Here is a 57,236-nt window from a genome sequence, read left to right on the forward strand (position 1 = left end):
ACGGAATTTACCCTGACGATACAGCGCAACTTCACGGGCTTTCTTCTCGTCACGAACCACGGTCACTTCATCACCGGCAGCCGGAACACCGGACAGACCCAGGATCTCAACCGGAATGGACGGACCCGCTTCCAGTACTTCCTGACCCAGTTCGTTACGCATTGCACGAACGCGGCCATATTCGAAGCCGCACAGGACGATGTCGCCTTTGTTCAGCGTACCTTCACGAACCAGGACGGTTGCAACCGGACCACGACCTTTATCCAGGAAGGATTCGATTACCGCGCCGCTCGCCATGCCTTTACGAACTGCTTTCAATTCGAGGACTTCAGCCTGCAACAGGATTGCATCCAGCAGTTCGTCGATGCCGGTACCCGCTTTTGCAGATACGTGGACGAACTGGCTTTCGCCGCCCCACTCTTCCGGCAGGATGCCGTACTGGGACAGTTCGTTTTTAACACGATCCGGATCGGCTTCTGGCTTATCGATCTTGTTCACCGCAACCACAACCGGCACACCCGCCGCTTTCGCGTGCTGGATAGCTTCGATGGTCTGCGGCATCACGCCGTCGTCTGCCGCCACAACCAGAACAACGATATCCGTTGCCTGCGCACCACGAGCACGCATAGAGGTAAACGCGGCGTGACCCGGGGTATCCAGGAAGGTGATCATACCGTTGTCGGTTTCAACGTGGTAAGCACCGATGTGCTGGGTAATGCCGCCCGCTTCGCCAGAGGCAACTTTCGTTGAACGAATGTAGTCCAGCAGAGAGGTTTTACCGTGGTCAACGTGGCCCATGATGGTCACAACCGGAGCACGCGGTTCTGCCGCCGCACCTGTATCACGGTCGCTCATTACCGCTTCTTCCAGCTCGTTTTCACGACGCAGGATAACTTTGTGGCCCATCTCTTCAGCAACCAGCTGTGCGGTTTCCTGGTCGATGACCTGGTTGATGGTTGCCATCGCGCCCAGCTTCATCATCGCTTTGATGACCTGAGAGCCTTTTACCGCCATCTTGTTCGCCAGCTCGCCAACTGTGATGGTTTCACCAATCACAACGTCACGGTTAACAGCCTGAACCGGTTTCTGGAAGCTCTGTTGCAGAGCAGAACCTTTACGGTTTTTACCGCCTTTACCGCCGCGAACGGCCGCACGGGCTTCTTCACGATCGGCTTTCGATTCAGAGTGTTTGTTGCCTTTTTTCGCCGGACGCGCTGCTTTCGCATTGCGACTACGACCACGGCCGCCTTCAACTTCACGGTCGTTTTCGTCTTCGGCCTGGCGGGCGTGTTGAGACGTGGTAACGTGATAATCGCTGGTGTCTTCAGTCGGCTCCGCGTTATCAGTCCATTTGTTCTCTTCCGCCATGCGGCGAGCTTCTTCTGCTACGCGACGCGCTTCTTCTTCAAGTTTGCGACGCGCTTCTTCTTCCGCTTTACGCTTCAGCTCTGCTGCTTCATTTTCACGGCGGGCTTTTTCGGCCTGGGCGGTTTTGGTCATATCGTCAGTCTGTTGATTGCTCACTTTGTCTTTTTCCGCAGCTTCACGTTTCGCTTTTTCAGCGGCGTCACGTTTAGCTTGTTCTGCGGCCTCACGGTCAGCTTTTTGTTGCGCCTCGCGTTTGGCTGTTTCTTCTGCCTCACGACGGGCTTGCTCTTCCGCTTCACGCTGCGCCTGCTCTTCCGCAGCGAGACGTTCTGTCTCTTGCGGATCGCGTTTCACAAAGGTGCGTTTCTTGCGGACTTCGATTTGTACCGATTTACTTTTTCCACCGGTACCTGGAATATTCAACGTGCTGCGCGTTTTACGTTGCAGCGTCAACTTATCCGGCCCTGAACCATTTTCACGATTCAGGTGAGCCAGTAAAGTCTGTTTTTCTTGTGCGGACACAGAGTCATCAGCAGACTTCGGGATACCGGCATCAGCGAATTGCTGTACCAGGCGATCCACGGAGGTCTGTATCTCTGCGGCCAGCGCTTTTACGGTTACATCTGTCATGCTGTTCCTTCCTGCTACAGTTTATTACGCTTCGTCGCCGAACCAGCAAATATTACGGGCAGCCATAATCAGCTCACCGGCTTTTTCGTCGGTCAACCCTTCGATATCAGCCAGATCATCAATGCCCTGCTCAGCGAGATCTTCCAGCGTACAAACACCACGGGCAGCCAGTTTGAATGCCAGGTCGCGACCCAATCCTTCCAGATTCAGCAGATCGTCAGACGGTTTGTTATCACCAAGGCTTTCTTCCTGGGCCAGTGCCAGAGTGGTCAGTGCGTTTTTGGCACGCTCGCGCAGCGCTTCAACGGTCGGTTCATCCAGCCCGTCGATTTCCAGCAGTTCTTTCATTGGCACGTAGGCCAGTTCTTCCAGCGTCGCGAAGCCTTCTTCAACCAGTACGGTTGCGAACTCTTCATCAATATCGAGATATTTGGTGAAGGTATCGATAGCTGCATGTGCTTCAGCCTGATGCTTAGCCTGCAAGTCATCAACCGTCATCACGTTAAGTTCCCAGCCGCTCAGTTGCGCAGCCAGACGGACGTTCTGACCATTACGTCCGATCGCCTGAGCCAGGTTACCGGCTTCAACAGCGATATCCATGGTGTGTTTATCTTCATCCACCACGATAGAAGCGACGTCTGCTGGCGCCATCGCGTTAATCACGAACTGCGCCGGGTTATCATCCCACAGGACGATATCGATACGCTCGCCGCCCAGTTCAGTAGAAACGGCCTGAACGCGCGCACCACGCATACCCACACAGGCGCCGACCGGATCGATACGCTTGTCGTTGGTTTTCACCGCGATTTTCGCACGGGAACCCGGATCGCGGGCCGCCGCTTTAATCTCAATGACTTCTTCGCCGATTTCCGGTACTTCAATACGGAACAGCTCGATCAGCATTTCCGGTTTGGAACGCGTCACAAACAGTTGCGCACCGCGCGCTTCCGGGCGAACGGAGTACAGAACGCCACGAATACGGTCGCCAGGACGGAAGTTTTCGCGCGGCAGCATATCTTCACGCAGGATCACGGCTTCAGCATTGCTGCCCAGATCCAAAGAGATGTTGTCGCGGTTTACTTTCTTCACCACGCCGGTGATGATTTCGCCTTCGTGCTCGCGGAACTGATCGACCACCATCGCACGCTCGGCTTCACGTACTTTCTGTACGATAACCTGTTTTGCCGTCTGGGTGGTGATACGGTCAAAGGTGACAGATTCAATCTGATCTTCAACGTAGTCGCCCAGGTTCAGGCTTTCGTCTTCAAAACGCGCAGCTTCCAGCGTAATTTCTTTTGTCGGCAGCGTGACTTCTTCTACGATTAACCAACGACGGAAGGTATCGAAATCACCGCTTTTACGATCGATTTGTACGCGAACATCGATCTCTTGTTCGTATTTTTTCTTCGTTGCTGTAGCCAGCGCACTTTCCAGCGCTTCAAAAATCTTCTCGCGTGGCAGCGCTTTCTCATTGGAAACGGCTTCAACAACGGCCAAAATTTCTTTGTTCATCGCGGGCTTTTCACCTCAATCCAGACTATTAAAAGTGGGGAACCAGGTTCGCCTTCTGGATATTACTCAGCGCGAACACTTCATCTTTACCTTCGACTGTGACAGTGATCATTTCACCGTCAACCGCTTTGATAACGCCCTGCCATTTACGACGGTTTTGTACCGCCATACGAAGTACCAGCGTCACTTCTTCACCCAGGAAACGCGCGTAGTGCTCAGCCGTGAACATAGGACGGTCGAGACCTGGCGAGGAGACTTCCAGGTTGTATGCCACAGTGATGGGATCTTCGACATCCAGCACCGCGCTCACCTGGTGACTCACATCAGCACAATCATCAACATTGATGCCATCTTCACTATCAATATAGATGCGCAGTGTGGATGTGCGACCGCGAATAAATTCGATGCCGACCAGTTCGTAACCTAAGGCTTCAACTGGCGCTGTAATCATCTCTGTTAATTTTTGCTCTAATGTGGACAAGCCCACCCCCAAGACATAAAAAAAGGGCCTAAAGCCCAGTTATTCTGTAGTCAGATAACAAAAAACCCCGATAAATCGGGGCTTTAGATAACTGAACCCTATAACCGCAACTGCGGTCTGGAGAACCTTCCGAAAGAATTTTTTTCAAATCCAGCTACGAAGGCCTAAGTCTTCACAGTATATTTGAAAAAGAACTCTAAGGGAAAGTGGTTGCGGGGGCCGGATTTGAACCGACGACCTTCGGGTTATGAGCCCGACGAGCTACCAGGCTGCTCCACCCCGCGCCTGAAACGTGGCAAATTTTACTCGCTTTGGGTAAAAGATGCAAATACTGCTGGGATTTGGTACCGAGGACGGGACGTAAAATCTGCGCGTATTATATTGATTCAATATGCGATATGTCAACCGCGTTAATAATATGCACATGAATGAATACTAACCCGGCCTCCGTTAAGAAACCGTACCAGTCAGGAAAGAAGCCACCCCATACCGTTTTTTAACGAAATTATCACTAAACTCTTCCTGTCATCCGTAAAAGATGATTAAATGAAAACTCACTTATTTTGCATAAAAATGCACTGAGAGCAGAAAGCCGATCTCTTCATCAGTCTATCAAGCAGGGTTTTATTTATGACGACGATTCTCAAGCATCTTCCGGTAGGTCAACGTATTGGTATCGCTTTTTCCGGCGGCCTGGACACCAGTGCTGCGCTGCTGTGGATGCGACAAAAAGGCGCTGTCCCTTATGCATATACTGCGAATCTGGGTCAGCCGGATGAGGATGACTATGACGCCATTCCTCGTCGCGCAATGGAATACGGCGCAGAGAACGCTCGCCTGATTGATTGCCGTAAACAGCTGGTTGCCGAAGGGATCGCCGCGATCCAGTGCGGCGCTTTCCATAACACCACCGGCGGACTGACCTATTTCAACACCACGCCGCTGGGCCGCGCCGTTACCGGCACGATGCTGGTCGCCGCGATGAAGGAAGATGGTGTTAACATCTGGGGCGACGGCAGTACCTATAAAGGAAACGACATCGAGCGTTTCTACCGTTACGGCCTGTTGACCAACGCGGAGCTACAGATTTACAAACCGTGGCTGGATACCGACTTTATTGATGAGCTGGGCGGTCGTCATGAGATGTCCGAGTTTATGATTGCCTGCGGTTTCGACTACAAGATGTCCGTCGAAAAGGCCTATTCCACTGACTCCAACATGCTCGGCGCGACCCATGAAGCCAAAGATCTGGAATTCCTGAACTCCAGCGTCAAGATCGTCAATCCAATCATGGGCGTCAAGTTCTGGGATGAAAACGTGAAAATCCCGGCGGAAGAAGTTACCGTGCGCTTTGAACAGGGGCATCCTGTCGCGTTGAACGGTAAGACCTTCAGCGATGATGTTGAACTGATGCTGGAAGCCAACCGTATCGGCGGCCGTCACGGTCTGGGTATGAGCGATCAGATTGAGAACCGTATCATCGAAGCGAAGAGCCGGGGTATCTATGAAGCGCCGGGGATGGCGCTGCTGCATATTGCCTACGAGCGTCTGCTGACCGGCATCCACAACGAAGACACGATCGAGCAGTATCATGCGCATGGCCGTCAGTTAGGCCGACTGCTGTATCAGGGCCGCTGGTTTGACTCCCAGGCGCTGATGCTGCGTGACGGTCTGCAACGTTGGGTGGCCAGCCAGATTACCGGTGAAGTCACGCTGGAGCTGCGTCGTGGTAACGACTATTCGATCCTGAATACCGTCTCTGACAATCTGACCTACAAACCAGAGCGTCTGACGATGGAAAAAGGAGACTCCGTGTTCTCGCCGGATGACCGTATCGGTCAGTTGACGATGCGCAACCTGGATATCACCGATACGCGTGAAAAACTGTTTGGTTATGCGCAGTCAGGCCTGCTTTCCGCCTCTTCCGCTACGGGTTTGCCGCAGGTTGAGAATCTGGAAAACAAAGGCAAGTAAGTTAACGGACAACGATTAAAGGCCGCGTAAGCGGCCTTTTTTGGGCGGTGTAGGCCTGATAAACAAAGTGCCATCAGGCACATTACGTAACATGTCGGATGGCGGCGTAAACGCCTTATCCAACCGACAAAAACAAAGTCTATAACCCCCGCGAGATACAGACGAAAAAAAAGACGCTTTTCAGCGTCTTTCTTTCGGAATATTGGTACCGAGGACGGGACTTGAACCCGTAAGCCCTATTGGGCACTACCACCTCAAGGTAGCGTGTCTACCAATTCCACCACCTCGGCACGGAAATCTTAGTGTGGGATATCGCTGCTCGGCTGTGCCGGTGCAACTGGCTGAGTCTGCTCGGTTTTTGCCGGAGCGCTCAGATTTTCCCACTCACTTCCTTTATTGGTCTTGTTGCTGTTGATATTGCCCAGCGCCAGACTGATGATGAAGAACAGCGTTGCCAGCACAGCCGTCATACGGGTCATGAAGTTACCAGAACCACTTGAACCAAACAGCGTAGCGGAAGCGCCTGCTCCAAAGGAGGCTCCCATATCAGCGCCTTTACCTTGCTGTAGCATGATCAAGCCTACCAGGCCAATTGCCACAATAAGGAAAACTACCAAAAGAGCTTCGTACATAATCAACCTGTTCCTTGCGGAGTTGCCGCATACCAATGCTTCAACCAATAAAGCGGGATAATTTACTGTTTCCCACTGAAGCGGGTGTGAATACTAACCAAAGCGAATGACCTTCGCAAGGGCAATTTTAGTGCATTGTATCAACTGCGGAAAAAAACAGCAAAAAGGTCTTTTTCCTGCAACAAAAAGGCAGCAAACGCCGCCTTTTTAGTCACTTATCACCAGGATTAAACCGCTTTTACGGCATCCGCAATACGATGAGCAAACTCAGTAACCTGTGCTTCATCCTCGCCTTCTACCATTACGCGAATTAACGGTTCAGTACCGGACTTACGCAGCAGCACGCGACCACGATTTCCCAGCGCCGCTTCGACTTCCGCCGTCACCGCCTTAACGTTGTCATTCTCCAGCGGATCGCCGCTACCGGCTGCATAACGTACGTTAACCAGAATCTGCGGGAACATTTTCATGCCGCTGCACAAATCGTGCAGACTCATGTGGTTACGCACCATCGCCGCCAGAACCTGTAGCCCCGCGACAATACCGTCACCGGTGGTGGTTTTATCCAGCAGAATAACGTGGCCGGAGTTTTCCGCCCCAATACGCCAGCCTTTTTCTTGCAGTTTTTCCAGCACGTAGCGGTCGCCAACTTTAGCACGCGCAAACGGAATGCCCAGCTGTTTCAACGCCAGCTCCAGGCCCATGTTGCTCATCAGCGTACCGACTGCGCCACCGCGCAGTTGACCCTGACGCAAACCTTCGCGGGCGATGATATACATGATCTGATCGCCATCGACTTTATTCCCTTCATGGTCAACCATGATCACGCGATCGCCGTCGCCGTCCAGCGCGATCCCTAAATCGGCTTTCTCCGCGATCACGCGCGCCTGTAGCGCACGCACGTCCGTAGCGCCGACTTCTTCATTAATATTGACGCCGTTCGGCTCACAGCCAATCGCAATGACATTCGCACCCAATTCACGCAGGACGTTCGGTGCAATGTGATAGGTCGCGCCGTTGGCGCAATCCACAACAATCTTCAGCTCATTCAGGCTCAGTTCGTTCGGGAACGTACCTTTGCAGAACTCAATGTAGCGCCCCGCAGCATCCACAATACGGCTGGCTTTACCCAGCTCTGAGGAATCCACGCAGGTGATCTCTTTTTCCATCTCTGCTTCAATAGCCTCTTCAACTTCATCAGGCAGTTTGGTGCCGTCAATGGAGAAGAATTTAATCCCGTTGTCATAAAACGGGTTATGCGAAGCGGAGATAACGATCCCGGCCTCTGCACGGAAGGTTCGGGTCAGGTAAGCCACCGCAGGCGTCGGCATCGGGCCGGTAAAAGAGGCAGACAATCCCGCCGCCGCCAGACCGGCTTCCAGCGCAGACTCCAGCATATAGCCAGAAATACGCGTGTCTTTACCGATAATGATTTTACGTGAACCATGACGCGCCAGCACTTTCCCTGCGGCCCAGCCCAGCTTAAGCACAAAGTCAGGAGTAATGGGCGCATCGCCTACACGACCACGGATCCCATCGGTGCCAAAATATTTACGATTACTCATAGCGTTTATTTTCCTTTGCAGACAGAGTGGCTTCTACCACACGCATCGCTTCTACGGTTTCTTTAACGTCATGGACACGAATGATATGCGCCCCCTGCATTGCGGCGATAACCGCACACGCCAGGCTCCCACTCAAACGATCGGAGGGCCCGACGTTGAGCAACTGACCAATCATCGATTTACGTGACATTCCCACCAGCAGCGGCAGGTTAAAATGATGGAACTCCGCCAGACGTGCCAGTAACGTATAGTTATGGGAGAGATTTTTACCGAAACCGAATCCCGGGTCGAGCAACAATTTCTCTTTTGCGATGCCAGCCCTTTCACAGCGTGCTATTTGGTCAATAAAGTAGCGATTGACCTCCGCAAAAACGTCTTCGTACTTTGGCGCTTCCTGCATTGTTTTAGGCTGCCCTTGCATATGCATCAGGCAGACCGGTAAACCAGTCTCAGCCGCCGCCTCAAGCGCGCCCGGTTCAGAGAGAGAGCGAATGTCGTTGATGATGTGAGCGCCCACTCTTGCCGATTCCCGAATTACCTCCGGTTTTGAGGTATCCACTGAAATCCATACCTCAAAACGCTGGGCGATGGACTCAACTACCGGGATCACGCGTTCCAGTTCTTCTTCAACGCTGACATCCGCCGCACCCGGTCGCGTTGATTCGCCGCCGACATCAATAATCGTCGCTCCGGCGTTAATCATCAGATTAGCGTGCTTCACCGCCTCCACCAGCGTATTGTGCGTCCCGCCATCGGAGAAAGAATCCGGCGTGACGTTCAGGATGCCCATTACGTGTGGGTGAGAGAGATCCAGCGTGGAGCCCTGGGCGAAGAGTTTCATAGCTAATCCTTCTGATATTATTTCAAATATAAAAAACCCCGGAGCAAGCCCCAGGGTTTCGGTGAAGCAGAGTCATCAATAACAGATAACTTATTTGTCGCCTAACTGCTCTGACATGGTGTTGCCTGGGTTCGGCGTACGCGGTTCATCAACCGGGCGCGGCGCACGAGGCGTGCCATTGTTGTCAGAGTTGTTGGTGCCGTTCGGATCTTCCCAGCCAGCCGGCGGGCGAACTTCGCGGCGCGCCATCAGGTCATCAATCTGCGGCGCATCGATGGTCTCATACTTCATGAGCGCATCTTTCATTGCATGCAGGATGTCCATATTGTCATTCAGGATCTGACGAGCACGATTGTAGTTACGTTCAATCAGCGCTTTCACTTCCTGGTCGATGATACGCGCGGTTTCATCAGACATGTGTTTGGCTTTCGCGACGCTACGTCCCAGGAACACTTCACCCTCTTCCTCTGCATACAGCAGCGGACCGAGCTTATCGGAGAAGCCCCACTGGGTGACCATGTTACGCGCCAGGTTAGTCGCGACTTTAATGTCGTTCGACGCACCAGTAGAAACATGCTCTACGCCATAGATGATCTCTTCCGCCAGACGACCGCCGTACAGCGTGGAGATCTGGCTTTCCAGTTTCTGACGGCTGGCGCTAATCGCGTCGCCTTCAGGCAGGAAGAAGGTCACACCCAGCGCACGACCGCGCGGAATAATCGTCACTTTATGCACCGGATCGTGCTCAGGAACAAGGCGACCAATAATCGCATGGCCTGCTTCGTGGTAAGCGGTAGATTCTTTCTGCGCTTCCGTCATCACCATGGAGCGGCGTTCCGCACCCATCATGATTTTGTCTTTCGCTTTCTCGAACTCAACCATGGATACCACACGCTTGTTGCCACGGGCAGCAAACAGCGCCGCTTCGTTCACAAGGTTCGCCAGATCGGCGCCAGAGAAGCCCGGCGTGCCGCGTGCGATGATTGCCGCATCGATATCCGGCGCCAGCGGTACGCGACGCATATGCACTTTCAGGATCTGCTCACGACCACGCACGTCTGGCAGACCTACCACGACCTGACGGTCGAAACGGCCAGGACGCAGCAGCGCAGGGTCAAGTACGTCTGGACGGTTAGTCGCCGCGATAACGATGATACCTTCGTTACCTTCGAAGCCGTCCATTTCAACCAGCATCTGGTTCAATGTCTGTTCACGTTCATCATGACCGCCGCCCAGACCCGCGCCACGCTGGCGGCCTACGGCGTCGATTTCATCGATGAAGATAATGCACGGCGCCGCTTTCTTAGCCTGCTCGAACATGTCACGCACACGAGATGCGCCAACACCGACGAACATTTCGACAAAGTCAGAACCGGAAATCGTAAAGAACGGGACTTTCGCTTCGCCTGCGATAGCTTTCGCCAGCAGGGTTTTACCCGTACCCGGAGGGCCGACCATCAGGACGCCTTTCGGGATTTTACCGCCCAGTTTCTGGAAGCGGCTTGGTTCACGCAGATACTCGACCAGCTCAGCCACTTCTTCTTTCGCTTCGTCACAACCTGCGACATCGGCAAAAGTGGTTTTGATCTGATCTTCCGTCAGCATGCGCGCTTTACTCTTACCGAACGACATGGCGCCTTTGCCACCGCCGCCCTGCATCTGACGCATGAAGAAGATCCAGACGCCGATCAGCAACAGCATCGGGAACCAGGAAATAAAGATTGAAGCCAGCAGGCTCGGCTCTTCAGGTGGTTCGCCAACAACCTTGACGTTTTTGGTCAGCAGGTTATCAAGCAGCTTCGGATCGTTAACCGGAATGTAGGTCGTGTAACGGTTACTATCTTTCTTGGTAACGTTGATCTCACGTCCGTTGATACGCGCTTCACGAACCTGGTCCTGGTTGACCTCTTGCAGGAAGGTAGAGTAATCCACCTTACGGCCATTAGACTCGCTGGGCCCAAAGCTCTGGAATACTGACATCAGCACAACGGCAATGACCAGCCAGAGTATTAGGTTTTTCGCCATGTCACTCAAGGGATTAACCTCTTATTACAACTGTGTTAAAAACAGCGTCAGGATACTCTATATCCAGCTTCTTTCAAACTTTCGTCTGAAATCCCCCGGTTATGGTTTTCGCCCGGTCGCTACAATATACACTTCGCGTGAACGCGCACGCGAAGAGTCCGGCTTACGAACTTTAACCTTCGTAAACAGGGAGCGAATTTCCCTTAGGTACTCATCGAAACCTTCGCCCTGGAACACCTTCACTACAAAACTTCCACCTGGCGCCAGCACATCACGACACATTTCTAACGCCAGTTCCACCAGATACATGGCGCGGGGGATATCCACCGCCGGTGTTCCGCTCATGTTTGGTGCCATATCTGACATGACAACTTGTACTTTACTGTCACCCACGCGTTCCAGCAGCGCTTTCATAACAAGTTCATCACGAAAATCGCCCTGAAGAAAGTCCACACCAACGATAGGATCCATAGGTAAAAGATCGCAAGCGATGATACGGCCTTTGCCGCCAATCTGCGTGACCACATACTGTGACCAGCCTCCTGGCGCAGCACCGAGGTCGACAACTGTCATCCCCGGCTTAAAAAGTTTGTCACTTTGCTGTATTTCATCAAGTTTAAACCAGGCACGGGAACGTAACCCCTTTTTCTGCGCCTGTTGAACATATTTATCGCTAAAGTGTTCCTGAAGCCAGCGACTCGAGCTGGCAGAACGCTTTTTACCTGTCATTTAACTTTCCCATCGGGGCAATTCATCGTTACCCGTAGCGTAAATTTTTACGCGCTCATTTGGTGATATATGGGAGATGGCGGTAGAATGACCCGTTTTCAATCCCAACGTAAGCAAAAATATACGATGAATCTGAGTACTAAACAAAAACAGCACCTGAAAGGTCTGGCACATCCGCTCAAGCCGGTAGTTATGCTTGGCAACAATGGTTTGACCGAAGGGGTACTGGCCGAGATTGAACAAGCGTTAGAGCACCATGAACTTATCAAGGTGAAGATCGCCTCGGAAGATCGCGAAACCAAAACCTTGATCGTGGAAGCTATCGTACGCGAAACCGGCGCCTGTAACGTACAGGTCATCGGTAAAACGCTGGTACTTTATCGCCCAACTAAAGAACGTAAAATCTCGCTGCCACGCTAAGAATATCCTAAAGTCGAACACAAAATCTGTGTAAAACGAGGGGTTTTCCGCAAGCAGGAGAGCAAAATGCCACGCTCTCTTCGTTGATAAAAGGCCGCATAGCGGCCTTTTTCCTTTCTTTACAATACATCAACATCTTGAGTATTGGGTAATTCTTACAGGTATTCCACCTTAATCACTTCGTATTCCACTTCGCCGCCAGGCGTTTTGATGGTCACGACGTCATCCTGCTCTTTGCCAACCAGGCCGCGCGCGATAGGTGAATTCACGGAAATCAGGTTCTGTTTAAAATCCGCTTCGTCATCGCCGACAATACGCCAGGTCTGCTCTTCATCGTTATCGAGATTCAGAACAGTTACCGTTGCGCCGAAAACAACACGTCCGTTGTTCGGCATCTTCGTCACATCGATCACCTGCGCATTCGACAGCTTCGCCTCGATATCCTTGATACGTCCTTCGCAGAAACCCTGCTGTTCACGCGCAGCGTGATACTCGGCATTCTCTTTCAGGTCGCCATGCTCACGCGCTTCCGCGATAGCGGCGATGATTTCAGGACGGCGCACAGATTTCAGAAAATCCAGCTCTTCGCGCAGTTTTTCGGCACCACGTAAAGTCATCGGAATAGCTTGCATTTGTTATACCTCTTGAACATTCCTGTAGGGGGTGATTGACCCCGCCTCGGCTGCTAAGCCTGCTCCGGTATGCGTTCTACCAAAGCCAGAAGCAAAAAAATACCGACCCGGGTACAAAGCCCCAGGTCAGCTACAATTCTCAATTTGATACGTATTTTACCCTGGAGTTCCCTATGGGTCATCGTTTACTTTCCAGGGCATTGCGCCGTAGTATGACGGCTTGTTTCCAGGTTGTTAGCGCGAGATTATGCGATTTTCCAGATTTATCATCGGATTGACCACCAGTATAGCGTTCAGCGTCCAGGCCGCGAATGTTGATGAATACATCAATCAGCTCCCTGATGGGGCCAACCTTGCTTTCATGGCTCAGAAGGTCGGCGCGTCCACGCCCGCGATTGATTACCATAGCCAGCAGATGGCGCTGCCCGCCAGTACGCAAAAAGTGATCACGGCCCTCGCGGCATTGATTCAGCTCGGCCCCGATTTTCGTTTTACCACCACGCTGGAGACAAAAGGCAACGTGGACAATGGCGTCTTAAAAGGGGACTTAGTGGCGCGATTTGGTGCCGATCCGACGCTAAAACGCCAGGATATTCGCAATATGGTCGCAACGCTGAAAAAATCTGGCGTGACGCAAATTGCGGGAAATGTGCTCATCGACACCTCCATTTTCGCCAGCCATGATAAAGCGCCAGGCTGGCCCTGGAATGACATGACGCAATGTTTTAGCGCACCACCCGCAGCCGCCATTGTCGATCGCAACTGCTTTTCCATCTCCCTCTACAGCGCGCAAAAACCGAATGACTTAGCGTATATTCGCGTGGCGTCCTATTACCCGGTGACCATGTTCAGTCAGGTTCGCACCCTCCCACGCGGCTCTGCGGAAGCGCAATACTGTGAGCTGGATGTCGTTCCGGGGGATTTAAACCGCTTCACGCTGACAGGTTGCCTGCCGCAGCGCGCCGAACCGTTACCGTTGGCCTTCGCCATTCAGGACGGCGCCAGCTATGCCGGAGCAATCCTGAAAGACGAGTTAAAACAGGCAGGTATCACCTACAGCGGTACGCTGTTACGCCAGACGCAGGTCAACGAACCCGGAACGGTAGTTGCCAGCAAGCAGTCTGCGCCGCTGCATGATTTGCTTAAGATTATGCTGAAAAAATCGGACAACATGATTGCCGATACCGTCTTTCGCATGATCGGCCACGCACGCTTCAACGTTCCCGGCACATGGCGGGCGGGATCTGATGCCGTACGCCAGATCCTGCGTCAACAGGCTGGCGTTGATATTGGCAATACCATCATCGCTGACGGTTCGGGCCTTTCTCGCCACAACCTGATTGCCCCGGCCACCATGATGCAGGTGCTGCAATACATCGCCCAACACGACAACGAGCTGAACTTTATCTCCATGCTGCCGCTGGCGGGATATGACGGCTCTCTGCAATACCGTGCGGGTCTGCATCAGGCTGGGGTCGATGGTAAAGTTTCGGCGAAAACAGGCTCGCTGCAAGGGGTCTATAATCTGGCGGGATTTATTACAACGGCAAGTGGGCAACGGATGGCGTTTGTTCAGTATCTTTCCGGGTATGCCGTTACGCCAGCTGACCAGCGCAATCGTCGAATTCCGTTAGTACGTTTTGAAAGCCGGTTGTACAAAGATCTTTATCAGAACAACTAGGTGAGGATAGTGCCGGATGGCGCTGACGCTTATCCGGCCTACACACTAGATGGGTCATTTAATTGCCGGATGGCGGCGCTTTGCGCCTTATCCGGCCTACTATCCGTAGGCCCGGTAAGCGTAAGCGCCACCGGGCATTTGAACCAGATTAACGTTTGTAGATGAACTCGACGCCTTCTTCGTCGTCTTCGTCCCAGTCGTCATCCCAGTCATCTTCTGCTTCATCTTCGACTTCAGCGAGCTGCTGACGGTGATAATCGTCCCACATGAACTCCACTTTCTCCGGCTGCTTCGCTTCATCAGCCTGAACGATGGGGTTCTCGATGATAAAGGTCATCACATCCCAGCAGAGATCTTTCACGCCAGTCTGGCTGGCAGCGGAAATCATGTAGTACTTATCTTCCCAGCCCAGCGCCTGCGCGATAGCTCTCGCTTTTTCTTCCGCTTCGGCCTGGTCCAGCAAATCAATTTTGTTGAACACTAACCAGCGCGGCTTAGCAGCCAGATCCTGACTGTATTTTTCCAGTTCGCCGATAATGATACGGGCGTTTTCCACCGGATCGGAACCGTCGATAGGATCGATATCAATAAGGTGCAGCAGTACGCGGCAACGTTCCAGGTGCTTCAGGAAGCGAATCCCCAGACCCGCGCCTTCCGCCGCGCCTTCAATCAGCCCCGGAATATCGGCAACCACAAAGCTCTTTTCGTTGTCCATACGCACAACGCCAAGGCTCGGCACCAGAGTGGTAAACGGATAGTCCGCCACTTTCGGTTTTGCCGCAGATACCGCGCGGATAAAGGTTGATTTACCGGCGTTTGGCATACCCAGCATACCCACATCCGCCAGCAGCATCAGCTCCAGCATCAAATCGCGCTTATCGCCCGGCGTGCCCATCGTTTTCTGACGCGGAGTGCGGTTAACAGAGGACTTAAAGCGGGTATTGCCCAGGCCGTGCCAGCCGCCTTTGGCAACCATCAGACGCTGACCGTGTTTGGTCATATCGCCCATGGTTTCGCCGGTGCCCTGATCGATAACACGCGTACCGACAGGCACTTTGATCGTGACATCTTTCCCACGTTTACCGGTGCAGTCACGGCTTGCGCCATTCTGACCACGTTCAGCACGGAACGATTTTTCAAAGCGATAATCGATCAGCGTGTTCAGGTTTTCGTCGGCTTCCAGCCAGACGTCGCCACCATCGCCGCCATCACCGCCATCCGGGCCGCCTTTCGGGATGTATTTTTCGCGGCGGAAGCTCACGCAACCATTGCCGCCATCGCCAGCAACGACCAGAATCGATGCTTCATCAACAAACTTCATTTTACTCTCCGTAAATCATTCGCCTGAGCGGGGTTGCGAAACCACCGTTTCATGCTTGCGTAAACCGCCCCAAATACGATGACCAATGGCGGAATACATCGCGCCCGCAACCACGACAAACGCACCGAGATAACCTAAAAGGTTTAACATCGGTCTGGCGAAGAAATCGGGCCAGGCCATAGATAATAGATCTGAAAATAACAGCGTAAACAGCGGAGTGAGTGTGATTAACGCACTTACCTGCGCTGCCTGCCAACGCGCCATCGCTTCCGCCAGGGCGCCATATCCTACCAGCGTATTCAGCCCACAGAAAATCAAACACGCGAGCTGCCAGTCGCTTAACTGCGAGATAACCCCCGGCTTCGCCAGCGGCAATAACGCAATCGTACATAAAGTGTACAGTAAAAACAGGATCTGCTGTGAGGCCAGACGACGCAATAACACCTTTTGCGCGACGCCATAACTCACCCAGACCGTCGCCGCACCGACCCCAAAGATCACACCCCAGGTGTAATCGGTCAGTTTGGTAAAAATCTCGACCAGACTGGTATTAAAGAACATCACCAGCCCACAAAGCAGCATGAGCGCGCCAATCACCTGCGTGCCGCGCATCTTTTCTTTCAAAATAAAGACGCTGGCGACCATCATGCCAACCGGTGACAGCTGACCGATAACCTGCGATGCCGTCGGACTCAAATATTGCAGGGAAGAGCTGAACAGGATGAAATTCCCGAAAAGTCCACCTGTTGCAATCGCCAGCAACACCAGCCAGCGCGGTTTGCGAAAAATACGCAATGGCGGGAGCTTTCTTTTAACTGCCAGGATCGCGCCGAGGCCGATACTCGCCATTAAAAAGCGATAGAAGACAATGGTTGGAGGTTCCATCACCTCCAGCACCTGCTTCATTGCAATTGGCAAAGCGCCCCAACACATTGCAGTGGTGAGTGCTAAAAGGATGCCAATGCCAGCCTGCTGCTTCATGCCCGTTTTCCCTACAAGAAAATTTTCCGGGTTTTCAATGTAAAAAGCCCCGCAACACGTTGCGGGGCTTTAATCCGTTACCGGACCACGAAGAACTTACTCAGCAACGATGCTGATGTATTTACGGTTGTTCGGGCCTTTAACTTCGAATTTCACTTTACCGTCTGCTTTAGCAAACAGAGTGTGGTCACGACCGCAACCTACGTTAGTGCCAGCGTGGAATTTGGTGCCACGTTGACGAACGATGATGCTACCCGCCAGAACGGTTTCGCCACCGAAACGCTTAACGCCCAGGCGTTTAGCTTCTGAATCGCGACCGTTACGAGTTGAGCCGCCAGCCTTTTTATGTGCCATTTAAATCTCTCCTCAGGTCTTAGGCGCTGATGCCAGTAATTTTCACATCAGTGAACCACTGACGGTGGCCTTGCTGCTTACGATAGTGTTTACGACGACGAAACTTAACGATTTTAACTTTCTCGCCACGACCGTGAGCAACAACTTCAGCTTTGATTACGCCGCCATCAACGAAAGGAACGCCGATTTTGACTTCTTCACCGTTTGCGATCATCAGAACTTCAGCGAACTCAATAGTTTCGCCAGTTGCGATGTCCAGCTTTTCCAGGCGAACGGTCTGACCTTCGCTTACTCGGTGTTGTTTACCACCACTTTGGAAAACCGCGTACATAAAAAACTCCGCTTCCGCGCACGCCTTTTCAATGATTCAGAGTGCGCTATAAATATTCACAATAGGGCGCGAATATTACGCAAAACGCGAGCCTTTGACAAGTGCTACCGTCAATACATGAAGAAAAAAAACACAACGTGTACGGTAACGTTTATCTGCGCCGTTTTTTCAGTACAATCAGCATATATTCCTAACCCTAAACCCTTAGTTATCTCATCCCATGATGAGTTAATCGGGGCGATAAGCCCGGCTTTTGCGATGAATTTAGAAAAAATCAATGAGTTAACCGCGCAAGATATGGCGGGTGTCAATGCGACAATCCTTGAACAGCTCAATTCCGACGTCCAACTGATCAATCAGTTAGGGTATTACATCGTTAGCGGCGGCGGAAAACGTATCCGCCCGATGATTGCCGTACTCGCTGCGCGCGCCGTTGGTTATCAGGAAAATGCGCACGTCACGATCGCTGCCTTAATCGAGTTTATCCACACCGCCACCCTGCTACACGACGATGTTGTGGATGAATCCGATATGCGTCGTGGGAAGGCAACGGCGAATGCGGCATTTGGCAACGCCGCCAGCGTCCTGGTCGGTGATTTTATCTACACCCGCGCGTTCCAGATGATGACCAGCCTTGGCTCGCTGAAAGTGCTGGAGGTAATGTCAGAAGCGGTGAACGTCATCGCCGAAGGCGAAGTGCTGCAACTGATGAACGTCAACGACCCGGACATCACCGAAGAAAATTACATGCGCGTGATTTACAGCAAAACGGCGCGCCTGTTTGAAGCTGCGGCGCAGTGTTCCGGTCTTCTTGCTGGCTGTACTCCTGAGCAAGAAAAAGGGTTGCAGGATTATGGTCGTTATCTCGGTACGGCCTTTCAGCTGATTGACGATTTACTCGATTACAGCGCTGATGGCGAGCAGTTAGGTAAAAATGTCGGCGATGACCTCAACGAAGGAAAACCAACGCTGCCGCTGCTGCACGCTATGCGTAACGGTACGCCAGAACAGGCGCAAATGATCCGTACCGCCATTGAACAAGGCAATGGTCGCCACCTTCTGGAACCCGTTCTGGAAGCCATGACCGCCTGCGGTTCACTGGAATGGACGCGTCAGCGTGCAGAAGACGAGGCCGATAAAGCCATCGCCGCCCTACAGATTCTGCCTGATACGCCGTGGCGCGAAGCCCTGATCGGTCTGGCGCACATCGCCGTACAACGCGATCGTTAACCCTCCCTTCTCATCCCGTGCTCTGCGCGGGATGAATCTTTAAGTTCCAGTAAATTCCAGTTACTCATTTCTTTCCCAGCCCTTTTCCCATCGCACGTATGCTGTCACATTTTATGAATATGCATACTCTTTACAGGAACATATTAGAGCAATACTATCACCTGGCGTATAGTATTTCTCACAGGCTGATTATCCAGGCCGCAAGCGACTGACTGACCGAAGGAGTGAGGGAATAATGGAAAATAAACTCATTGACTGGCATCCCGCAGACATCATTGCCGGATTACGTAAAAAAGGGACATCTATGGCGGCGGAATCACGCAAGAATGGATTAAGTTCCTCGACGCTGGCAAACGCCCTGACCCGACCGTGGCCGAAAGGAGAGCTCATCATTGCGAAGGCGCTGGGTACAGAACCTTGGGTGATCTGGCCATCGCGCTATCATGACCCAGAAACCCATGAGTTCATTGACAGAACGCGTCTGATGCGGGCTCGAAAAGGGAAATAGAGAAGTAAGGAACGGATAACGCTCTGAACGGTAGCCCCCGAACAGGGGCTACCAGTGCATGTAGAAAAGATTACTCGCCTTTCACACGCTCAATATTCGCGCCCAGCGCGCGCAGTTTGTCTTCAATGCGCTCATAGCCACGATCGATGTGATAAATACGATCAACCAGCGTCGTGCCTTCTGCAATGCATCCCGCCAGCACCAGGCTCGCAGACGCACGCAAGTCGGTCGCCATCACCTGCGCCCCGGAGAGTTTTTCAACGCCGTGGCAAATCACGGTGTTGCTCTCGATTTCCGCGTGCGCGCCCATACGGATCAGTTCAGGCACATGCATAAAGCGGTTTTCGAAAATGGTTTCCGTGATGAAACCCGTCCCTTCCGCGACAAGGTTCAGCAGCGTGAACTGCGCCTGCATATCGGTCGGGAAAGCCGGGTGCGGCGCGGTGCGCACATTCACAGCTTTCGGACGCTGGCCATGCATGTCCAGGCTGATCCAGTCTTCACCGGTTTCAATATCCGCTCCGGCGTCACGCAGTTTAGCCAGTACGGCATCCAGCGTATCCGGCTGCGCGTTACGGCAGACGATTTTACCGCCGGAAATCGCCGCCGCGACCAGGAAGGTGCCGGTTTCAATGCGATCGGGCAGAACACGGTATACGCCGCCGCCCAGACGCTCAACGCCCTCAATGGTAATACGATCGGTGCCCTGACCGCTTATCTTCGCTCCCAACGTCACCAGGAAGTTCGCGGTATCGACGATCTCCGGCTCACGCGCGGCGTTTTCAATCACGGTGGTCCCTTCGGCCAGCGTTGCCGCAGACATAATGGTCACCGTCGCACCGACGCTGACTTTGTCCATCACGATATGCGCGCCTTTCAGGCGACCATTAACAGACGCCTTCACATAGCCTTCTTCCAGCTTGATCTCAGCGCCCAGTTGTTCCAGGCCGGTGATGTGCAGATCGACCGGACGCGCGCCGATGGCGCAACCGCCTGGCAGAGAAACCTGCCCCTGACCAAAACGCGCAACCAGCGGCCCCAGCGCCCAAATCGACGCGCGCATGGTTTTTACCAGTTCATAAGGCGCGCAGAAGATGTTGACCTGGCTGGCGTCAATCCAGACAGAACCGTTACGTTCCACTTTCGTTCCAAGCTGGCTGAGCAGTTTCATCGTCGTATCGATGTCTTTCAGCTTTGGAACGTTCTGGATCTCTACCGGCTCTTCTGCCAGCAGCGCCGCGAAAAGGATCGGCAATGCGGCATTTTTAGCGCCTGAAATTGTGACTTCGCCCTGGAGCGTTGTCGGCCCCTGTACACGAAATTTATCCATTATTCTGTTCTCTGTTAAGAATTCATATCTGCTACCGGCGTGTCGCCCGTCGCTCAAAAACCGTTAAGTTTGCGATCGCGTTCCCATTCCGCTGGGGTATACGCTTTGATCGATACGGCATGGATACGGTTATCCGCAATAAACTCCATCAACGGGCCGTAAACAGACTGCTGCTTCTTGACCCGGCTCATGCCGTCAAACATCTCACCCACGGCGATAACCTGAAAGTGACTGCCATCGCCAGAGACGTGGACTTCCTGGAGGGAGAGTGCGCTCATCAGCACGCTCTGAATTTCATGATTTTCCATGGGCTCTTCATTCGTCAAATAGGGAAAACAGCCCAACATCTTAGAGCAAAGTGGCGCTGTCATAAATAAGCAAAAAGCCCAGCTGATAAATCAGGCAAGGCTTTGGTGGCAAATCCCACTTAGGGGTTTTGCCGGATGGCGGCACAAGGCCTTATCCGGCCTACAAAAATTAACGTGGAAGCACGTCAGCAGGCAAATTATAGAGCTTCGCCAGCGTGTAAACCTTCTCGTTTACCCCTTGCAGCGAAACGCTGTTGCCCTGTCGCTTCGCCTGATCGACAAGATGCACCAGTAACGCCAGACCACCGGTATCCACCCGGGAGACCTGGCTCAGATCGATGCAGGTTACGCCTTTCATCGCATCAACGCGCGCATCCCACAGAGGGTTCAGCACGTCCTGGTCCAGCTCTCCCGCTAATGCCAGCGTGTCACCTTCGCGCGTCCAGCTAAGTGACTGCGTCATTATTTTTTCTCTTCCAGCGAAATTTTCTGACGAGAAATTGACTGCAACTGCGCGGTCAGGCCGTCGATGCCTTTGGTACGCAGCAGATCGCTCCACTCATTCTGTTTTGTGGTGATCATACTGACGCCTTCCGCGATCATGTCATAAGCCTGCCAGTTACCGGTCTGGGTGTTTTTGCGCCACTGGAAATCCAGTCGAACCGGAGGACGGCCATTCGGATCGATGATCGTCACGCGGATCGGCACGATGGTCGCATTGCCCAGCGGTTGTTCCGGCGCAATCTGGTAAGTCTGGCCGTGGTACATTGCCAGCGCCTGACCATAAGCCTGTTTCAGGTATTCACGGAACGCCGCGAAATAGGCATCACGCTGCGCCGGCGTCGCCTCCCGGTAGTAACGACCCAGTACCAGCGCGCCCGCGTATTTCACCTGCACATACGGCAGCAGTTCCTGGTCAACGACGTCGCGCAGGTAATCCGGGTTGGCACGGATTTTCGGCTGTTCGTTTTTCAGACGATCGAAGGTTTTCTGCGCCGCCTCATTCATCAATTTATACGGGTTAGTCTGGTCCGCCGCGGTTGCCGCGCTCAACGGTGCAATGACCAGCAGCGCTACCATCATTAATCGCTTAAACATACATCGATTCTCCTGTGATTAATTTGTTGCGCCCGCAGGCGGTGTCGCTTCATTATTGCCTTCAGTTGGCGCTGGCGCATCGCCAGAATTCTTATTGTCGTCCCCTTTACTGTTGTAAAGGAACTGACCAATCATGTCTTCAAGCACCATCGCGGACTTGGTGTCCTGAATAGTGTCGCCATCTTTGAGGATAGACGTTCCCAGTTCAGGATCTTCAAACCCGACGTTTAACGCCAGATATTGCTCCCCCAGCAGGCCAGAGGTGCGGATACTCAGCGAACTGGTATCAGGAATGTGGTTATAGCGCTCTTCAATATCCAGCGTGACGCGCGGCAGGTAGGTTTTCGGATCCAGCGAGATATCCGCAACCCGGCCGACAACCACCCCGCCGATGCGCACCGGAGAGCGCGCTTTCAGGCCGCCAATATTGTCGAAGGTCGCATAAATCGTGTAGGTCGGCTCCGTGCGCATTGAGGTGACATTGGCCGCTTTCAGGCAAACAAACAGCGCCGCCAGCAACGCAACCAGCAAGAAGATCCCTACCCAAATTTCACTTTTTTTCGTTTGCATGAACTCAATTCCCAAACATCAGTGCGGTCAACACAAAATCCAGACCCAGAACGGCCAAAGACGAGTGCACAACGGTGCGCGTGGTTGCGCGGCTAATCCCGGCAGAGGTCGGAATCGCGTCATACCCATTGAACAGCGCAATCCACGTTACCGTGATGGCGAACACCACGCTCTTAATCAAACAGTTCACGAGATCCAGACGCCAGTCGACGGCATCCTGCATCGCCGACCAGAAGAAACCGGCATCGATCCCCTTCCAGCTAACGCCAACCAGCGATCCTCCCCAGATGCCAACAGCCACGAAGATAATCGTCAGCAGCGGCAGCGAAATCACCCCCGCCCACAGGCGCGGAGAGATCACCCGGCGCAGCGGATCGACGGCCATCATTTCCATACTGGAGAGCTGCTCAGTCGCTCGCATAAGACCAATTTCTGCGGTCAGCGCAGACCCAGCGCGCCCGGCAAACAGCAACGCCGCGACAACCGGCCCCAGTTCACGCAACAATGAAAGCGCCACCAGCATACCCAGGCTGGTTTCCGCGCTGTAAGTCGTCAGAACCAGATAGCCCTGCAACCCGAGCACCATGCCGATAAAAACGCCAGAGACGATAATAATGAGCATCGACAGGACGCCCACATTATAGAGCTGACGCACCAGCAACGGCGCATGCTTGCGAAATTCCGGCTTACCAATCACCGCATTGAATAACATTAACCCGGCACGCCCGAACGTTCTGAGGGTTTTGATCCCCCGGTGTCCAAGCGATGCCAGCGCATTTAACAGCATGAGTGGCTTAACTCCCTGTTTCGAGTAAATCGGAGTGATAATCGCCCGCCGGATAGCGGAACGGAACCGGCCCGTCGGCAATACCGTCCAGGAACTGGCGGACGCGCGGGTCGGCATTTTCTTGCAGTTCCTTCGCGCTACCGTGCGCCACGATTTTTTTGTCCGCCATAATCCAGGCGTGATCGGCGATGCTCAGCACCTCCGGCACATCGTGGGACACGACAACGCAGGTTACGCCCAGCGTGCTGTTCAGTTCTGAAATCAGCTTCACCAGTACGCCCATCGTAATCGGGTCCTGACCCACAAACGGCTCATCGAACATAATAAGGTCGGGTTCCAGCGCAATAGCACGGGCTAATGCCGCACGCCGCGCCATCCCCCCGGACAGTTCAGAGGGCATGAGCTTTGCCGCGCCGCGCAGACCAACGGCTTCCAGTTTCATCATCACCGTGCTTTTCAACAGCGGCGCGGGTAAATTCGTGTGCTCCCGCAGTGGGTAGGCTACGTTATCAAACACGTTCATGTCGGTGAACAGCGCCCCCGACTGAAACAGCATGCTCATCCGTTTTCGTACCGTGTACAACCGCGAGCGAGACATAGCAGGTACGTTTTCGCCATCAAACAGTATTTCCCCGCTATCCGGCGGGATCTGTCCGCCAATCAGTCGTAACAGCGTGGTTTTACCGATCCCCGATGGCCCCATGATCGCCGTGATCTTCCCGCGTGGCACGGTCAGGGAAATATTATCGAAAATGCAGCGGTCGCCACGCGAAAAGCTGACGTCGCGCATATCGACTAAATTCGCCACAGACTGACCCATTGATTCATCCTTTGTATCGCCTTGTTGATCTAAGCATGGCGCTGAATTTAGCCATGAACCCAACATATTTACAGAATATTACCTGCCCTGGTTAGCTAAAGCTGGCATTTGTTTTACTTTTTAGCCGCATAAAGTCAAAATTAAGACTTCGTTACGGCTTCCAGAAGATCCCTCCAGTGGACCGGCGAGTATACCTGAAGAAAGGACTTTAGATGCTTTTAGCTACGGCGCTGTTAATTATTGGTTTACTTCTGGTGGTCTACAGCGCCGATCGTCTGGTGTTTGCCGCATCGATTTTGTGTAGGGCAGTGGGGATTCCTCCGCTCATTATCGGGATGATGGTCGTCAGTATCGGAACATCTTTACCGGAGATAATTGTCTCGGTTGCCGCGTCGCTTCACGGGCAACTGGACTTAGCCGTGGGCACCGCGCTCGGCTCCAACATCATCAATATCTTGCTGATTCTGGGCCTGGCGGCGCTGTTTCACCCTTTTACCGTGCATTCTGATGTTTTGCGCCGCGAATTGCCGCTAATGTTATTTGTCAGTGTGCTGGCGGGTTCCGTCCTGCACGATGGCGAGCTGAGCCGTAGCGACGGAATCTTTCTTCTGCTGCTGGCCGTGCTATGGCTGCTGTTCATTGTTAAGATCGCGCGCCTGGCGGAGCGACAGGGAAATGACAGCCTCACCCGGGAGCAGGTGGCGGAGCTGCCGCGCGAAGGCGGCTTACCCGTCGCGTTTTTGTGGCTGGGTATCGCGCTGATTATTATGCCGATGGCGACGCGGATGGTGGTTGATAACGCCACCGTACTGGCGAACTACTTCGCCATGAGCGAACTGACTATCGGCCTGACGGTGATTGCGATTGGCACCAGCCTGCCGGAGCTGGCGACGGCGATCGCGGGCATCCGCAAAGGTGAAAATGATATCGCCATTGGCAACATTATCGGCGCCAATATTTCTAATATCGCCATCGTTCTGGGGCTGCCTGCATTGATTACGCCAGGCGACGTCAACCCGCTGGCGTTTGGGCGTGACTATAGCGTGATGCTGTTAGTGAGCATTGTTTTGGCATTGCTGTGCTGGCGGCGTCCGCGCCAGATTGGTCGGGGCGCAGGCGTGCTGCTGACCGGCGGTTTTATCGTATGGCTGGCGATGCTGTACTGGCTGTCGCCGCTTCTTATTGGATAACGGGAAAACGGACTATGTCGCACTTAGCGTTACAACCGGGTTTTGACTTTCAGAAAGCAGGCAAAGACGTCCTGGAGATTGAACGTGAAGGCCTGGCGGAGCTTGATCAATACATCGACCAGAACTTCACGCTCGCCTGTGAAAAAATCTTCTCGTGCACAGGCAAAGTCGTTGTCATGGGGATGGGAAAATCAGGTCATATCGGGCGGAAAATGGCCGCCACCTTTGCCAGCACCGGCACTTCCGCCTTTTTTGTTCACCCGGGCGAGGCCGCGCATGGCGATCTCGGCATGGTCACCTCGCAGGATGTGGTGATCGCGATTTCCAACTCTGGCGAATCCAATGAGATTGCCGCATTAATCCCGGTTCTCAAACGCTTGCAGGTGCCGCTGATTTGTATCACCGGGCGACCAGAAAGCAGCATGGCGCGTGCGGCGGATGTGCATCTGTGTGTTAAAGTGCCGAAAGAAGCCTGCCCGTTGGGTCTGGCGCCGACCAGCAGCACCACGGCTACGCTGGTCATGGGCGATGCGCTCGCGGTCGCGTTATTAAAAGCCCGCGGCTTTACCGCCGAAGATTTTGCGTTGTCGCATCCGGGCGGCGCACTTGGCCGTAAACTTCTGCTGCGCGTTAACGATATCATGCACACCGGCGATGAAATCCCGCATGTGAATAAAAACGCCAGCCTGCGTGATGCCCTGCTGGAAATTACGCGTAAAAATCTCGGCATGACCGTCATTTGTGATGACACAATGAAGATTGACGGCATCTTTACCGATGGCGACTTGCGTCGTGTTTTCGATATGGGTGTGGATGTTCGCCAGTTAGGGATTGCCGACGTCATGACGCCAGGGGGAATTCGCGTTCGCCCCGGTATTCTCGCCGTTAACGCCCTGAACTTAATGCAGTCCCGTCATATCACCTCCGTTTTGGTTGCTGATGGCGACCAGTTACTGGGTGTGTTACATATGCATGATTTACTGCGTGCAGGCGTAGTGTAGAAACTCAAGGATAAAATAAATGAGTAAAGCAGGTGCGTCGCTTGCGACCTGTTATGGCCCCGTCAGTACACAGGTTATCGCCCAGGCGGAAAACATCCGTCTGCTCATCCTCGATGTGGATGGCGTGCTGTCTGATGGTCTGATTTATATGGGCAACAACGGTGAAGAGCTGAAGGCCTTTAACGTCCGTGATGGCTACGGCATTCGCTGTGCGCTCACTTCCGGGATTGAGGTCGCTATTATTACCGGACGAAAGGCTAAACTTGTAGAAGATCGCTGTGCCACCCTGGGGATCACGCATCTCTATCAGGGGCAGTCGGACAAACTTATCGCGTTTGGCGACCTGCTCGATAAGCTGGGCGTTGCGCCTGAAAATGTGGCTTACGTCGGTGACGATCTGATCGACTGGCCGGTGATGGAAAAAGTGGGTCTGAGCGTTGCGGTCGCTGATGCGCATCCGCTCCTGATCCCCCGCGCCGACTATGTGACGCATATCGCCGGTGGACGCGGCGCGGTGCGGGAAGTGTGCGATCTACTCTTGCTGGCGCAGGGTCAGCTTGATGAGGCCAAAGGGCAATCGATATGAGTAAAACCAGACGTTGGGTTATCATTCTACTGTCGTTGGCCGTACTGGTGTTGATCGGAATTAATCTGGCGGATAAAGACGATCCTGCTCAGGTTGTGGTGAACACCAGCGATCCGACTTATAAGAGCGAGCATACCGATACGGTCGTCTATAGCCCGGAAGGCGCGTTGAACTATCGTCTTATTGCGCAGCACGTTGAATATTATTCAGAACAGGCGCTTTCGTGGTTTACCCAACCGGTATTAACCACCTTTGATAAAGATAAAGTCCCGACATGGTCGATTAAAGCGGATAAGGCGAAATTGACCGAAGACCGGATGCTCTATCTGTATGGTCACGTTGAAGTCAATGCGCTGGCGCCTGACGCTCAACTACGCAGAATCACGACGGATAACGCGACGATCAACCTGGTGACGCAGGATGTCACCTCTGAAGATCTGGTCACGTTATACGGAACAACATTTAACTCCAGCGGACTGAAAATGCGCGGCAACTTACGCAGCAAGAACGCCGAGCTGATTGAAAAGGTTAGAACCTCCTATGAAATTCAAAACAAACAAACTCAGCCTTAATCTTGTGCTTGCCAGCACACTTCTGGCCGCCAGTCTTCCGGCGTTCGCGGTCACCGGCGATACCGAACAACCGATTCATATTGAATCGGACCAGCAGTCACTGGATATGCAGGGTAACGTGGTGACGTTTACCGGAAATGTCGTCGTGACTCAGGGCACCATCAAAATCAATGCCGACAAAGTGGTCGTCACCCGTCCGGGCGGCGAGCAAGGCAAAGAGGTGATCGACGGCTTCGGCAACCCGGCGACGTTTTATCAGATGCAGGACAACGGCAAGCCGGTAAAAGGCCATGCCCAAAAAATGCATTATGAGCTGTCGAAAGATTTCGTCGTCCTGACCGGTAACGCCTACCTGGAGCAGCTCGACAGCAACATCACCGGCGATAAGATCACTTACCTGGTGAAAGAGCAGAAAATGCAGGCGTTCAGCGAAAAAGGCAAACGTGTAACGACGGTTCTGGTGCCGTCGCAGTTGCAGGACAAAAACAAAGACCAGACCCCGGCACAGAAGAAGGGTAACTAATTCGTTATGGCAACATTAACTGCAAAGAATCTTGCGAAAGCCTATAAAGGCCGTCGCGTGGTGGAAGATGTCAGCCTGACCGTGAATTCCGGGGAGATCGTCGGTCTGCTCGGGCCGAACGGCGCAGGCAAAACCACCACCTTCTACATGGTGGTGGGCATTGTGCCACGCGACGCTGGCAACATTATTATTGACGATGAAGACATCAGCCTGCTGCCGCTGCATGCCCGCGCGCGTCGCGGTATTGGCTATTTACCGCAGGAAGCCTCCATTTTCCGCCGTCTGAGCGTGTTTGATAACCTGATGGCGGTGCTGCAAATTCGTGACGATCTCACGACCGAACAGCGTGAAGACCGCGCCAATGAACTGATGGAAGAGTTCCACATCGAGCATCTGCGCGACAGCCTCGGACAAGCGTTGTCCGGCGGTGAGCGCCGCCGTGTGGAGATTGCCCGCGCGCTGGCCGCAAATCCGAAATTTATCCTGCTGGATGAACCGTTTGCAGGCGTTGACCCGATTTCCGTCATCGACATCAAACGCATTATCGAGCACCTGCGCGACAGCGGCCTCGGCGTTCTGATTACCGACCACAACGTTCGTGAGACGCTGGCGGTGTGTGAACGCGCGTATATTGTCAGCCAGGGGCATCTGATCGCACACGGCACACCGACAGAAATCCTGCAAGACGAGCACGTTAAGCGCGTATACCTTGGGGAAGACTTCAGACTCTGATAGGGTAGAAGACTGCGACGTCACAGCGGGAGAAAACGACTCTGAACATGAAGCAAGGTTTGCAACTCAGGCTCAGCCAACAACTGGCGATGACGCCCCAGCTACAACAGGCCATCCGTCTGTTGCAGTTGTCTACGCTGGAACTTCAGCAGGAACTTCAGCAAGCGCTGGAGAGTAATCCGCTGCTTGAGCAAACCGATCTTCACGATGAAATCGACACGCGCGAAACCCAGGACAACGAAGCCCTGGATACCGCAGACGCGCTCGAACAGAAAGAGATGCCCGAAGAGCTGCCGCTTGACGCCAGCTGGGATGAGATTTACACCGCAGGTACGCCGTCCGGCACCAGCGGCGACTACATCGACGACGAGCTGCCGGTGTACCAGGGCGAAACCACGCAGTCCCTCCAGGACTACCTGATGTGGCAAGTCGGGCTGACTCCGTTCTCGGATACCGATCGCGCGATTGCCACCTCAATTGTCGATGCCGTTGATGATACCGGCTATCTCACCATTTCGCTGGATGACATTCTCGAAAGCATCGGCGATGAAGAGATCGGCCTCGATGAAATAGAAGCGGTACTCAAACGCGTTCAGCGCTTCGATCCCATCGGCGTGGCGGCGAAAGATCTCCGTGACTGCCTGCTGATCCAGCTCTCACAGTTCGATAAATCCACGCCCTGGCTGGAAGACGCCCGGTTGATCATCAGCGATCACCTCGATCTGCTGGCCAATCATGACTTCCGCACCCTGATGCGCGTTACGCGGCTGAAAGAAGAGGTGCTGAAAGAGGCAGTCAATCTTATCCAGTCGCTCGATCCCAGACCGGGTCAGTCTATCCAGACCGGCGAACCTGAATATGTAATCCCGGATGTACTGGTGCGTAAGCACAACGGTTACTGGATGGTGGAGCTGAACGGCGACAGCATTCCCCGTCTACAGATCAATCAACATTATGCCGCCCTGTGCAACGGCGCGCGTAATGATGCCGACAGCCAGTTCATTCGCAGCAACCTTCAGGATGCGAAGTGGCTGATCAAAAGTCTGGAAAGCCGCAACGACACCCTGTTACGCGTGAGCCGCTGTATTGTTGAGCAGCAGCAGGCCTTCTTCGAGCAAGGTGAAGAGTTTATGAAACCGATGGTGCTGGCGGACATCGCCCAGGCCGTCGAGATGCACGAATCGACGATTTCCCGTGTGACCACGCAGAAGTATCTGCACAGTCCACGCGGCATTTTTGAACTGAAGTATTTCTTTTCCAGCCATGTGAATACCGAAGGCGGAGGCGAAGCCTCTTCCACGGCGATACGTGCGCTGGTGAAGAAATTAATTGCTGCGGAAAACCCCGCGAAACCGCTGAGCGACAGCAAGTTAACCTCTATGTTGTCGGATCAGGGTATCATGGTGGCGCGCCGCACCGTTGCGAAGTACCGAGAGTCTTTATCCATTCCGCCGTCCAATCAGCGCAAACAGCTGGTTTGAACCAACCGATAAGGAAGACACTATGCAGCTCAACATCACTGGAAATAACGTCGAAATTACTGAAGCCCTGCGCGACTTTGTCTCAACCAAATTCGCCAAACTTGAGCAGTATTTTGACAGGATTAATCAGGTCTACGTTGTTTTGAAAGTGGAGAAGGTAACACACATCTCGGATGCGACACTGCATGTAAACGGTGGCGAAATTCACGCCAGCGCGGAAGGTCAGGATATGTATGCCGCCATTGACGGTTTGATCGATAAACTGGCAAGGCAGCTAACGAAACACAAAGATAAACTGAAACAACACTAATTGTCCGGGCAGTTAGCGAGTGCAGGACGGCCTGTTGTGACGCACAACAGGCCATTTGTACAGTTAGCGCTCCGAATCTGCCTCATCAGGAATCATTCTGATGGAACAGGTTCTTAGGTGAAATTATGACAAATAACGATACGACTCTACAACTGAGCAGCGTACTTAACCAGGAATGTACGCGCAGCGGCGTTCACTGCCAGAGCAAAAAACGTGCGCTGGAGATTATCAGTGAACTGGCGGCAAAACAGCTCAGCCTGCCTCCGCAGGTGGTATTTGAAGCAATCCTGACGCGTGAGAAAATGGGCAGTACCGGCATTGGCAATGGTATCGCCATCCCGCACGGCAAGCTGGAAGAAGATACGCTGCGCGCCGTCGGCGTGTTCGTCCAACTCGAAACGCCTATCGCTTTCGATGCCATTGATAATCAACCGGTCGATCTGCTTTTCGCCCTGCTGGTGCCCGCAGATCAGACCAAAACGCATCTGCATACACTGTCGCTGGTCGCTAAACGTCTGGCGGATAAAACCATCTGCCGCCGTCTGCGCGCCGCGCAGAGTGACGAAGAGCTGTATCAAATCATCACTGACACCGAAGGTGGAAAGGATGAGGCATAACCACCCAATGGCATCTGTTGTGAGGAGAAACGGTACATGGTACTGATGATCGTCAGCGGTCGTTCAGGGTCAGGGAAATCTGTCGCCCTGCGTGCGCTGGAAGATATGGGTTTTTACTGCGTGGACAACCTCCCCGTGGTGCTGTTGCCCGATCTGGCTCGTACGCTGGCCGATCGCCAGATTTCTGCGGCCGTCAGCATTGACGTGCGTAACATGCCTGAGTCCCCTGAAATTTTCGAGCAGGCGATGAACAACCTGCCCGATGCGTTTTCACCACAGCTTCTGTTCCTTGATGCCGATCGCAACACGCTGATTCGCCGTTACAGCGATACGCGCCGTCTGCATCCGCTTTCCAGCAAAAATCTCTCCCTGGAGAGCGCCATCGACCAGGAAAGCGATCTGCTGGAACCGCTGCGTTCCCGCGCCGATCTGATTGTCGATACCTCTGAAATGTCCGTGCATGAACTGGCGGAAATGCTGCGTACCCGTCTGCTGGGCAAACGCGAGCGCGAGCTGACAATGGTGTTCGAGTCCTTCGGCTTCAAGCACGGTATTCCAATTGATGCCGATTATGTTTTTGACGTGCGCTTCCTGCCTAACCCGCACTGGGACCCGAAACTGCGTCCAATGACCGGCCTCGATAAACCGGTTGCGGCATTCCTCGACAGGCACACAGAAGTACACAATTTTATCTACCAGACTCGCAGCTATCTTGAGTTATGGTTACCCATGCTGGAGACAAACAACCGTAGCTATCTCACCGTAGCCATCGGCTGTACCGGCGGGAAACACCGTTCGGTGTATATTGCAGAACAGCTGGCAGACTACTTCCGCTCACGCGGTAAGAACGTGCAGTCACGCCATAGAACGCTGGAAAAACGCAAAACATGACCGTGAAGCAGACTGTAGAAGTCACGAACAAGCTGGGTATGCATGCCCGGCCTGCCATGAAACTGTTTGAATTAATGCAGGGTTTTGAGGCCGAAGTGCTGTTACGCAATGATGAAGGCACCGAAGCCGAAGCCAATAGCGTCATCGCCCTGCTGATGCTGGACTCTGCTAAAGGTCGCCAGATAGAAATTGAAGCCACCGGCCCGCAGGAGGTCGAAGCGCTGGCGGCGGTGATCGCGCTGTTCAATTCAGGATTCGACGAAGATTAGGCCATTTCGCTTTCGTCTCTTCCTCTCCCCCAGAAAACGCCACCCGGCGTTTTTTTATTCCCTCGTCTTTCTGCCTGCGTCGATATTGTACATTCCGTGCGCTTTTCCGTCCTGATTAAACCTTAAGAAAACCTTAAGAGGGGTTGTTTACGTTCTATTTAAGTTGAGCGTTCATACTGGTTCTATTAGCAACATTACCAGGAGATCTCATGATACTTTTATCTGAACAAAATCCCCTGGGCACCGGACGCCATCGTAAATGTTATGCGCATCCGGGCGATGCCCAACGCTGCATTAAGATCATTTACAATGCCGACCGCAGCGGCAAGAAAGAGATCCGCCGCGAGCTGAAATATTACGCGCATCTGTCACGTTACCTACAAGACTGGAGCGGCATTCCGCGCTATCACGGTACGGTAGAGACCGATTGTGGTACGGGCTACGTCTACGATGTGATAACCGATTTCGATGGCAAACCGTCCGTCACGCTGACTGAATTTGTAGCGCAGTGCCGCAATGACGAAGATGCCGCCGTCCTGCGCCAGTTGCTGAAAACGCTCAAGCGTTATATCTACGATAACCGCATCGTCACCATGACCCTGAAGCCGCAAAATATTCTGTGTCACCGCATTAGCGAATCCGAAGCGATCCCGGTGATCTGCGACAACATCGGCGAGAGTACGCTGATCCCGCTGGCAAGCTGGTCAGCCTGGTTTTGCCATCGCAAACAGGAAAGACAGTGGGAACGGTTGATCGCCCAACCGGGTCTGGTGGCGGCGCTGAAGATGAACCGCCAGGAAGAAGACAAAAGCGCGCTGCCGCTCCCCTCTCTTGAGGCCGCGCGTCAGCGCAATCTTAATACAGATGGTTACGCGTCATAAACGATTCGCCGCCCAACTGGCGCATTTGACGCAAAATCCACGCCTGACGGCTACGCACGTAGCCTGAAGGCGCGTTCGCTTTAAAGCGTAAAGGGTTTGGCAGCACCGCCGCTAATAGCGCGGCTTCTGACATACTTAACCGGCTGGCAGGTTTATTAAAATAGCGCTGCGACGCCGCTTCCACGCCAAACACGCCATCGCCAAACTCCGCAATATTCAGGTAGACGGTCAGAATGCGTTTTTTACTCCAGACGGTTTCCAGCCCGACGGTGAGCCCGGCCTCCAGCCCTTTACGCACCCAACTGCGGCCATCCCATAAAAAGAGATTCTTCGCCGTTTGCTGAGAAAGCGTGGACGCCCCACGAATTCGGTTTTCATTGCGCTCATTGTGCGCCAGCGCCTTCTCAATGGCCGAAACATCAAATCCCCAGTGCTCCGGGAATTTCTGATCTTCCGCCGCAATCACCGCCAGCCCCATCCACGGCGAGATCTCATCCATGCCAGCCCAGTCGGAATGCGCAACATAGCCGAAATCACCTTGCAGCCACGCGCTAATCTGCCGTTCCACCATCACTGCGGAAAAAGGCACCGGAACGACGCTGAACAGCGCGATGCCGCCGCCCCAAAAAACCGCCAGCACCACAAGGATGCGCAGGAGCAAACGGCGCAGGGACGCCAGCGGAGTGAAACGCCCTTTACTCATTCAGCCAGAACCAGTACGCGAGACACCAGTTTTTCAATGCCGGTCGCCGCCTGTGCAATATCCTGCGCCAGCATGTAAGCAGGCGTGGTGACAATTTTGTTATCTTCATCCACCACAATATCGTCAACCGGACATGGCACATGCTCGGCCCCCATATCTTCCAGCACTTCCGCCGTATCGATATCGGTGCCAATCGTCAGACGAAGCGGGAAACCAAAAATCCTGGGCAGCATTGCCGGGGCAATGCACATAAACCCTAACGGCTTACCCGACTGGTGCATGGCGATTGCCAGCGCGGCCAGGTCGCTATCTACCCGGCACTCGCTGCCCTGGCTGGCAAAATTACTCAGGTTTTTCGCCGCGCCAAATCCACCCGGAACAATCAGCGCGTCCAGATCGCTGGAGACCGCCTGAGCAAGTGGACGAATTTCCCCTCGCGTAATGCGCGCGGCTTCGATCAGGACATTTCGCGTCTCCGCCATCGCTTCGCCCGTCAGGTGATTAATCACATCAGCCTGCTGTTTATCCGGCGCAAAGCAGATGGCCTGCGCGCCGCTGCGGGCAATCGCCAGAAGGGTCAGAACGGCTTCATGAATCTCGGCGCCGTCGTATACGCCACATCCACTGAGCACTACGCCAATTTTTTTCATCGTGATGATCCTTTTCGCAACTTACTGAAGCGTATTAATAATTCTGATTAAAATGCTGCGCTTCACACATTTAACTGATTCATGTAACAAAACATTTAAGATTTGCTATCTTAACTGCGTGCGGCCTGAAAAGCAGAGTTGCGCCTGTGTAAAAAACAATCATAACTTACGGCGCAGCCACGATTTCCCTGGTGTTGGCGCAGTATTCGCGCACCCCGGTCAATCCGGGGTCATTTTTTTTCCGCGTTTGCCACCCAGGCTTTCAGCACCGCGACGTCGTGCAGCCACTCCTGCTTCATCTCTTCAACCCATTCCCCCACGTTATCTTCCCAGGCAGGAAGATCCGGCGACTGAATTTGCTGGCCTAACTGCTGTAGATGACGCAACCCAACAGAGCCCGCCGCGCCTTTAATTTTGTGCCCTTCTTCAACAACGCCTTTGGTATCTCGCGCCGTCAGGTTGGACTCCAGAATGCTTAAGTAACCCGGCATCATTTTTTCGAACACCGCCAGCCCATCCGTAATTAATTTCGGGCCGACCAGTTCGATATACTGCTCTAACATCGGGATATCTAACAACGCTTGCGATTTACTGCTCTCTTCAGATGTCACAGTGCTCTCCTCTTCGTTACGGGTATCCCAGTATTTTTTAATCATGGCGGTTAACGCCGGAACCGACAGCGGCTTGCTCAACACATCGTCCATTCCCGCGTCCAGATACTCTTTCTTGTCTTTCAGGACGTTAGCAGTGAGTGCGACCAGCGGCGGTAATTCTTCCCGCGCATAGCGGCGGGTAAGTTCTCTGGAGATATCCAGACCCGTCATATCCGGCAGTTGAATATCCAGCAGCAGCAGATCGTATTCACCCGGGGTGAACATTTCCAGCGCGGCTTTCCCGGTCATCGCCACGTCAACGCTGTTGCCCAATTTTTCCAGCACTGAACGCGCCACAATGACGTTCAGCTCAATGTCCTCGACCAGCAGCACATGCAGCGCAGGCAGCGGCATGTCATTCTCTTCCAGCGTGTCCTCGACCTCTTCCGCCACGGCTGGCGCATGTACGGTTAACGTAAAGACGGAACCTTTACCCGGCTGGCTGGAAACGGTGATGTCGCCGCCCATATTTTTTGCCAGACGGCGCGATACCGCCAGGCCAATCCCGGTCCCCGTCGCGGGTTTACCGCCATGACTGTCTTTCACCTGATAATACATGGCGAAGATTTTATCCTGCTCATCCTGCGGAATACCGATGCCGGAATCTTCCACGTCAAAATGCAGCACATCGCCTTCGTCATAGCGTACGCGCACCATCACCTGCCCTTGCTGGGTAAACTTCACGGCGTTGCTGATCAGGTTCCACAGAATTTGGCGCAAACGCGTGCCGTCGGTGATCACCTTATGCGGCAGCGGCAACGTCGGATCGAGCACAAAGCGTAGCCCTTTTTGCTGCGCTTGCAGGCCGGAGAGATTCTCCAGATCCGCCATGAAACTGGTGAAATCTACCGGCTGGTTATCCAGCTGGACTTTACGCCGCTCCATCTTATCCATATCAATGATATCGTTGAAAATATTCCCCAACGTGACCGCAGAGACATGGATGGTTTTCAGGTATTTTTCCTGCTCGCTGGTAAGGTCGGTGTCCAGCAGAATGCGGCTTAAGCCGACAATGCCATTCAGCGGCGTACGCAGCTCGTGGCTGATCGTAGAGATAAACGTGGTCTTGTCGCGGCTGGCGCGTTCAAGCGCATCCTGATAACGCTTACGTTCCGTAATATCGCGCCCAAAGCCCATCAGGCCATGACGTTTACCAACGCGGTCGTAATAGGGCACCTTGCGAATTTCAAAGCACGCTTTGCGCCCGTCCGGGTAATCGAGCCACTGTTCATAGGTCAGCGAGACGTTATGGCGGAAGACTTTTTCGTCGGTCTCAATCACTTTTTCCGCCGCTTCGGGAGAATAGACGTCAGCCGGTTTTAAATGGACGAGCTGTTTTTCACTCTTGCCGGTCAGCAGTTCCATCGCGCGGTTACAGCCGGAAAACTCTTTATCCTCATTGCGATAAAAAACCAAATCCGGCGACGCATCGAGGAAAGAGCGTAAGAAAGAGGATTGCTGTTCAAGCTGAATCTGCGTCTCTTCACGCTCCTTGATTTCCACTTTTAGCTGTTCGAAGGTCGACTGGCGCTCAGCCTCCGCTTTTTCGCGATCGGCAATTTCCTGATTAAGCTGAGCAATATTGTCTTTCAGTTGTACCGTGAGTTTGAGATCGCGCTCGCGCATCTCTTCCAGCTTTTGTACCAGCCGTGACAGGCGCTGCCTGGACTCCTCCAGTTGCTCCACCACCACCGACAAGAAATAGACGGCCCAGGGCGTGATTAACAGGCCAAAAAAGATGGAGCGGATGACATCAATACTTTCGACCTGACCATGCAACACCATGGTGACCGCCATCTGCACCACTATCGCCAGCACCACCAGCGCTAATGCCAACAGCATCGAAAAGCGCACCAGACCCAGCTTCATCATCAGGTCGACATAGTATTGCGCCAGCATACGGATTTGCTTCATAGGGGATTCCTTCACGACAACTTCGCACAATAATACTCAATTCTGAGCAGTACGTTGAAAATTGTGCAATAAATGCGGAGGTTATCGGTGAAATGACCGGGTAGGCGGTAGGCCGGATAAGGCATAGCCGCCATCCGGCAATGTGCGCCAGGCTGCCTGATGGCGCTTCGCTTATCAGGCCTACACGCCTACGGATGGTTAGCTCCCCGGCTGAATCCACGGAGTGCCAAGCGCGGAGCCTTGCGCACCATGTTCGTTAAGATAGCGGTCCAGCTCCACCATGCCCGTCCAGCGATTCTCACACCACAGCGGGGCGAGCAACGTCGGACGACGGGCGCTGGCGGAAATGCGATGATAAATAACCTCCGGCGGCGTATGGCGGATCATCTCCCCCGCCGTCAGCGTATACGCCTCCAGCGCAATGCCGTTCAGGCGCCCCGCTTCCCAGGCTTTCGCCATAATGCTGCCTTTTACAATATGCAGCGGGTGCAGCTTAATGCCATCCACGCCCGTTTCCACCACGCGCTCCAGCGTTTGCAGGCATTCCGTCTGCCCTTCGCCGGGTAAACCCACAATCAGATGCGAGCACACTTTCAGCCCGCGCTCGCGCGCCAGTTGGGTGGTTCGCTGATAACAGGCAAAATCATGGCCGCGATTAATACGGCGCAGCGTTTTGTCATGCGCGGTTTGCAATCCCAGTTCCAGCCACACTTCATAGCCCTGGTCTTTATATTCGCAGAGCAGATCGAGCACCGCATCCGGTACACAGTCGGGGCGCGTACCGACGCACAGCCCGACAATGCTGGCCTGGCTTACCGCCTGCTGATACATAGAACGCAGCACCTGCACTTCGGCAAAGGTACTGGTGTACGCCTGGAAATAGGCCAGATAGCGTTTGGCGCGATTGACCAGATGCGCCTGATGCGCCAGTTGTTCGGCAATAGAGCGATACTGCTGCGCCTCATCGGCGAAAGAGGCGACATTACAGAAAGTACACCCGCCACGTCCGATGGTGCCATCGCGGTTTGGACAGCTAAATCCGCCGTGCAACGTCAGTTTATGAACTTTTTGCCCATAACGACGAGAAAGATCCCCACCAAACATATTGACTAATTTCTGTAACTGCATAATCTGATAGACCGCGCCTTGAAAAGAGGCCAAAGCCTGCCATTTTTAGCCTTTGTCGGCGATGACCTGGATCAATCGCTCCGGCAGGCTTTTATTTATTGCATAATCAAGCAAAATTACCGCAATTTCATTCACTCCATAGCTAATTACTTTTCCTTATAACTGCACACTTTTTTTATCTTCTGATGACACTGGCTAAAAAACAGTATCATGAAATGCCTGCGCCGCTTAAACCAGCATAAAATGCTAAGCATTACGGATAATCAAGGTGAGATAAGGGTTAACAGGCCGTTATGATAGTGAGACAGATCACACTCTCCCCCGCGCTTATGCCGCATCAAATCAATGTAAAAAAGTCATTATTTTCAATACATTCATAAAGTTAATCGACCTATAGCACATTTTTGCATAAATAAGATTGCCATTTGACCTGTGTGTGGATTCCCGATAAGTTGGAAATCCGCTGGAAGCTTTCTGGATGAGCAGCCTGCTCATCATATTTATGCAGTAATTGAGATTCCCTCTTAAACGTATTTACCGATGCGAAAAGGATAAAAGAGGGCGAATGCGAGGTAAGCGTATGATACGCAACCCCCGTCGCCACGCTCTTTCTGTGCCCGTGCGCAATCGGTATCGGATGGGAGTCCCGCAGAGCCTGGGGAGGTTCACTGATATGTTGTACGATAAATCCCTTGAGAGGGATAACTGTGGTTTCGGCCTGATCGCCCACATAGAAGGCGAACCTAGCCACAAGGTAGTGCGTACCGCCATACACGCACTGGCCCGTATGCAGCACCGTGGCGCGATCCTCGCTGACGGTAAAACCGGCGACGGTTGCGGTTTGCTGCTGCAAAAACCCGATCGCTTTTTTCGCATCGTTGCAGAAGAGCGCGGCTGGCGTTTAGCCAAAAACTACGCTGTCGGCATGCTCTTCCTGAATAAGGACCCTGAGCTGGCGGCAGCATCACGTCGTATCGTCGAAGAAGAATTACAGCGGGAAACCCTGTCGATTGTGGGCTGGCGCGATGTGCCGACCAACGAAGGTGTCCTCGGTGAAATCGCCCTCTCCTCCCTGCCACGTATTGAGCAAATTTTTGTTAACGCCCCTGCGGGCTGGCGTCCCCGGGATATGGAACGCCGCCTGTTTATCGCCCGCCGCCGCATTGAGAAACGCCTTCAGGACGATAAAGACTTCTACGTTTGTAGCCTGTCGAACCTGGTGAACATCTATAAAGGTCTGTGTATGCCGGCGGATCTGCCGCGCTTCTACCTGGACCTGGCGGATTTGCGTCTGGAATCGGCCATTTGCCTGTTCCACCAGCGCTTCTCCACCAATACCGTGCCGCGCTGGCCGCTGGCGCAGCCGTTCCGCTACCTGGCGCACAACGGCGAAATCAACACCATTACCGGCAACCGTCAGTGGGCGCGCGCCCGTACTTATAAATTCCAGACGCCGCTGATCCCGGATTTACAATCCGCCGCGCCGTTCGTCAACGAGACCGGTTCCGACTCCAGCTCGCTGGATAACATGCTGGAACTGCTGCTGGCAGGCGGGATGGACATCGTGCGCGCCATGCGCCTGCTGGTGCCGCCCGCATGGCAGAACAACCCGGATATGGACCCGGACCTGCGCGCCTTCTTTGACTTTAACTCCATGCACATGGAGCCGTGGGATGGCCCGGCGGGCATCGTGATGTCCGACGGTCGTTTCGCTGCCTGTAACCTCGACCGTAACGGTCTGCGTCCGGCGCGCTACGTCATCACCAAAGATAAACTGATCACCTGCGCCTCTGAGGTGGGGATCTGGGACTACCAGCCTGACGAAGTCGTGGAAAAGGGCCGCGTCGGCCCCGGTGAACTGATGGTGATCGACACCCGTGGCGGGCGCATCCTGCACTCTGCGGAAACCGATGACGATCTGAAAAGCCGCCATCCGTATAAAGAGTGGATGGAGAAGAACGTCCGCCGCCTGGTGCCGTTTGAAGATCTGGCCGACGATCAGGTCGGAAACCGCGAGCTGGACGACGACATGCTCGCCAGCTATCAGAAACAGTTTAACTACAGCGCCGAAGAGCTGGATTCCGTCATCCGCGTACTGGGCGAAAACGGCCAGGAAGCGGTCGGTTCAATGGGTGATGACACCCCCTTCGCCGTGCTTTCCAGCCAGCCGCGCATTATTTACGACTACTTCCGCCAGCAGTTTGCGCAGGTGACCAACCCGCCAATCGACCCGCTGCGTGAAGCGCACGTCATGTCGCTGGCCACCAGCATTGGCCGCGAGATGAACGTCTTTTGCGAAGCGGAAGGACAGGCACACCGTCTGAGCTTTAAATCGCCAATTCTGCTGTACTCCGATTTCAAACAGCTCACCACCATGAAAGAGGAGCATTACCGCGCCGATACGCTGGATATCACCTTCGATGTGACGGAAACCTCGCTCGAAGAAACGGTGAAAGCGCTGTGCGATAAGGCTGAACAGATGGTGCGTAACGGCACCGTCTTGCTGGTGCTCTCTGACCGTAACATCGCCAAAAACCGTTTGCCGGTTCCGGCGCCGATGGCTGTCGGGGCGGTACAGACTCGTCTGGTGGATAAGAGCCTGCGCTGCGATGCCAACATCATCGTAGAAACCGCAAGCGCGCGCGACCCGCACCACTTTGCCGTACTGCTGGGCTTTGGCGCCACGGCGATCTATCCGTATCTCGCCTATGAAACGCTGGGCCGTCTGATCGACACCCAGGCCATCGCCAAAGACTACCGTACCGTGATGCTGAACTACCGTAACGGCATCAATAAAGGTCTGTACAAGATCATGTCCAAAATGGGCATTTCGACCATCGCCTCATACCGCTGCTCCAAACTGTTTGAAGCGGTCGGTCTGCATGACGACGTGGTGAGCCACTGCTTCCAGGGTGTAGTCAGCCGCATTGGCGGCGCCGGTTTTGCCGACTTCCAGCAGGATCTGCTGAACCTCTCGAAACGTGCCTGGCTGGCGCGTAAACCGCTGGATCAGGGCGGCCTGCTGAAATACGTGCACGGCGGCGAATACCACGCCTATAACCCGGATGTGGTGCGCACCCTGCAACAGGCGGTGCAGAGCGGCGAGTACCGCGATTACCAGGCATATGCCGCGCTTGTTAACGAACGTCCGGCGGCAACGCTGCGCGATCTGCTGGCGCTCAATCCTGGCGATAACGCCATCAGCATCAACGATGTTGAACCGGCAAACGAGCTGTTTAAACGCTTCGATACCGCCGCGATGTCCATCGGCGCGCTGAGCCCGGAAGCGCACGAAGCGCTGGCGGAAGCGATGAACAGCATCGGCGGTAACTCCAACTCCGGCGAAGGCGGCGAAGACCCGGCGCGCTACGGCACCAACAAAGTGTCGCGCATCAAACAGGTCGCTTCCGGCCGCTTCGGCGTAACGCCAGCGTATCTGGTTAATGCTGACGTCATTCAGATTAAAGTCGCTCAGGGCGCGAAGCCGGGCGAAGGCGGCCAGTTGCCGGGCGATAAAGTGACCCCGTACATCGCCAAACTGCGCTATTCCGTACCGGGCGTGACGCTGATTTCTCCGCCGCCGCACCACGATATCTACTCTATCGAGGATCTGGCGCAGCTGATTTTCGACCTGAAACAGGTCAACCCGAAAGCGATGATCTCCGTGAAGCTGGTTTCTGAACCGGGCGTCGGCACCATCGCTACCGGCGTGGCGAAAGCCTATGCAGACCTGATCACTATCGCCGGATATGACGGCGGCACCGGCGCCAGCCCGCTCTCCTCCGTGAAATATGCGGGCTGTCCGTGGGAGCTGGGCCTGGTGGAAACCCAGCAGGCGCTGGTGGCTAACGGTCTGCGTCACAAGATCCGTTTGCAGGTGGACGGCGGCCTGAAAACCGGCCTCGACATCATCAAAGCGGCGATTCTCGGCGCGGAGAGCTTTGGCTTCGGCACCGGCCCGATGGTGGCGCTGGGCTGTAAATACCTGCGTATTTGCCACCTGAACAACTGCGCGACGGGCGTGGCGACTCAGGATGACAAACTGCGTAAGAACCACTACCACGGCCTGCCGTTCAAAGTGACCAACTACTTTGAGTTTATCGCCCGCGAAACCCGCGAGCTGATGGCGCAGCTTGGCGTGAAGCGTCTGGTGGATCTGATTGGCCGTACCGACCTGCTGAAAGAGCTGGAAGGGTTTACCGCTAAGCAGCAGAAGCTGGAACTGTCCCGACTGCTGGAAACCGCTGAGCCTCATCCGGGTAAAGCGCTGTACTGCACCGAGCATAACCCGCCGTTTGATAACGGCGTGCTGAACGCGCAACTGCTGCAACAGGCGAAGCCGTTTGTCGATGAGCGCCAGAGCAAAACCTTCTGGTTCGACATTCGCAACACCGACCGCTCCGTGGGCGCGTCGCTCTCTGGCTATATCGCTCAGACGCATGGCGATCAGGGGCTGGCCTCTGACCCGATCAAGGCGCACTTCAGCGGCACCGCAGGTCAGAGCTTCGGCGTCTGGAACGCGGGCGGCGTGGAGCTGTATTTGACGGGCGATGCCAACGACTACGTCGGTAAAGGCATGGCGGGCGGTCTGCTGGCGGTGCGTCCTCCGGTGGGTTCAGCGTTTCGCAGTCATGAGGCCAGCATCATCGGCAATACCTGTCTGTACGGCGCGACCGGCGGTCGTCTGTATGCGGCGGGCCGCGCGGGCGAACGTTTCGCAGTACGTAACTCCGGGGCCATCACCGTGGTAGAAGGCATTGGCGACAACGGCTGTGAATACATGACGGGCGGTATTGTCTGCGTACTGGGCAAAACGGGCGTTAACTTCGGTGCTGGCATGACGGGCGGCTTCGCCTACGTGCTGGATGAAGACGGCGAGTTCCGCAAACGCGTGAACCCGGAGCTGGTGGAAGTGCTGAACGTCGATGACCTGGCCATCCACGAAGAACATCTGCGCGGTCTGATTACCGAGCATGTGCAGCATACAGGTTCCCAGCGCGGTGAAGAGATCCTGGCTAACTGGTCAGTATTCTCAACCAAATTCGCGCTGGTTAAGCCGAAGTCCAGTGATGTGAAAGCACTGTTGGGTCACCGTAGTCGTAGCGCAGCTGAGCTGCGTGTGCAGGCGCAGTAAGGGGTAGAGCAATGAGTCAGAACGTATACCAATTTATCGACCTGCAACGTGTTGATCCGCCGAAGAAGGCGCTGAAGATCCGCAAAATCGAGTTTGTTGAAATTTACGAACCGTTTTCCGAAGGCCAGGCCAAAGCGCAGGCGGATCGCTGCCTCTCCTGCGGCAACCCGTACTGCGAGTGGAAGTGTCCGGTACATAACTACATCCCGAACTGGCTGAAGCTGGCGAACGAAGGACGTATTTTCGAAGCGGCGGAGTTGTCTCACCAGACCAACACGCTGCCGGAAGTGTGCGGCCGCGTCTGCCCGCAGGATCGTTTGTGCGAGGGCTCCTGTACGCTCAACGACGAGTTCGGCGCAGTGACTATCGGCAACATCGAGCGTTATATCAACGATAAAGCGTTCGAAATGGGCTGGCGCCCGGACATGACTGGCGTGCGTCAGACCGACAAACGCGTGGCGATTATCGGCGCGGGTCCGGCTGGGCTGGCCTGTGCCGACGTACTCACCCGTAACGGCGTGAAGGCGGTGGTCTTTGACCGTCACCCGGAAATCGGCGGTCTGCTGACGTTCGGCATCCCGGCTTTCAAGCTGGAAAAAGAGGTGATGACCCGCCGTCGTGAGATCTTCACCGGCATGGGCATTGAGTTCAAACTGAATACCGAAGTGGGTCGCGACGTGCAGCTGGACAACTTGCTGGCAGAGTACGATGCGGTGTTCCTCGGCGTTGGCACCTATCAATCAATGCGCGGCGGGCTGGAAAACGAAGATGCCGACGGCGTGTTCGATGCCCTGCCATTCCTGATTGCCAACACCAAACAGATCATGGGCTTTGGCGAAACCACTGACGAACCGTTCGTCAGTATGGAAGGCAAACGCGTCGTGGTACTGGGCGGCGGCGACACCGCGATGGACTGCGTGCGTACCTCGGTTCGCCAGGGCGCAACGCACGTCACCTGCGCCTATCGTCGTGACGAAGAGAACATGCCTGGCTCCAGACGCGAAGTAAAAAACGCGCGCGAAGAAGGGGTCGAATTCCAGTTCAACGTGCAGCCGCTGGGTGTAGAAGTGAATGCCAACGGTAAAGTAAGCGGCGTGAAGATGGTGCGTACCGAAATGGGCGCGCCGGACGCGAAAGGTCGTCGTCGTGCGGAAATCGTCGCCGGTTCCGAGCATGTGATCCCGGCTGATGCGGTGGTAATGGCGTTTGGTTTCCGCCCGCACAACATGGCGTGGCTGGCGAAACACAGCGTGGAGCTGGACTCCCAGGGGCGGATTATCGCGCCGGAAGGCAATGAAAACGCCTTCCAGACCAGCAACCCGAAAATCTTCGCCGGTGGCGACATCGTGCGCGGCTCGGATCTGGTGGTCACGGCAATTGCCGAAGGCCGTAAAGCGGCAGACGGTATCCTGAACTACCTGGAAGTGTAATACTGCTGGCTCCCCTGCCACAGCCTGACGCTAATGGATGGGGAGCCAATATTTCTCTGCTAAATATATGCGAATTCGTTCTTCGAAAGCCGCTCGCAAATACGGCTGTAACTCAATGTAATACACCTCTCCTGGATTGACCGGGATATGCCTGAAGCGTATTGGTAGCGATATATTTTTCATTTCGCAACTATCGCGCCAGGGATGACATGACTGTACCAACACCACTTCAACACGCTGACGATTATCAGCAAATCCATGACGGTATTATTCGATTAGTGGACAATGCCCATACCGAGGCCGTCCGCAGTATTAATGCTTTGATGACGGCAACCTACTGGGAAATCGGCAGGAGAATTGTCGAGTTTGAACAAGGCGGCGAAGCACGAGCGGCTTATGGTATTCAACTCATTGAGCGGTTATCCGCAGATTTAAGCCAGCGCTATAAGCGTGGGTTCTCCACCGCAAACCTACGACAAATGCGCATGTTTTATCTTTATTTTCAAGATATTGAAATTCAGCAGACACTGTCTGGTGAATCTTCAAATCTCATTTACCTCGCTAAAGTTTTTCCGCTTCCCTGGTCAGCTTACGTGCGTTTACTATCGGTAAAAAATCCCGATGCCCGCACTTTTTACGAGAAAGAGACGCTACGTAACGGCTGGTCTGTGCGGCAACTCGATCGGCAAATCTCCACCCAGTTCTACGAACGGACGCTACTGTCCCATGACAAATCCGCCATGTTGCAGCAGCCTGCGCCCGCCGAGCCAACAGTCTTGCCGGAGCGAGCCATACGCGACCCATTCATTCTGGAATTTCTTAACCTGAGGGACGAGTATTCCGAGTCGGATCTCGAAGAAGCGCTGCTCAGTCACCTGATGGACTTTATGCTGGAGCTTGGTGACGATTTTGCTTTTGTCGGCCGCCAGCGCCGATTACGCATAGACGATAGCTGGTTCCGCGTCGATCTGTTGTTCTTCCATCGCCGCTTGCGCTGCCTGTTGCTCGTTGACCTGAAGGTCGGCAAATTCAGTTATGCGGATGCCGGGCAGATGAATATGTACCTGAACTATGCCAAAGAGCACTGGACAATGCCGGGAGAAAACCCGCCCGTCGGGTTGGTTTTGTGCGCAGGAAAAGGCGCGGGGGAAGCGCATTACGCGCTGAACGGCCTGCCGAATACCATCATGGCGAGCGAGTACAAAGTGCAGTTGCCTGACGAAAAACTACTGGCAGATGAGCTCATTCGTTCACAAATAGCACTAACTGCACAGCAAGTTGAATCAACTGAATAACCAATTTACTTTGCACATCAGGAAAAGCACTGCGTCACGAGCTGAATTTTCAACAACTCGACTGACGGGATTATGCACTATCGGGAGATATAAAACGTTATACCGGATGGCTATAAACCATCCGGTATTTTCATGCCTCTAATAAGCTGGCGCGCACCTTCACCACAGCTTTCTTAATCTCCCCTGGCTCGCCAACCATACACCCGGGCTTATGGGGTTCCCCCGGCATAAACACGGAGAACATCCCCGGTGTCAGCGTAATGGACTGCTGTTCATGGATACGGCGGCAAAGCTGGTAATCCTCTTCACCATGCAGCTCCTCGCATTCGCACGCTGACCCGACTACGCCGAACAGAATGCGCTCCTCACCCGTCAATAACAGCTGAATGTCGATGTACTGCACATGCAGCTCCGCTTTTTTCTCCTGCGGCGACTGCGTGGCAAACTGCATCACATTCATAAACACATCGTCGCCCTGCAATTCGTAGCGCCCGGGCGTTTTCTCCTGCGGCCTTGCCGCCAGCGCCAGGGTTAACGCATCCAGCAATACCGGATGCAGCCCGGCAGACGGTAACGACTGAATTTCTCCCATCAACATCATTTATCTCCCTGAGCTAACAACGCAGCGCCCAGTAGCCCCGCGTCATGTCGGTAATGCGCTGCGCTCAACGCCACCTGATAAACCGCCGGCTCCTGCGCCAGAAAGTGGCGTACCTGCGCCAGATATCCCTCAGCTAACCCTACGCTGCCGCCAATAACCACCTGCTGGCAATCCGTTGTCGCTTTAACATCGGCAATTAACCGCGCGACAACCTGCGCGGAGTGCTGAACCAGACGCACAGCCTGTTCGTTCCCGGCCGCCGCATGTGCAAAGACAGTTCTGGCGTCGCACCCGGCCAGGGAACCCTGCGCCGCTGCCGCGATGCCGCGTCCTGAGGCGATAGCCTCCACACAGCCGCGTCGGCCGCAACCGCAAACCGGCCCCTGCGGATCGGCCAGAGTATGCCCCAGATGCCCGGCCAGACCGCTCATCCCGGTGAGCAATCTGCCGTCGCTCACCACGCCGCCGCCAACGCCGGTCGACACGGTAATAAACACCATATCGCGGACATCAGACGCAAGGGCATGGTATTCCGCCCATGCCGCCGCCTGCGCATCATTCACCGCCAGCGTCGGCAGACCGGTAAGATCTTCTAACGTCTGCACCAACGGAAAATGCAGCAGACCGCCCAGGTTATGCGGATTTATCGCCAGTAGCGCGCCTTCTCTGATAATGCCGGTAGAGGCTATCGCCACCCGCTGCGCGGTCGTTTGCAGCGGTTCAACCAGCACTTTTAGCGCCTCTCGCAGCGCATCCGGCGTTTTGCTGGCGGGGGTCGGCAATTCACGTCGTTCGCGGATGCGTAAATCATCATCCACCCGCGCGGCAGCCAGCTTGGTGCCGCCAATATCGATCGCCAGCGTGCTCATGACGTCGCCTTTTTCAATGCCGTGTTGTACCACTGACAAATATGTTCCAGCCGAGTAATGGCAGATCCCACCGTCACCGCCCACGCGCCGTGACGCATGGCTTCAGCGGCCTGTGCCGGCGTGTTGTAACGCCCCTCGGCAATCACCCGGCATCCGGCATCATGCAGGACTTTGACCAGCGCGAGGTCAGGTTCGTCCGGCGTGTCCGGCGTGGTGTATCCCGACAGCGTCGTGCCGATAATTTCCGCGCCACGTCGCTGACAGGCTAATCCATCCTCCAGTGACGAGCAGTCGGTCATCGCCAGCAACTGGTGCTGATGAATACGCGCCAGCAGCGCATCGACGGTCGCCGGACGTACACGGTCAGTACCGTCAACCGCAATAATATCCGCCCCGGCCTGTGCCAGCGCATCCACATCCTCAAGGAATGGCGTGATGCGTACCGGGGAGTCGTCAAGGTCACGCTTGAGAATACCGATAATCGGTACGGAGACCAGCGCACGGGCCGCCCGCAAATTGTCCACGCCTTCAATGCGTAGCGCGACGGCGCCAGCCTGCTCCGCCGCCAGCGCCATCGCAGCCACGATGTCCGGTTTATCGAGCGGGCTGCCAGGAACCGGCTGGCAGGAGACAATCAACCCGCCATTGGCGGCAATGTTTTTATCCAGTTGTTCAAGTAACGACATATCCACTTCCTTACGCAGGTCGCCCGGCAAACTGGCCGGGCAAACCTCATCAGCTTTTGGTTTTTACAAAGGCGCTTTTGTCGCCGCCAAACGGCACGGCCCCGCTGAACGGTTTTCCGTCGATAGCATCATGCATACGTAATGCTTCAGGACGCAGCCAGCGCTGTACGCGAGACGGCATATCCAACCCAATCAACAGGATCACCACAAAGGTCAGGCTGAAGGAGAGCGATCCCAGCGCGGTGCCCAGATCCAGACGCTGTGCGATCAGCGCCCCGAGGATAGGGGCCAGCGCGCCGCCCAGTGCGCCGACGTTATAGGTAAAGCCCAGACCTGCCGCTCGCTGGTCGGTATCAAAATAACCGCCAATGAGTTTCGGTAAGATCCCGGAGATCCCCTGCCCCAGCATCTGCTGGAAAAACAGTAGCAGACCCAGTACCCAGACGTTTGCGCCGCCAATCGCAAATACCGGAATGATCAGCACCTGGGAAGCCAGCAAACTGCAAACGTAGGCTTTGCGCGTACCCAGCCAGTCGCCGAGGAAACCGCCCACGCAGCAGCCGACTGCCGCCCCAAAGCCGCTAAAGAAAAGCACCTGCGCAACGGTGTGAGGATCGTAAGCCAGTTCAGTTTTCAGATACGTTGGCAGCAGCGCCTGAATCGGCCATGAATAGAGGAAAGCAAAGAGCACCACGATCATCAGCATCACGCCCGTTGGCCAGCGCTTGCCGCTGCTTTGCACCATAAAACTGATGAAGATAACGGCGCACAGTAACCCTAACACCGCCACAATCGCCGCGTTTTGCAGGTCGCCCGCAAAGCAGAACCACAGCGCGGTTGCGGCGACGATCGTCATCAGCACATTGACGACGCGATGTTCGCCCCGGTAGAGAATATCTACCATCGTGCGCACCGGCGCTTTGCCTTCGTGTTTCTCTTTCCAGTCTTCCGCTTCAGGGATGTTTTTACGCAGCCAGAGTGCAAAAATGATCGGCAGAATGCCAATGAAAAACAGCGCGCGCCAGCCCCAGACCGGAACCACCAGGCTGTAAACCTGCGCCGCCACGACTGCACCGACGGAGAAACCGGAAATCAGGAATCCACTGGCTTTATTACGTAAGTGCTTCGGCCAGCTTTCAATGACATAGGTGGCGCTGGAGCCATATTCGCCCGCCATTCCCATACCGATCACCAGACGGGCGATAAACATGGTGGTATAGCCGGGCGCAAAACCGCAGGCCAGCGTCCCCATAGAGAAAAGAATGATACTGGTGACCATCGCCAGACGTCGGCCATAGCGGTCACCCATTGCACCTAACATCAGCCCGCCAAACCAGCGGGAAATAAACGCCGCCGAGATCAGGCTGGCCGCCTGAACCGTCGTTAACCCAAACTCGCCCTGCACTTCCGTCAGAACAAGAGCAATCAACACAAAATCAAAACCATCAAGCAAATATCCCAGCCAGGCGGCGGAAAATGCCCGCCACTGCGCCCGGTTGAGATGGCGATACCACGGGATATTCTGGGTAGAAGTACTCATTTTTCATTCTCCCGACGATTTTTATTGTCGCTTTGCCGGATGGCGGCTTCGCCTCGCCTTACCCGGCCTACGTTTCATATTTTGTAGGCCGGATAAGCGTTAGCGCTATCCGGCAACCGGTCAACCGCGTTCCTGCATTAACTGCTGCGCCAGCGTTTTCAGTTCAGGCAGATACTTCTCATCAACCGGCGCAAACGGCTTACGGCACAGCGGTACGGAGACCACATCCATGTAGTGCAGCACCGTTTTCAGCCCACGGAATACGCCGGTTTTAATGAGCAGATCGATGACCTTATTGCACTCGGTTTGCAGATGCTGCGCTTTCGCTACATCGCCTTCCTGCAAAGCCTTAACAATCCCCTGATAACGCCAGCCCATAATGTTGTAAGTGCTGCCGATTCCCCCGTCTGCGCCTGCCAGCAGACCGGAAGCGAAGATTTCGTCATAACCGTTGTAGAGCACCAGATCAGGATGCGCACGGCGGATCTGCTCCATCTGATAGAGATCGCCGGAGGTTTGTTTCAGCGCGCCAACGCCGGGCAGCGTGACCAGCGTGTTGATTTGATCCAGCGTCAGCTTCACGCCGCTCAGCGCAGGAATGTTGTACACCACCATCGGTAATCCTTCAGCGGAATCGATAATGGCGCGGTAGTGATCGCAATGCTCTTCAAAGCTAAACGGATAATAAAACGGCGTCACGGCGGAAACGGCATCAAAACCGTAACGATGCGCCGCGCTGGCCAGCTGCTGGCTCTCTTCGGTACTGACCGTACCGACATGGGCAATCAGCGTCACTTTGCCCTTCGCCTCTTCCGCCACAATTTCCAGGACCTGCTCCCTTTCTGCGCGGCTCTGAACGAACGCTTCCCCGGTCGAGCCGCCGACGTACAGCCCATCAATGCCCTGTGCAATGTTGAAACGCACCAGACGGCGCAGGCTCTCAATATCCAGTTTCTGCTGGTTATCAAAAGGAGTTAACAACGCTGGCATTACGCCTCGTAAATCTTTTGCCATAACGACCTCTGTCGATGATTAGTGTTATCTGACTACATACCTTTATACCTGTTATACCAGATCAAATAAGCAGCACCCCAGTACAGAACGCACAGAGTGCGATCTACTTCACTAAATGATCGTCAGGATCGCGATCGCTAACGCAATTTTTTCTTTTGATCGAAGGCGTGCCAGGTGGCGGATACGCTATTGAGGTGGGTTTGCAGCGCGCGGTCAGCTTCATCTGGATCGCGCCGACGAATGGCATCGACAATAGCGATATGCTCTTGATAACTCACGCTATTATGCTCATGTAACTCCTGCCCGGAGACCGCAGGACGCGCAGCGATCAGCCAGTCCAGCAGCGCGACATGAATCGCCATGAAGATCGGATTGCCGGGGATTTCCGCCAGCACGCGGTGAAACTCGACGTCGGAACGAATGAAGAGCGCGTTATCGTCCAGCGACTGGCTGTTGATCTCCAGGGCTTTCGCCAGCAGATCAATTTGCTCATCCGTCGCGTGTTCCGCCGCATAGCGCACAAGGCTTGATTCGAAGAACAGGCGCAGTTGCTCAAAGTGGGCGATACCGCCGGGGTGCGAGAGGAAATCTTTCGCCATGCCGGAAAGTTCGCTGATGATGGTATCAGCAGAAGGCCGCGACACGCGGGCGCGTTCGCCGTTATTGATTTGCACCAGACCTTTACGCTTGAGCGCGGCAAGCGCTTCACGCACCGACGGGCGGCCCACGTTGAAGAAGGTCATCAACTCCCGCTCAGACGGCAGCTGCTCCCCTTCGCCGAATTCACCGCGACGAATCATCTGCTCCAGTTCTTCTTCTACCATTTCCGACAGTTTTTTACGCGCCAGCGGACGGCTGCGCAAACTACGGCCGATGGTTGGCGGAGAATTTTCTGCTTGCGAATCAAATGCGTTCATAGCGTCCATTATGTAAATCGTCGAGGAAAACAGCAACTAAGGCCATCCTATCACAGGATCGAAAGTGGGGTGAAATCGTGGCTGGCGTGAAAAAAAACAGGCCCTCAGGGCCTGTCTGTCTTGGTTACTTCACTACGCGTAATGCGGGTCGACCACCACGCGGCGGCGGCGGATCGTCATCAGGATTGTTGTCATCGTCATGATCGGGCTTATCACCATCAATCACGGACATGACCGTTTCGCTCTCCGCGCCCGGCGTTACATCGTCATCATTTAAGCTGGCGACGTCTTCATCGTAAGCGGCTTCAGGTTCAAACATTGTGCCTGCGCCGTTTTCACGCGCATAGATCGCCAGTACCGCAGCCAGCGGCACGGAGACCTGACGCGGGACGCCGCCAAAGCGCGCGTTGAAACGCACTTCGTCGTTGGCCAGCTCCAGATTCCCAACCGCACGGGGAGCAATGTTCAGAACAATTTGCCCGTCGCGCGCATATTCCATAGGGACATGCACGCCAGGCAGCGTCACATCCACCACCAGGTGCGGCGTGAGCTGGTTATCCAGCAACCATTCATAGAATGCACGCAGCAAATATGGACGGCGTGGGGATAGCTGTGACAAATCCATACTGATTAACCCCGACCGAGGCGCATTTCACGTTCAGCTTCAGTTAAAGAAGCGAGGAACGAGTCACGTTCAAAGACGCGGGTCATATAGCCTTTCAGCTCTTTAGCGCCCGCACCGCTGAACTCAATACCCAGTTGCGGCAAACGCCACAGCAGCGGCGCCAGATAGCAATCAACCAGGCTGAACTCATCGCTCAGGAAATACGGTTTTTGACCAAACACAGGCGCGATCGCCTGCAACTCTTCACGCAGTTGTTTACGCGCAACGTCAGCTTCAGAAGCGGACCCGTTCACGATGACGTTCATCAACGTGTACCAGTCTTTTTCAATACGGTGCATGTACAGGCGGCTTTCGCCACGCGCAACCGGGTAAACCGGCATCAGCGGCGGATGAGGGAAACGCTCATCCAGGTATTCCATAATGATGCGAGATTCCCACAGGGTCAGCTCACGATCCACCAGGGTCGGTACGCTCTGACTCGGGTTGAGGTCAATCAGATCCTGAGGTGGGTTATCCTTCTCCACATGCTCGATCTCGAAACTAACACCTTTCTCCGCCAGCACAATGCGGACCTGATGGCTATAGATGTCAGTAGGACCAGAAAACAGCGTCATTACCGAACGTTTGTTGGCAGCGACAGCCATGAAAACCTCCAGGTATATTCAGAATTTTTACTGCTACCAGCCACCGCGTGGCCAGCCAGAAGTTATGTCACCCGCCTGCGGAAAAGTCATCATTGTTCAAAAAGCAAACAAAAAATGAACAATACCCGTTATTTGGGCAGAAAATTGGATGATAGTTTACCAGATTTTGTGACCTTTGTGGTGAGTCGATTCTGGAAATGGGGAAAAAGAGGTGGCAATCAGAGGATTACTTTGGACACACGCGCATTTTTTCCATAAAAAAACCCGCCGAAGCGGGTTTTTTCGCCAATGGTAATCTGCCGGAGCAGAAACCCATTAACGTTTGGAGAACTGCGGACGACGACGTGCTTTACGCAGACCGACTTTCTTACGTTCAACCTGACGAGCGTCACGAGTAACGAAGCCAGCTTTACGCAGTTCAGAACGCAGAGACTCGTCGTACTCCATCAGAGCGCGGGTGATACCGTGACGGATCGCACCAGCCTGACCAGAGATACCACCACCTTTAACAGTGATGTACAGATCCAGTTTCTCAACCATGTCGACCAGTTCCAGCGGCTGACGAACTACCATGCGGGCAGTTTCACGACCGAAGTACTGTTCCAGAGAACGTTGGTTGATAACGATTTTGCCGTTGCCCGGTTTGATGAACACGCGAGCTGCGGAACTTTTGCGGCGACCAGTGCCGTAGTATTGATTTTCAGCCATTGCCTATAATCCCGATTAGATGTCAAGAACTTGCGGTTGCTGTGCCGCGTGGTTGTGCTCGTTGCCAGCGTAAACTTTCAGTTTACGGAACATAGCACGACCCAGCGGGCCTTTTGGCAGCATGCCTTTAACCGCGATTTCAATCACACGCTCAGGACGGCGAGCAATCATCTCTTCAAAGGTCGCTTGTTTGATACCACCGATGTGACCGGTGTGGTGATAGTACACTTTGTCAGTACGCTTGTTGCCGGTTACAGCAACTTTGTCAGCGTTCAGAACGATGATGTAATCACCGGTATCGACGTGCGGAGTGTATTCCGCTTTGTGCTTACCGCGCAGGCGAAGAGCCAGTTCAGTAGCCAGACGGCCCAGAGTTTTACCGGTCGCGTCAACAACGTACCAGTCGCGTTTTACGGTTTCTGGTTTAGCTGTAAAAGTTTTCATTAAAAGCTTACCCAATAGATAGTTACACGTTGGTGAACACCCAAACGTTTTCAATTGTTGAGGTTCACACGACAAAGTCCGGCAAACCTACCCCTTCGAATAGCCAATGCCAGCACACAAAAAGTTTTGGGAAAAAAACTTTCTTGTAACGTGGGGTCGCAGGATTATAGAGAAGTCAGGGGCAAAGATCGACCCCTTTTTGTGATTTGCAATGGGTTTTGTGCGGGGCATTTCTGCCGGTCTGATAAGCGAAGCGCCACCAGGCAACCTGCGCCGGATGGCGGAGAAACGCCTTATCCGGCCTACGGCATATGCGAGCGTTTCAGATACTCCTCGCTCTGCATCTCCTGCAAACGCGATAAACAGCGCTGGAACTCAAACTTCAGGCGTTCGCCCTGATAGATCTCATATAAAGGCGCGTCGGCGCTCACCACCAGCTTCACATGGCGTTCGTAGAATTCATCCACCAGCGCGATAAAACGGCGCGCTTCGCTTTCCATCAACGGCGTCATGACCGGCACATCAAACAGCAGAACCGTGTGGAACAGGCGCGACAGCGCAATATAGTCATGCTGGCTGCGAGCGTCCACGCATAAGGTGATGAAGGAAACCGCCAGCGTCTGGTTTTCCACCCCCATCGTCGGTAACGGACGATGATTCACCTCCAGCGTTGGCGCATTCTCACGTTTCGCACCGGCCAGCGCCAGCCAGAGTTTATCCATCTGTTGCTGCGTTTCGTCATTACGCGGCGAGAGCCACAAATGCGCCTGCGTCAGTGTGCGCAGACGATAATCCACCCCGGCATCCACATTCATAATGTCGCAATGCGCTTTGATAGCGTCGATAGCCGGAAGGAAGCGGGTACGTTGCAGGCCATTGCGGTACAGCTCATCCGGCGGGATGTTCGAGGTCGCCACCAGGGTAATGCCGCGAGCAAACAGCGCTTTCATTAAGCCGCCAAGCAGCATCGCGTCGGTGATGTCGGAAACAAAAAACTCATCAAAGCAGAGCACATCCGTTTCGGCTTTGAAACGATCGGCAATAATCTCCAGCGGGTCGGTCTGCCCCTGTAGCGCCGTCAGTTCCTCATGCACGCGCAGCATAAAGCGGTGGAAATGCAGACGCTGTTTCCGCTCGCCCGGCAGACTATGATAGAAGAGATCCATCAGCCAGGTTTTCCCTCGCCCGACCCCGCCCCACATATACAGACCACGCACCGGCACATTCGCTGACGGTTCACGTTTGCCAAGCAGTTTACCGAAACGGGCCATCAGTCCGCCGATTTGCGGCGCCGGAGGCGTTTTGGCGATCAGCGCCTGGTAAATCGACTCCAGTCGGTTGACCGCATCTTTTTGCACGTCGTCGGGTTGATGGCTGCCATCATTGAGGGCCTGAAGGTAACGCGATGTGGGGGAAATGCTTTGCATGATGTTATTGTTATTCCTTGAAAATCGATGTGCCGACGTTCACGGCTGACGAAAAAAAGGCCGTTCTACATTACGTGATATAAACACGGGATTCCACTTCTACGGGATTAGCGGTTATAGTGGCATAATCAGGCGCAGGCATGGAGCCTAAAGCCAACACCCTACGGAAACAAAAGACAACGGGAGATGTTCATGACCTGGGAATATGCGCTAATTGGGTTAGTCGTCGGTATCATTATTGGTGCCGTAGCCATGCGTTTTGGTAATCGTAAATTACGCCAACAGCAGGCATTGCAGTACGAACTGGAAAAGAATAAAGCTGAGCTGGAAGAGTATCGTGAAGAGCTGGTCAGCCACTTTGCCCGCAGCGCCGAGCTGCTGGATACCATGGCGCATGATTATCGTCAGCTGTATCAGCACATGGCGAAAAGCTCCAGCAGCCTGCTGCCGGAACTGTCTGCGGAATCGAACCCGTTCCGTAACCGTCTGGCGGAGTCTGAAGCCAGTAACGATCAGGCGCCGGTCCAGATGCCGCGTGACTATTCCGAAGGCGCTTCCGGCCTGCTGCGTAGTGGCGCAAAACGCGACTAATCGCACATCGTTAAGAAATTTTTCGGGCGCAGCGATTGCGCCCGTCTCTTCTCTCCTGTCCCAGCTATTATTTAGTCATTAACCTCATTGTTACCAGGCCGAAAATTCAATAACATCAAACTGTTTTGAATCGTCTTTCCGTTCACTCAAGGTACGAGAGCAGGCTCCATGAAAAAACAAACCCCGTTGTTAAGTGCATTAGCGTTAAGTGTCGGGTTAACGCTCTCGGCACCGTTTCAGGCCGTCGCATCGATACCCGCGCAGATTCCCGGCCAGGCGGCGCTCCCCAGTCTCGCGCCAATGCTGGAAAAAGTGCTGCCGGCCGTGATTAGCGTGAAGGTTGAGGGAACCGCGACCCAAAGTCAGAAGGTTCCAGAAGAGTTTAAAAAGTTTTTTGGCGACGAGTTGCCTGATCAACCCTCTCAGCCGTTCGAAGGGCTGGGGTCGGGCGTCATCATTGACGCCGCCAAAGGCTACGTTCTGACCAATAACCATGTCATTAATCAGGCACAGAAGATCAGCGTTCAGTTAAATGACGGACGCGAGTTTGACGCTAAACTGATCGGCAGCGACGACCAGAGCGACATCGCGCTGCTGCAAATCCAGAACGCCAGCAACCTGACGCAAATCGCCATCGCCGACTCCGACAAACTGCGTGTCGGCGACTTTGCCGTCGCGGTAGGCAACCCGTTTGGTCTGGGGCAAACCGCCACCTCCGGCATTGTCTCCGCGCTTGGCCGGAGCGGGCTGAATCTGGAAGGGCTGGAAAACTTTATTCAGACCGACGCCTCGATTAACCGCGGCAACTCCGGCGGCGCGCTGCTGAATCTCAACGGCGAGCTGATCGGCATCAACACCGCTATTCTGGCACCTGGCGGCGGTAGCATCGGCATTGGGTTTGCGATTCCGAGTAATATGGCGCGCACGCTGGCGCAACAGCTGATTCAGTTTGGTGAAATTAAACGCGGCCTGCTGGGAATTAAAGGCATGGAATTGACCGCCGATATCGCCAAAGCCTTCAAGCTGGATGTACAGCGCGGGGCGTTCATCAGCGAAGTGCTCCCGGGTTCAGGTTCCGCGAA

At 54.2% G+C, this 57,236-nt stretch carries 57 protein-coding genes and 2 tRNA genes (2 of these 59 only partly in view); 22 read left to right on the top strand and 37 right to left on the bottom strand.

All coding sequences use genetic code 11. The features are described from left to right. The 4 genes from infB to OGW17_RS19905 form a co-directional block, all read right to left on the bottom strand. Positions 1–1,998 carry the 5' portion of a translation initiation factor IF-2 gene (infB, locus tag OGW17_RS19890; protein ID WP_012135301.1) on the bottom strand. Its footprint begins 687 nt before the window's first position, so the window shows 1,998 of its 2,685 coding nt (coding positions 1–1,998); the start codon lies at positions 1,996–1,998; its stop codon lies off the left edge, out of view. 24 nt (positions 1,999–2,022) lie between these two features. Then, complete coding sequence (nusA, locus tag OGW17_RS19895; RefSeq protein WP_012135303.1) at positions 2,023–3,510, bottom strand: transcription termination factor NusA; 1,488 nt, start codon at positions 3,508–3,510, stop codon at positions 2,023–2,025. A 28-nt stretch (positions 3,511–3,538) separates the two neighbouring features. After that, positions 3,539–3,991 carry a ribosome maturation factor RimP gene (gene rimP / locus OGW17_RS19900; protein ID WP_012135304.1) on the bottom strand — a complete coding sequence of 151 codons (453 nt, stop codon included), beginning with the start codon at positions 3,989–3,991 and terminating at the stop codon, positions 3,539–3,541. A gap of 207 nt (positions 3,992–4,198) precedes the next feature. Beyond that, positions 4,199–4,275 (bottom strand) — tRNA-Met (locus tag OGW17_RS19905). Positions 4,276–4,621: 346 nt separating this feature from the next. On the opposite strand from OGW17_RS19905, the gene argG reads away from it, so the two are divergent. Continuing rightward, positions 4,622–5,965, top strand: coding sequence for an argininosuccinate synthase (argG, locus tag OGW17_RS19910; protein WP_012135306.1), 1,344 nt, complete (start codon positions 4,622–4,624; stop codon positions 5,963–5,965). A 203-nt stretch (positions 5,966–6,168) separates the two neighbouring features. Here argG and OGW17_RS19915 read toward each other — a convergent pair. The 6 genes from OGW17_RS19915 to rlmE all read right to left on the bottom strand — a co-directional run bounded on the left by OGW17_RS19915 (position 6,169) and on the right by rlmE (position 11,757). After that, positions 6,169–6,255: transfer RNA gene (locus OGW17_RS19915), tRNA-Leu, on the bottom strand. A gap of 9 nt (positions 6,256–6,264) precedes the next feature. Then, positions 6,265–6,597, bottom strand: coding sequence for a preprotein translocase subunit SecG (gene secG, locus OGW17_RS19920; RefSeq protein WP_012135307.1), 333 nt, complete (start codon positions 6,595–6,597; stop codon positions 6,265–6,267). 227 nt (positions 6,598–6,824) lie between these two features. Further along, positions 6,825–8,162 carry a phosphoglucosamine mutase gene (gene glmM / locus OGW17_RS19925; RefSeq protein ID WP_012135308.1) on the bottom strand — a complete coding sequence of 446 codons (1,338 nt, stop codon included), beginning with the start codon at positions 8,160–8,162 and terminating at the stop codon, positions 6,825–6,827. After that, positions 8,155–9,003, bottom strand: a complete 849-nt coding sequence (gene folP, locus OGW17_RS19930) for a dihydropteroate synthase (RefSeq protein WP_058668151.1) — start codon at positions 9,001–9,003, stop codon at positions 8,155–8,157. Before folP ends, glmM begins: the two co-directional genes overlap by 8 nt. Before the next feature lie 90 nt (positions 9,004–9,093). Next, a complete protein-coding gene (ftsH, locus tag OGW17_RS19935) occupies positions 9,094–11,028 on the bottom strand; it encodes an ATP-dependent zinc metalloprotease FtsH (protein WP_012135310.1) in 1,935 nt (644 codons plus the stop codon). A gap of 99 nt (positions 11,029–11,127) precedes the next feature. Then, on the bottom strand, positions 11,128–11,757 hold the full coding sequence (gene rlmE, locus OGW17_RS19940) for a 23S rRNA (uridine(2552)-2'-O)-methyltransferase RlmE (protein ID WP_000145975.1): 630 nt from the start codon (positions 11,755–11,757) through the stop codon (positions 11,128–11,130). Between the two features lie 126 nt (positions 11,758–11,883). Between rlmE and yhbY the strand changes: the two genes are divergently transcribed. Continuing rightward, positions 11,884–12,177, top strand: a complete 294-nt coding sequence (gene yhbY, locus OGW17_RS19945) for a ribosome assembly RNA-binding protein YhbY (RefSeq protein ID WP_004139797.1) — start codon at positions 11,884–11,886, stop codon at positions 12,175–12,177. Between the two features lie 155 nt (positions 12,178–12,332). On the opposite strand, the gene greA is transcribed toward yhbY, so the two are convergent. After that, positions 12,333–12,809 (bottom strand): transcription elongation factor GreA, encoded by a 477-nt coding sequence (greA, locus tag OGW17_RS19950; RefSeq protein WP_012135312.1) that lies wholly within the window; start codon positions 12,807–12,809, stop codon positions 12,333–12,335. Positions 12,810–13,056: 247 nt separating this feature from the next. On the opposite strand from greA, the gene dacB reads away from it, so the two are divergent. Next, positions 13,057–14,490: a serine-type D-Ala-D-Ala carboxypeptidase gene (gene dacB, locus OGW17_RS19955; RefSeq protein WP_049010979.1), complete on the top strand. Its 1,434-nt coding sequence runs from the start codon at positions 13,057–13,059 to the stop codon at positions 14,488–14,490. A 148-nt stretch (positions 14,491–14,638) separates the two neighbouring features. Here the strand turns inward: dacB and cgtA are convergent, their stop codons facing one another. From cgtA to rplU, 4 genes are all read right to left on the bottom strand, one after another. After that, positions 14,639–15,811 carry an Obg family GTPase CgtA gene (cgtA, locus tag OGW17_RS19960; RefSeq protein WP_071257749.1) on the bottom strand — a complete coding sequence of 391 codons (1,173 nt, stop codon included), beginning with the start codon at positions 15,809–15,811 and terminating at the stop codon, positions 14,639–14,641. Positions 15,812–15,826: 15 nt separating this feature from the next. Then, complete coding sequence (locus OGW17_RS19965; RefSeq protein ID WP_012135318.1) at positions 15,827–16,792, bottom strand: DMT family transporter; 966 nt, start codon at positions 16,790–16,792, stop codon at positions 15,827–15,829. Positions 16,793–16,888: 96 nt separating this feature from the next. Continuing rightward, complete coding sequence (gene rpmA / locus OGW17_RS19970) at positions 16,889–17,146, bottom strand: 50S ribosomal protein L27 (RefSeq protein WP_012135319.1); 258 nt, start codon at positions 17,144–17,146, stop codon at positions 16,889–16,891. A gap of 19 nt (positions 17,147–17,165) precedes the next feature. After that, on the bottom strand, positions 17,166–17,477 hold the full coding sequence (gene rplU, locus OGW17_RS19975; protein WP_000271396.1) for a 50S ribosomal protein L21: 312 nt from the start codon (positions 17,475–17,477) through the stop codon (positions 17,166–17,168). Positions 17,478–17,735: 258 nt separating this feature from the next. On the opposite strand from rplU, the gene ispB reads away from it, so the two are divergent. Then, positions 17,736–18,707: an octaprenyl diphosphate synthase gene (gene ispB / locus OGW17_RS19980; RefSeq protein WP_024130985.1), complete on the top strand. Its 972-nt coding sequence runs from the start codon at positions 17,736–17,738 to the stop codon at positions 18,705–18,707. Positions 18,708–18,942: 235 nt separating this feature from the next. Further along, positions 18,943–19,215: a DNA-binding transcriptional regulator SfsB gene (sfsB, locus tag OGW17_RS19985; protein ID WP_012135321.1), complete on the top strand. Its 273-nt coding sequence runs from the start codon at positions 18,943–18,945 to the stop codon at positions 19,213–19,215. Between the two features lie 70 nt (positions 19,216–19,285). Here the strand turns inward: sfsB and murA are convergent, their stop codons facing one another. The 7 genes from murA to mlaF form a co-directional block, all read right to left on the bottom strand. Further along, positions 19,286–20,545 (bottom strand): UDP-N-acetylglucosamine 1-carboxyvinyltransferase, encoded by a 1,260-nt coding sequence (gene murA, locus OGW17_RS19990; RefSeq protein ID WP_012135322.1) that lies wholly within the window; start codon positions 20,543–20,545, stop codon positions 19,286–19,288. Between the two features lie 53 nt (positions 20,546–20,598). Then, positions 20,599–20,853 (bottom strand): BolA family iron metabolism protein IbaG, encoded by a 255-nt coding sequence (gene ibaG, locus OGW17_RS19995; protein WP_024130986.1) that lies wholly within the window; start codon positions 20,851–20,853, stop codon positions 20,599–20,601. A 169-nt stretch (positions 20,854–21,022) separates the two neighbouring features. Further along, complete coding sequence (mlaB, locus tag OGW17_RS20000) at positions 21,023–21,316, bottom strand: lipid asymmetry maintenance protein MlaB (RefSeq protein WP_049010395.1); 294 nt, start codon at positions 21,314–21,316, stop codon at positions 21,023–21,025. Further along, positions 21,316–21,951 (bottom strand): phospholipid-binding protein MlaC, encoded by a 636-nt coding sequence (gene mlaC / locus OGW17_RS20005; protein WP_012135325.1) that lies wholly within the window; start codon positions 21,949–21,951, stop codon positions 21,316–21,318. Before mlaC ends, mlaB begins: the two co-directional genes overlap by 1 nt. 18 nt (positions 21,952–21,969) lie before the next feature. Next, positions 21,970–22,521: an outer membrane lipid asymmetry maintenance protein MlaD gene (mlaD, locus tag OGW17_RS20010; RefSeq protein ID WP_012135326.1), complete on the bottom strand. Its 552-nt coding sequence runs from the start codon at positions 22,519–22,521 to the stop codon at positions 21,970–21,972. Between the two features lie 4 nt (positions 22,522–22,525). Continuing rightward, complete coding sequence (gene mlaE, locus OGW17_RS20015; protein ID WP_047460983.1) at positions 22,526–23,308, bottom strand: lipid asymmetry maintenance ABC transporter permease subunit MlaE; 783 nt, start codon at positions 23,306–23,308, stop codon at positions 22,526–22,528. 7 nt (positions 23,309–23,315) lie between these two features. After that, entirely contained in the window at positions 23,316–24,128 is an 813-nt protein-coding gene (gene mlaF, locus OGW17_RS20020) for a phospholipid ABC transporter ATP-binding protein MlaF (protein ID WP_012135328.1), read from the bottom strand. Positions 24,129–24,340: 212 nt separating this feature from the next. Between mlaF and OGW17_RS20025 the strand changes: the two genes are divergently transcribed. From OGW17_RS20025 to yrbL, 12 genes are all read left to right on the top strand, one after another. Next, positions 24,341–25,318: a calcium/sodium antiporter gene (locus OGW17_RS20025; RefSeq protein WP_071257746.1), complete on the top strand. Its 978-nt coding sequence runs from the start codon at positions 24,341–24,343 to the stop codon at positions 25,316–25,318. 14 nt (positions 25,319–25,332) lie between these two features. Beyond that, the gene (gene kdsD, locus OGW17_RS20030) at positions 25,333–26,319 is read left to right on the top strand and encodes an arabinose-5-phosphate isomerase KdsD (protein ID WP_012135330.1); all 987 of its coding nucleotides are present in this window, start codon (positions 25,333–25,335) and stop codon (positions 26,317–26,319) included. Between the two features lie 19 nt (positions 26,320–26,338). Beyond that, positions 26,339–26,905 (top strand): 3-deoxy-manno-octulosonate-8-phosphatase KdsC, encoded by a 567-nt coding sequence (gene kdsC, locus OGW17_RS20035; protein WP_071257742.1) that lies wholly within the window; start codon positions 26,339–26,341, stop codon positions 26,903–26,905. Beyond that, on the top strand, positions 26,902–27,477 hold the full coding sequence (gene lptC / locus OGW17_RS20040; protein WP_012135332.1) for an LPS export ABC transporter periplasmic protein LptC: 576 nt from the start codon (positions 26,902–26,904) through the stop codon (positions 27,475–27,477). The genes kdsC and lptC overlap by 4 nt, the downstream gene beginning before the upstream one ends. Continuing rightward, a complete protein-coding gene (lptA, locus tag OGW17_RS20045; protein WP_071257739.1) occupies positions 27,446–28,000 on the top strand; it encodes a lipopolysaccharide ABC transporter substrate-binding protein LptA in 555 nt (184 codons plus the stop codon). Before lptC ends, lptA begins: the two co-directional genes overlap by 32 nt. Before the next feature lie 6 nt (positions 28,001–28,006). After that, complete coding sequence (lptB, locus tag OGW17_RS20050; protein WP_012135334.1) at positions 28,007–28,732, top strand: LPS export ABC transporter ATP-binding protein; 726 nt, start codon at positions 28,007–28,009, stop codon at positions 28,730–28,732. Between the two features lie 47 nt (positions 28,733–28,779). Beyond that, positions 28,780–30,213, top strand: a complete 1,434-nt coding sequence (rpoN, locus tag OGW17_RS20055) for an RNA polymerase factor sigma-54 (protein ID WP_012135335.1) — start codon at positions 28,780–28,782, stop codon at positions 30,211–30,213. A 22-nt stretch (positions 30,214–30,235) separates the two neighbouring features. Beyond that, the gene (hpf, locus tag OGW17_RS20060; protein WP_012135336.1) at positions 30,236–30,523 is read left to right on the top strand and encodes a ribosome hibernation promoting factor; all 288 of its coding nucleotides are present in this window, start codon (positions 30,236–30,238) and stop codon (positions 30,521–30,523) included. A 125-nt stretch (positions 30,524–30,648) separates the two neighbouring features. Continuing rightward, positions 30,649–31,140, top strand: a complete 492-nt coding sequence (ptsN, locus tag OGW17_RS20065) for a PTS IIA-like nitrogen regulatory protein PtsN (protein WP_012135337.1) — start codon at positions 30,649–30,651, stop codon at positions 31,138–31,140. 36 nt (positions 31,141–31,176) lie between these two features. Next, a complete protein-coding gene (gene rapZ, locus OGW17_RS20070; protein WP_012135338.1) occupies positions 31,177–32,031 on the top strand; it encodes an RNase adapter RapZ in 855 nt (284 codons plus the stop codon). After that, positions 32,028–32,300: a PTS phosphocarrier protein NPr gene (gene npr / locus OGW17_RS20075; RefSeq protein WP_012135339.1), complete on the top strand. Its 273-nt coding sequence runs from the start codon at positions 32,028–32,030 to the stop codon at positions 32,298–32,300. The genes rapZ and npr overlap by 4 nt, the downstream gene beginning before the upstream one ends. 209 nt (positions 32,301–32,509) lie before the next feature. Then, on the top strand, positions 32,510–33,181 hold the full coding sequence (yrbL, locus tag OGW17_RS20080; RefSeq protein ID WP_012135340.1) for a PhoP regulatory network protein YrbL: 672 nt from the start codon (positions 32,510–32,512) through the stop codon (positions 33,179–33,181). On the opposite strand, the gene mtgA is transcribed toward yrbL, so the two are convergent. The 4 genes from mtgA to mnmL form a co-directional block, all read right to left on the bottom strand. Beyond that, positions 33,156–33,884, bottom strand: a complete 729-nt coding sequence (gene mtgA, locus OGW17_RS20085) for a monofunctional biosynthetic peptidoglycan transglycosylase (protein ID WP_071257737.1) — start codon at positions 33,882–33,884, stop codon at positions 33,156–33,158. The two genes, yrbL and mtgA, sit on opposite strands and share 26 nt — an antisense overlap. Then, complete coding sequence (elbB, locus tag OGW17_RS20090) at positions 33,881–34,534, bottom strand: isoprenoid biosynthesis glyoxalase ElbB (protein WP_012135342.1); 654 nt, start codon at positions 34,532–34,534, stop codon at positions 33,881–33,883. Before elbB ends, mtgA begins: the two co-directional genes overlap by 4 nt. A gap of 230 nt (positions 34,535–34,764) precedes the next feature. Further along, entirely contained in the window at positions 34,765–37,101 is a 2,337-nt protein-coding gene (gene arcB, locus OGW17_RS20095) for an aerobic respiration two-component sensor histidine kinase ArcB (RefSeq protein ID WP_071257734.1), read from the bottom strand. 198 nt (positions 37,102–37,299) lie between these two features. Beyond that, positions 37,300–38,229: a tRNA modification radical SAM protein MnmL/YtqA gene (gene mnmL / locus OGW17_RS20100; protein ID WP_058669125.1), complete on the bottom strand. Its 930-nt coding sequence runs from the start codon at positions 38,227–38,229 to the stop codon at positions 37,300–37,302. 673 nt (positions 38,230–38,902) lie between these two features. Here mnmL and gltB point away from each other — a divergent pair. The 3 genes from gltB (at position 38,903) to OGW17_RS20115 (ending at position 46,088) form a co-directional block, all read left to right on the top strand. Next, positions 38,903–43,363, top strand: a complete 4,461-nt coding sequence (gene gltB / locus OGW17_RS20105; RefSeq protein ID WP_049012046.1) for a glutamate synthase large subunit — start codon at positions 38,903–38,905, stop codon at positions 43,361–43,363. Positions 43,364–43,374: 11 nt separating this feature from the next. Further along, positions 43,375–44,793 (top strand): glutamate synthase subunit GltD, encoded by a 1,419-nt coding sequence (gltD, locus tag OGW17_RS20110; protein ID WP_071257730.1) that lies wholly within the window; start codon positions 43,375–43,377, stop codon positions 44,791–44,793. A gap of 209 nt (positions 44,794–45,002) precedes the next feature. Beyond that, a complete protein-coding gene (locus OGW17_RS20115) occupies positions 45,003–46,088 on the top strand; it encodes a PDDEXK nuclease domain-containing protein (RefSeq protein ID WP_071257726.1) in 1,086 nt (361 codons plus the stop codon). Positions 46,089–46,218: 130 nt separating this feature from the next. Here the strand turns inward: OGW17_RS20115 and nanQ are convergent, their stop codons facing one another. From nanQ to zapE, 11 genes are all read right to left on the bottom strand, one after another. After that, entirely contained in the window at positions 46,219–46,686 is a 468-nt protein-coding gene (gene nanQ, locus OGW17_RS20120; RefSeq protein WP_071257985.1) for an N-acetylneuraminate anomerase, read from the bottom strand. Further along, a complete protein-coding gene (gene nanK, locus OGW17_RS20125) occupies positions 46,686–47,558 on the bottom strand; it encodes an N-acetylmannosamine kinase (protein WP_071257723.1) in 873 nt (290 codons plus the stop codon). Before nanK ends, nanQ begins: the two co-directional genes overlap by 1 nt. After that, entirely contained in the window at positions 47,555–48,244 is a 690-nt protein-coding gene (locus OGW17_RS20130; protein WP_071257720.1) for an N-acetylmannosamine-6-phosphate 2-epimerase, read from the bottom strand. The genes nanK and OGW17_RS20130 overlap by 4 nt, the downstream gene beginning before the upstream one ends. 49 nt (positions 48,245–48,293) lie before the next feature. Further along, complete coding sequence (nanT, locus tag OGW17_RS20135) at positions 48,294–49,784, bottom strand: sialic acid transporter NanT (RefSeq protein WP_114647210.1); 1,491 nt, start codon at positions 49,782–49,784, stop codon at positions 48,294–48,296. A gap of 120 nt (positions 49,785–49,904) precedes the next feature. Next, on the bottom strand, positions 49,905–50,798 hold the full coding sequence (gene nanA / locus OGW17_RS20140) for an N-acetylneuraminate lyase (RefSeq protein WP_071257718.1): 894 nt from the start codon (positions 50,796–50,798) through the stop codon (positions 49,905–49,907). Positions 50,799–50,935: 137 nt separating this feature from the next. Then, positions 50,936–51,724, bottom strand: coding sequence for a transcriptional regulator NanR (gene nanR / locus OGW17_RS20145; RefSeq protein ID WP_012135359.1), 789 nt, complete (start codon positions 51,722–51,724; stop codon positions 50,936–50,938). Between the two features lie 115 nt (positions 51,725–51,839). Continuing rightward, entirely contained in the window at positions 51,840–52,340 is a 501-nt protein-coding gene (sspB, locus tag OGW17_RS20150) for a ClpXP protease specificity-enhancing factor (RefSeq protein ID WP_012135360.1), read from the bottom strand. 5 nt (positions 52,341–52,345) lie between these two features. Then, entirely contained in the window at positions 52,346–52,984 is a 639-nt protein-coding gene (sspA, locus tag OGW17_RS20155; protein WP_012135361.1) for a stringent starvation protein SspA, read from the bottom strand. Between the two features lie 315 nt (positions 52,985–53,299). Further along, positions 53,300–53,692, bottom strand: coding sequence for a 30S ribosomal protein S9 (gene rpsI, locus OGW17_RS20160; protein WP_000829818.1), 393 nt, complete (start codon positions 53,690–53,692; stop codon positions 53,300–53,302). Between the two features lie 15 nt (positions 53,693–53,707). Further along, positions 53,708–54,136, bottom strand: a complete 429-nt coding sequence (gene rplM / locus OGW17_RS20165; protein WP_000847556.1) for a 50S ribosomal protein L13 — start codon at positions 54,134–54,136, stop codon at positions 53,708–53,710. Between the two features lie 302 nt (positions 54,137–54,438). Continuing rightward, entirely contained in the window at positions 54,439–55,563 is a 1,125-nt protein-coding gene (gene zapE / locus OGW17_RS20170) for a cell division protein ZapE (RefSeq protein ID WP_071257713.1), read from the bottom strand. A 192-nt stretch (positions 55,564–55,755) separates the two neighbouring features. Here zapE and zapG point away from each other — a divergent pair, with 192 nt between their 5' ends. Beyond that, positions 55,756–56,154, top strand: coding sequence for a Z-ring associated protein ZapG (zapG, locus tag OGW17_RS20175; protein WP_042292056.1), 399 nt, complete (start codon positions 55,756–55,758; stop codon positions 56,152–56,154). Between the two features lie 168 nt (positions 56,155–56,322). Continuing rightward, positions 56,323–57,236, top strand: the 5' portion of a protein-coding gene (gene degQ / locus OGW17_RS20180) for a serine endoprotease DegQ (protein ID WP_058668160.1). The gene runs 454 nt beyond the window's last position; the window shows 914 of its 1,368 coding nt (coding positions 1–914); its start codon is at positions 56,323–56,325; its stop codon lies beyond the right edge, outside the window.

The sequence above is a fragment of the Citrobacter sp. CK181 genome, assembly GCF_030333595.1.
GTDB lineage: Bacteria > Pseudomonadota > Gammaproteobacteria > Enterobacterales > Enterobacteriaceae > Citrobacter_B > Citrobacter_B koseri.

Coding starts and splice junctions, on each gene's coding strand:
- nusA (WP_012135303.1), bottom strand. CDS start 3,510: ATGAACAAAGAAATTTTGGCCGTTGTTGAAGCCGTTTCCAATGAGAAA.
- argG (WP_012135306.1), top strand. CDS start 4,622: ATGACGACGATTCTCAAGCATCTTCCGGTAGGTCAACGTATTGGTATC.
- secG (WP_012135307.1), bottom strand. CDS start 6,597: ATGTACGAAGCTCTTTTGGTAGTTTTCCTTATTGTGGCAATTGGCCTG.
- glmM (WP_012135308.1), bottom strand. CDS start 8,162: ATGAGTAATCGTAAATATTTTGGCACCGATGGGATCCGTGGTCGTGTA.
- folP (WP_058668151.1), bottom strand. CDS start 9,003: ATGAAACTCTTCGCCCAGGGCTCCACGCTGGATCTCTCTCACCCACAC.
- ftsH (WP_012135310.1), bottom strand. CDS start 11,028: ATGGCGAAAAACCTAATACTCTGGCTGGTCATTGCCGTTGTGCTGATG.
- rlmE (WP_000145975.1), bottom strand. CDS start 11,757: ATGACAGGTAAAAAGCGTTCTGCCAGCTCGAGTCGCTGGCTTCAGGAA.
- yhbY (WP_004139797.1), top strand. CDS start 11,884: ATGAATCTGAGTACTAAACAAAAACAGCACCTGAAAGGTCTGGCACAT.
- greA (WP_012135312.1), bottom strand. CDS start 12,809: ATGCAAGCTATTCCGATGACTTTACGTGGTGCCGAAAAACTGCGCGAA.
- dacB (WP_049010979.1), top strand. CDS start 13,057: ATGCGATTTTCCAGATTTATCATCGGATTGACCACCAGTATAGCGTTC.
- cgtA (WP_071257749.1), bottom strand. CDS start 15,811: ATGAAGTTTGTTGATGAAGCATCGATTCTGGTCGTTGCTGGCGATGGC.
- OGW17_RS19965 (WP_012135318.1), bottom strand. CDS start 16,792: ATGAAGCAGCAGGCTGGCATTGGCATCCTTTTAGCACTCACCACTGCA.
- rpmA (WP_012135319.1), bottom strand. CDS start 17,146: ATGGCACATAAAAAGGCTGGCGGCTCAACTCGTAACGGTCGCGATTCA.
- rplU (WP_000271396.1), bottom strand. CDS start 17,477: ATGTACGCGGTTTTCCAAAGTGGTGGTAAACAACACCGAGTAAGCGAA.
- ispB (WP_024130985.1), top strand. CDS start 17,736: ATGAATTTAGAAAAAATCAATGAGTTAACCGCGCAAGATATGGCGGGT.
- sfsB (WP_012135321.1), top strand. CDS start 18,943: ATGGAAAATAAACTCATTGACTGGCATCCCGCAGACATCATTGCCGGA.
- murA (WP_012135322.1), bottom strand. CDS start 20,545: ATGGATAAATTTCGTGTACAGGGGCCGACAACGCTCCAGGGCGAAGTC.
- ibaG (WP_024130986.1), bottom strand. CDS start 20,853: ATGGAAAATCATGAAATTCAGAGCGTGCTGATGAGCGCACTCTCCCTC.
- mlaB (WP_049010395.1), bottom strand. CDS start 21,316: ATGACGCAGTCACTTAGCTGGACGCGCGAAGGTGACACGCTGGCATTA.
- mlaC (WP_012135325.1), bottom strand. CDS start 21,951: ATGTTTAAGCGATTAATGATGGTAGCGCTGCTGGTCATTGCACCGTTG.
- mlaD (WP_012135326.1), bottom strand. CDS start 22,521: ATGCAAACGAAAAAAAGTGAAATTTGGGTAGGGATCTTCTTGCTGGTT.
- mlaE (WP_047460983.1), bottom strand. CDS start 23,308: ATGCTGTTAAATGCGCTGGCATCGCTTGGACACCGGGGGATCAAAACC.
- mlaF (WP_012135328.1), bottom strand. CDS start 24,128: ATGGGTCAGTCTGTGGCGAATTTAGTCGATATGCGCGACGTCAGCTTT.
- OGW17_RS20025 (WP_071257746.1), top strand. CDS start 24,341: ATGCTTTTAGCTACGGCGCTGTTAATTATTGGTTTACTTCTGGTGGTC.
- kdsD (WP_012135330.1), top strand. CDS start 25,333: ATGTCGCACTTAGCGTTACAACCGGGTTTTGACTTTCAGAAAGCAGGC.
- kdsC (WP_071257742.1), top strand. CDS start 26,339: ATGAGTAAAGCAGGTGCGTCGCTTGCGACCTGTTATGGCCCCGTCAGT.
- lptC (WP_012135332.1), top strand. CDS start 26,902: ATGAGTAAAACCAGACGTTGGGTTATCATTCTACTGTCGTTGGCCGTA.
- lptA (WP_071257739.1), top strand. CDS start 27,446: ATGAAATTCAAAACAAACAAACTCAGCCTTAATCTTGTGCTTGCCAGC.
- lptB (WP_012135334.1), top strand. CDS start 28,007: ATGGCAACATTAACTGCAAAGAATCTTGCGAAAGCCTATAAAGGCCGT.
- rpoN (WP_012135335.1), top strand. CDS start 28,780: ATGAAGCAAGGTTTGCAACTCAGGCTCAGCCAACAACTGGCGATGACG.
- hpf (WP_012135336.1), top strand. CDS start 30,236: ATGCAGCTCAACATCACTGGAAATAACGTCGAAATTACTGAAGCCCTG.
- ptsN (WP_012135337.1), top strand. CDS start 30,649: ATGACAAATAACGATACGACTCTACAACTGAGCAGCGTACTTAACCAG.
- rapZ (WP_012135338.1), top strand. CDS start 31,177: ATGGTACTGATGATCGTCAGCGGTCGTTCAGGGTCAGGGAAATCTGTC.
- npr (WP_012135339.1), top strand. CDS start 32,028: ATGACCGTGAAGCAGACTGTAGAAGTCACGAACAAGCTGGGTATGCAT.
- yrbL (WP_012135340.1), top strand. CDS start 32,510: ATGATACTTTTATCTGAACAAAATCCCCTGGGCACCGGACGCCATCGT.
- mtgA (WP_071257737.1), bottom strand. CDS start 33,884: ATGAGTAAAGGGCGTTTCACTCCGCTGGCGTCCCTGCGCCGTTTGCTC.
- elbB (WP_012135342.1), bottom strand. CDS start 34,534: ATGAAAAAAATTGGCGTAGTGCTCAGTGGATGTGGCGTATACGACGGC.
- arcB (WP_071257734.1), bottom strand. CDS start 37,101: ATGAAGCAAATCCGTATGCTGGCGCAATACTATGTCGACCTGATGATG.
- mnmL (WP_058669125.1), bottom strand. CDS start 38,229: ATGCAGTTACAGAAATTAGTCAATATGTTTGGTGGGGATCTTTCTCGT.
- gltB (WP_049012046.1), top strand. CDS start 38,903: ATGTTGTACGATAAATCCCTTGAGAGGGATAACTGTGGTTTCGGCCTG.
- gltD (WP_071257730.1), top strand. CDS start 43,375: ATGAGTCAGAACGTATACCAATTTATCGACCTGCAACGTGTTGATCCG.
- OGW17_RS20115 (WP_071257726.1), top strand. CDS start 45,003: ATGACTGTACCAACACCACTTCAACACGCTGACGATTATCAGCAAATC.
- nanQ (WP_071257985.1), bottom strand. CDS start 46,686: ATGTTGATGGGAGAAATTCAGTCGTTACCGTCTGCCGGGCTGCATCCG.
- nanK (WP_071257723.1), bottom strand. CDS start 47,558: ATGAGCACGCTGGCGATCGATATTGGCGGCACCAAGCTGGCTGCCGCG.
- OGW17_RS20130 (WP_071257720.1), bottom strand. CDS start 48,244: ATGTCGTTACTTGAACAACTGGATAAAAACATTGCCGCCAATGGCGGG.
- nanT (WP_114647210.1), bottom strand. CDS start 49,784: ATGAGTACTTCTACCCAGAATATCCCGTGGTATCGCCATCTCAACCGG.
- nanA (WP_071257718.1), bottom strand. CDS start 50,798: ATGGCAAAAGATTTACGAGGCGTAATGCCAGCGTTGTTAACTCCTTTT.
- nanR (WP_012135359.1), bottom strand. CDS start 51,724: ATGGACGCTATGAACGCATTTGATTCGCAAGCAGAAAATTCTCCGCCA.
- sspB (WP_012135360.1), bottom strand. CDS start 52,340: ATGGATTTGTCACAGCTATCCCCACGCCGTCCATATTTGCTGCGTGCA.
- sspA (WP_012135361.1), bottom strand. CDS start 52,984: ATGGCTGTCGCTGCCAACAAACGTTCGGTAATGACGCTGTTTTCTGGT.
- rpsI (WP_000829818.1), bottom strand. CDS start 53,692: ATGGCTGAAAATCAATACTACGGCACTGGTCGCCGCAAAAGTTCCGCA.
- rplM (WP_000847556.1), bottom strand. CDS start 54,136: ATGAAAACTTTTACAGCTAAACCAGAAACCGTAAAACGCGACTGGTAC.
- zapE (WP_071257713.1), bottom strand. CDS start 55,563: ATGCAAAGCATTTCCCCCACATCGCGTTACCTTCAGGCCCTCAATGAT.
- zapG (WP_042292056.1), top strand. CDS start 55,756: ATGACCTGGGAATATGCGCTAATTGGGTTAGTCGTCGGTATCATTATT.